General features: G+C 41.3%; 56 protein-coding genes. 15 read left to right on the forward strand and 41 right to left on the reverse strand.

Annotated elements, in window-relative coordinates:
- Positions 1-78 precede the first annotated feature (78 nt).
- From RMX69_RS04765 to RMX69_RS04780, 4 genes are all read right to left on the reverse strand, one after another.
- A complete protein-coding gene (locus tag RMX69_RS04765; RefSeq protein WP_322636671.1) occupies positions 79-1668 on the reverse strand; it encodes an alkaline phosphatase in 1590 nt (529 codons plus the stop codon).
- Positions 1669-1993: 325 nt separating this feature from the next.
- The gene (locus RMX69_RS04770) at positions 1994-2545 is read right to left on the reverse strand and encodes a PEP-CTERM sorting domain-containing protein (RefSeq protein ID WP_322636672.1); all 552 of its coding nucleotides are present in this window, start codon (positions 2543-2545) and stop codon (positions 1994-1996) included.
- Positions 2546-2972: 427 nt separating this feature from the next.
- Positions 2973-3845, reverse strand: coding sequence for an NAD(P)-dependent oxidoreductase (locus tag RMX69_RS04775; RefSeq protein WP_322636673.1), 873 nt, complete (start codon positions 3843-3845; stop codon positions 2973-2975).
- A gap of 78 nt (positions 3846-3923) precedes the next feature.
- The gene (locus RMX69_RS04780) at positions 3924-4667 is read right to left on the reverse strand and encodes a tetratricopeptide repeat protein (protein ID WP_322636674.1); all 744 of its coding nucleotides are present in this window, start codon (positions 4665-4667) and stop codon (positions 3924-3926) included.
- 641 nt (positions 4668-5308) lie between these two features.
- Between RMX69_RS04780 and RMX69_RS04785 the strand changes: the two genes are divergently transcribed.
- Positions 5309-7027 (forward strand): trypsin-like serine protease, encoded by a 1719-nt coding sequence (locus RMX69_RS04785; protein ID WP_322636675.1) that lies wholly within the window; start codon positions 5309-5311, stop codon positions 7025-7027.
- 61 nt (positions 7028-7088) lie between these two features.
- Here RMX69_RS04785 and crtO read toward each other — a convergent pair whose 3' ends face one another.
- The 4 genes from crtO to RMX69_RS04805 form a co-directional block, all read right to left on the reverse strand.
- Complete coding sequence (gene crtO / locus RMX69_RS04790) at positions 7089-8783, reverse strand: beta-carotene ketolase CrtO (protein WP_289797713.1); 1695 nt, start codon at positions 8781-8783, stop codon at positions 7089-7091.
- Positions 8784-8888: 105 nt separating this feature from the next.
- Positions 8889-9644, reverse strand: coding sequence for a DUF2993 domain-containing protein (locus RMX69_RS04795; protein WP_289797714.1), 756 nt, complete (start codon positions 9642-9644; stop codon positions 8889-8891).
- A gap of 280 nt (positions 9645-9924) precedes the next feature.
- Positions 9925-10056 carry a hypothetical protein gene (locus RMX69_RS04800; RefSeq protein WP_322636676.1) on the reverse strand — a complete coding sequence of 44 codons (132 nt, stop codon included), beginning with the start codon at positions 10054-10056 and terminating at the stop codon, positions 9925-9927.
- An 18-nt stretch (positions 10057-10074) separates the two neighbouring features.
- Positions 10075-11457 (reverse strand): cytochrome P450, encoded by a 1383-nt coding sequence (locus RMX69_RS04805; protein WP_322636677.1) that lies wholly within the window; start codon positions 11455-11457, stop codon positions 10075-10077.
- A 188-nt stretch (positions 11458-11645) separates the two neighbouring features.
- Here RMX69_RS04805 and RMX69_RS04810 point away from each other — a divergent pair, with 188 nt between their 5' ends.
- Positions 11646-13859: a phosphoketolase gene (locus tag RMX69_RS04810; protein WP_322636678.1), complete on the forward strand. Its 2214-nt coding sequence runs from the start codon at positions 11646-11648 to the stop codon at positions 13857-13859.
- 644 nt (positions 13860-14503) lie between these two features.
- Positions 14504-15394 carry a hypothetical protein gene (locus RMX69_RS04815; protein ID WP_322636679.1) on the forward strand — a complete coding sequence of 297 codons (891 nt, stop codon included), beginning with the start codon at positions 14504-14506 and terminating at the stop codon, positions 15392-15394.
- Between the two features lie 28 nt (positions 15395-15422).
- Here the strand turns inward: RMX69_RS04815 and RMX69_RS04820 are convergent, their stop codons facing one another.
- The 3 genes from RMX69_RS04820 to RMX69_RS04830 all read right to left on the reverse strand — a co-directional run bounded on the left by RMX69_RS04820 (position 15423) and on the right by RMX69_RS04830 (position 16397).
- The gene (locus RMX69_RS04820) at positions 15423-15695 is read right to left on the reverse strand and encodes a DUF2281 domain-containing protein (protein WP_322636680.1); all 273 of its coding nucleotides are present in this window, start codon (positions 15693-15695) and stop codon (positions 15423-15425) included.
- A gap of 133 nt (positions 15696-15828) precedes the next feature.
- Positions 15829-16053, reverse strand: coding sequence for a DUF4926 domain-containing protein (locus RMX69_RS04825; RefSeq protein WP_322636681.1), 225 nt, complete (start codon positions 16051-16053; stop codon positions 15829-15831).
- Entirely contained in the window at positions 16050-16397 is a 348-nt protein-coding gene (locus RMX69_RS04830) for a DUF6883 domain-containing protein (protein WP_322636682.1), read from the reverse strand. The genes RMX69_RS04825 and RMX69_RS04830 overlap by 4 nt, the downstream gene beginning before the upstream one ends.
- Before the next feature lie 328 nt (positions 16398-16725).
- Here RMX69_RS04830 and RMX69_RS04835 point away from each other — a divergent pair, with 328 nt between their 5' ends.
- The 3 genes from RMX69_RS04835 (at position 16726) to RMX69_RS04845 (ending at position 17521) form a co-directional block, all read left to right on the forward strand.
- Positions 16726-16989, forward strand: a complete 264-nt coding sequence (locus RMX69_RS04835; RefSeq protein WP_322636683.1) for a type II toxin-antitoxin system ParD family antitoxin — start codon at positions 16726-16728, stop codon at positions 16987-16989.
- A gap of 94 nt (positions 16990-17083) precedes the next feature.
- Positions 17084-17302 (forward strand): type II toxin-antitoxin system HicB family antitoxin, encoded by a 219-nt coding sequence (locus RMX69_RS04840; RefSeq protein WP_322636684.1) that lies wholly within the window; start codon positions 17084-17086, stop codon positions 17300-17302.
- Positions 17303-17521 carry a type II toxin-antitoxin system HicA family toxin gene (locus tag RMX69_RS04845; protein WP_322636685.1) on the forward strand — a complete coding sequence of 73 codons (219 nt, stop codon included), beginning with the start codon at positions 17303-17305 and terminating at the stop codon, positions 17519-17521.
- Positions 17522-17615: 94 nt separating this feature from the next.
- Here RMX69_RS04845 and aroH read toward each other — a convergent pair whose 3' ends face one another.
- The 3 genes from aroH to RMX69_RS04860 form a co-directional block, all read right to left on the reverse strand.
- The gene (aroH, locus tag RMX69_RS04850; RefSeq protein WP_292743582.1) at positions 17616-18029 is read right to left on the reverse strand and encodes a chorismate mutase; all 414 of its coding nucleotides are present in this window, start codon (positions 18027-18029) and stop codon (positions 17616-17618) included.
- Between the two features lie 147 nt (positions 18030-18176).
- Positions 18177-18998: a signal peptide peptidase SppA gene (gene sppA, locus RMX69_RS04855; protein WP_322636686.1), complete on the reverse strand. Its 822-nt coding sequence runs from the start codon at positions 18996-18998 to the stop codon at positions 18177-18179.
- A 547-nt stretch (positions 18999-19545) separates the two neighbouring features.
- Complete coding sequence (locus RMX69_RS04860; protein WP_289797722.1) at positions 19546-19842, reverse strand: hypothetical protein; 297 nt, start codon at positions 19840-19842, stop codon at positions 19546-19548.
- A gap of 495 nt (positions 19843-20337) precedes the next feature.
- On the opposite strand from RMX69_RS04860, the gene RMX69_RS04865 reads away from it, so the two are divergent.
- From RMX69_RS04865 to plsY, 4 genes are all read left to right on the forward strand, one after another.
- The gene (locus tag RMX69_RS04865; RefSeq protein WP_094350672.1) at positions 20338-21132 is read left to right on the forward strand and encodes an MlaE family lipid ABC transporter permease subunit; all 795 of its coding nucleotides are present in this window, start codon (positions 20338-20340) and stop codon (positions 21130-21132) included.
- Between the two features lie 127 nt (positions 21133-21259).
- Positions 21260-21646 carry a DUF3119 family protein gene (locus tag RMX69_RS04870; protein ID WP_289797723.1) on the forward strand — a complete coding sequence of 129 codons (387 nt, stop codon included), beginning with the start codon at positions 21260-21262 and terminating at the stop codon, positions 21644-21646.
- Between the two features lie 136 nt (positions 21647-21782).
- Positions 21783-23057, forward strand: coding sequence for a DUF3086 domain-containing protein (locus RMX69_RS04875; protein ID WP_322636687.1), 1275 nt, complete (start codon positions 21783-21785; stop codon positions 23055-23057).
- A 70-nt stretch (positions 23058-23127) separates the two neighbouring features.
- Positions 23128-23808: a glycerol-3-phosphate 1-O-acyltransferase PlsY gene (gene plsY, locus RMX69_RS04880; RefSeq protein ID WP_289797725.1), complete on the forward strand. Its 681-nt coding sequence runs from the start codon at positions 23128-23130 to the stop codon at positions 23806-23808.
- Between the two features lie 75 nt (positions 23809-23883).
- Here plsY and RMX69_RS04885 read toward each other — a convergent pair whose 3' ends face one another.
- The 13 genes from RMX69_RS04885 to RMX69_RS04945 all read right to left on the reverse strand — a co-directional run bounded on the left by RMX69_RS04885 (position 23884) and on the right by RMX69_RS04945 (position 37189).
- Positions 23884-24141, reverse strand: a complete 258-nt coding sequence (locus RMX69_RS04885; protein WP_289797726.1) for a hypothetical protein — start codon at positions 24139-24141, stop codon at positions 23884-23886.
- 64 nt (positions 24142-24205) lie between these two features.
- The gene (locus RMX69_RS04890) at positions 24206-24445 is read right to left on the reverse strand and encodes a hypothetical protein (RefSeq protein ID WP_289797727.1); all 240 of its coding nucleotides are present in this window, start codon (positions 24443-24445) and stop codon (positions 24206-24208) included.
- A 349-nt stretch (positions 24446-24794) separates the two neighbouring features.
- Positions 24795-25367 (reverse strand): hypothetical protein, encoded by a 573-nt coding sequence (locus RMX69_RS04895; protein WP_289797728.1) that lies wholly within the window; start codon positions 25365-25367, stop codon positions 24795-24797.
- Between the two features lie 37 nt (positions 25368-25404).
- The gene (locus RMX69_RS04900) at positions 25405-27039 is read right to left on the reverse strand and encodes a TrbI/VirB10 family protein (protein ID WP_322636688.1); all 1635 of its coding nucleotides are present in this window, start codon (positions 27037-27039) and stop codon (positions 25405-25407) included.
- An 8-nt stretch (positions 27040-27047) separates the two neighbouring features.
- Positions 27048-27740: a hypothetical protein gene (locus RMX69_RS04905; RefSeq protein ID WP_289797730.1), complete on the reverse strand. Its 693-nt coding sequence runs from the start codon at positions 27738-27740 to the stop codon at positions 27048-27050.
- Between the two features lie 46 nt (positions 27741-27786).
- Entirely contained in the window at positions 27787-28608 is an 822-nt protein-coding gene (locus RMX69_RS04910) for a hypothetical protein (protein ID WP_322636689.1), read from the reverse strand.
- 115 nt (positions 28609-28723) lie between these two features.
- Positions 28724-29773 carry a hypothetical protein gene (locus RMX69_RS04915; RefSeq protein ID WP_322636690.1) on the reverse strand — a complete coding sequence of 350 codons (1050 nt, stop codon included), beginning with the start codon at positions 29771-29773 and terminating at the stop codon, positions 28724-28726.
- A gap of 127 nt (positions 29774-29900) precedes the next feature.
- Positions 29901-30773, reverse strand: coding sequence for a hypothetical protein (locus RMX69_RS04920; RefSeq protein ID WP_289797733.1), 873 nt, complete (start codon positions 30771-30773; stop codon positions 29901-29903).
- Positions 30774-31040: 267 nt separating this feature from the next.
- Positions 31041-33788 (reverse strand): hypothetical protein, encoded by a 2748-nt coding sequence (locus RMX69_RS04925; protein ID WP_322636691.1) that lies wholly within the window; start codon positions 33786-33788, stop codon positions 31041-31043.
- Positions 33742-34113 carry a hypothetical protein gene (locus RMX69_RS04930; protein WP_099101832.1) on the reverse strand — a complete coding sequence of 124 codons (372 nt, stop codon included), beginning with the start codon at positions 34111-34113 and terminating at the stop codon, positions 33742-33744. The genes RMX69_RS04925 and RMX69_RS04930 overlap by 47 nt, the downstream gene beginning before the upstream one ends.
- A gap of 14 nt (positions 34114-34127) precedes the next feature.
- Positions 34128-34739 (reverse strand): hypothetical protein, encoded by a 612-nt coding sequence (locus tag RMX69_RS04935; protein ID WP_289797735.1) that lies wholly within the window; start codon positions 34737-34739, stop codon positions 34128-34130.
- 307 nt (positions 34740-35046) lie between these two features.
- Positions 35047-36237, reverse strand: a complete 1191-nt coding sequence (locus RMX69_RS04940) for a choice-of-anchor tandem repeat GloVer-containing protein (protein WP_322636692.1) — start codon at positions 36235-36237, stop codon at positions 35047-35049.
- Positions 36238-37018: 781 nt separating this feature from the next.
- Positions 37019-37189 carry a hypothetical protein gene (locus RMX69_RS04945; protein WP_289797737.1) on the reverse strand — a complete coding sequence of 57 codons (171 nt, stop codon included), beginning with the start codon at positions 37187-37189 and terminating at the stop codon, positions 37019-37021.
- Positions 37190-37458: 269 nt separating this feature from the next.
- Here RMX69_RS04945 and RMX69_RS04950 point away from each other — a divergent pair, with 269 nt between their 5' ends.
- Both RMX69_RS04950 and RMX69_RS04955 read left to right on the forward strand, forming a co-directional pair.
- Positions 37459-37887: a hypothetical protein gene (locus tag RMX69_RS04950; RefSeq protein WP_289797738.1), complete on the forward strand. Its 429-nt coding sequence runs from the start codon at positions 37459-37461 to the stop codon at positions 37885-37887.
- Between the two features lie 204 nt (positions 37888-38091).
- A complete protein-coding gene (locus RMX69_RS04955; protein ID WP_289797739.1) occupies positions 38092-38325 on the forward strand; it encodes a DUF3134 domain-containing protein in 234 nt (77 codons plus the stop codon).
- A gap of 209 nt (positions 38326-38534) precedes the next feature.
- Here RMX69_RS04955 and RMX69_RS04960 read toward each other — a convergent pair whose 3' ends face one another.
- Together RMX69_RS04960 and RMX69_RS04965 are read right to left on the reverse strand one after the other, a co-directional pair.
- Positions 38535-39827, reverse strand: coding sequence for a murein transglycosylase A (locus RMX69_RS04960; protein ID WP_322636693.1), 1293 nt, complete (start codon positions 39825-39827; stop codon positions 38535-38537).
- 82 nt (positions 39828-39909) lie between these two features.
- Positions 39910-41265 carry a proton extrusion protein PcxA gene (locus RMX69_RS04965; protein ID WP_289797741.1) on the reverse strand — a complete coding sequence of 452 codons (1356 nt, stop codon included), beginning with the start codon at positions 41263-41265 and terminating at the stop codon, positions 39910-39912.
- Between the two features lie 78 nt (positions 41266-41343).
- On the opposite strand from RMX69_RS04965, the gene RMX69_RS04970 reads away from it, so the two are divergent.
- Complete coding sequence (locus RMX69_RS04970) at positions 41344-43530, forward strand: recombinase family protein (RefSeq protein WP_322636694.1); 2187 nt, start codon at positions 41344-41346, stop codon at positions 43528-43530.
- Between the two features lie 561 nt (positions 43531-44091).
- On the opposite strand, the gene RMX69_RS04975 is transcribed toward RMX69_RS04970, so the two are convergent.
- From RMX69_RS04975 to RMX69_RS05005, 7 genes are all read right to left on the reverse strand, one after another.
- The gene (locus RMX69_RS04975) at positions 44092-46065 is read right to left on the reverse strand and encodes a response regulator (RefSeq protein ID WP_322636695.1); all 1974 of its coding nucleotides are present in this window, start codon (positions 46063-46065) and stop codon (positions 44092-44094) included.
- Positions 46058-48208: an ATP-binding protein gene (locus RMX69_RS04980; protein WP_322636696.1), complete on the reverse strand. Its 2151-nt coding sequence runs from the start codon at positions 48206-48208 to the stop codon at positions 46058-46060. The genes RMX69_RS04975 and RMX69_RS04980 overlap by 8 nt, the downstream gene beginning before the upstream one ends.
- Positions 48209-48292: 84 nt before the next feature.
- Entirely contained in the window at positions 48293-49300 is a 1008-nt protein-coding gene (locus RMX69_RS04985) for an ATP-binding SpoIIE family protein phosphatase (RefSeq protein ID WP_322636697.1), read from the reverse strand.
- Position 49301: 1 nt separating this feature from the next.
- Positions 49302-49748: an anti-sigma regulatory factor gene (locus tag RMX69_RS04990; protein ID WP_322636698.1), complete on the reverse strand. Its 447-nt coding sequence runs from the start codon at positions 49746-49748 to the stop codon at positions 49302-49304.
- Entirely contained in the window at positions 49687-50100 is a 414-nt protein-coding gene (locus RMX69_RS04995) for an STAS domain-containing protein (RefSeq protein WP_289797747.1), read from the reverse strand. The genes RMX69_RS04990 and RMX69_RS04995 overlap by 62 nt, the downstream gene beginning before the upstream one ends.
- A gap of 13 nt (positions 50101-50113) precedes the next feature.
- Positions 50114-50992, reverse strand: a complete 879-nt coding sequence (locus tag RMX69_RS05000; protein ID WP_322636699.1) for an STAS domain-containing protein — start codon at positions 50990-50992, stop codon at positions 50114-50116.
- Positions 50993-51082: 90 nt separating this feature from the next.
- Positions 51083-51634, reverse strand: coding sequence for a YidH family protein (locus tag RMX69_RS05005; protein ID WP_409878997.1), 552 nt, complete (start codon positions 51632-51634; stop codon positions 51083-51085).
- 51 nt (positions 51635-51685) lie between these two features.
- Between RMX69_RS05005 and RMX69_RS05010 the strand changes: the two genes are divergently transcribed.
- Positions 51686-51847 (forward strand): hypothetical protein, encoded by a 162-nt coding sequence (locus tag RMX69_RS05010; RefSeq protein WP_322636813.1) that lies wholly within the window; start codon positions 51686-51688, stop codon positions 51845-51847.
- On the forward strand, positions 51801-52469 hold the full coding sequence (msrA, locus tag RMX69_RS05015) for a peptide-methionine (S)-S-oxide reductase MsrA (RefSeq protein ID WP_289797749.1): 669 nt from the start codon (positions 51801-51803) through the stop codon (positions 52467-52469). The genes RMX69_RS05010 and msrA overlap by 47 nt, the downstream gene beginning before the upstream one ends.
- 118 nt (positions 52470-52587) lie before the next feature.
- On the opposite strand, the gene RMX69_RS05020 is transcribed toward msrA, so the two are convergent.
- The 5 genes from RMX69_RS05020 to RMX69_RS05040 all read right to left on the reverse strand — a co-directional run bounded on the left by RMX69_RS05020 (position 52588) and on the right by RMX69_RS05040 (position 57570).
- Complete coding sequence (locus tag RMX69_RS05020) at positions 52588-53781, reverse strand: serine/threonine-protein kinase (RefSeq protein ID WP_322636700.1); 1194 nt, start codon at positions 53779-53781, stop codon at positions 52588-52590.
- Between the two features lie 106 nt (positions 53782-53887).
- Complete coding sequence (rfbB, locus tag RMX69_RS05025; RefSeq protein WP_289797751.1) at positions 53888-54949, reverse strand: dTDP-glucose 4,6-dehydratase; 1062 nt, start codon at positions 54947-54949, stop codon at positions 53888-53890.
- Positions 54950-55001: 52 nt separating this feature from the next.
- Positions 55002-55997: a glycosyltransferase gene (locus RMX69_RS05030; protein ID WP_289797752.1), complete on the reverse strand. Its 996-nt coding sequence runs from the start codon at positions 55995-55997 to the stop codon at positions 55002-55004.
- 87 nt (positions 55998-56084) lie between these two features.
- Positions 56085-56786, reverse strand: a complete 702-nt coding sequence (locus tag RMX69_RS05035; RefSeq protein WP_289797753.1) for a DUF6391 domain-containing protein — start codon at positions 56784-56786, stop codon at positions 56085-56087.
- 520 nt (positions 56787-57306) lie between these two features.
- On the reverse strand, positions 57307-57570 hold the full coding sequence (locus tag RMX69_RS05040) for a helix-turn-helix domain-containing protein (protein WP_099103136.1): 264 nt from the start codon (positions 57568-57570) through the stop codon (positions 57307-57309).
- Between the last annotated feature and the right edge of the window lie 101 nt (positions 57571-57671).

Below are 57671 nucleotides of genomic sequence, written 5' to 3' on the forward strand. Positions count from 1 at the left end.
ACAGTGCGAGATTCATTAATAAAGAAAGATATAGACTTGTGTGTACACCGTAGCCTGCTATACCTGGGAATTAGACGATTAGGCTTGTTGTATTTCTGGACGACCATCTTCAACCACAAATGAAGCCCGCTTACTAATCGTGCCATTTGGGGTTGTGACTTTTGACATAACCAAATAGTCTGTCTTCCAGGTTGTGGGAGTCAAGGCACAGCGAACATATCCCCGTTGAGCATTGTAGAACTTAATGTGTGGGTTATCGGGTAAGTAAGCTTCAACGTTGGGGTTGCTGTCTGCCCCATCGCCACCGGAGCTAATTGAGGTAGCGACAAATTCACTTCCAAGTGTGGCGGATTCTGGGTTATCAAAGTTAGCCTTCAGATTCATCGCCCAGTTAGAATGCACATCACCTGCCAAGGATATTGGATTAGAAGGCTGGCGCTGTCCGAGGAAAGCCATGAGGCGATCGCGCGAAGCCACATAACCATCCCATTTATCCATGCTGTAAGTTCCGCCTTCCCCTGGTGTTGTGTCTCTTTGAGCAATTGGTACTTGCTGCGCCAAAACATTCCACTTCGCTTTTGAGTTATTTAGACCATCGAATAACCAATCCTCCTGTGCCTTGCCGGTAATCGTTGCATTCGGATCTAAGTTTTCTGGGCAACGTTCTTTAGTGCCATCACCACAGGGCTGATCGGTGCGGTATTGGCGGGTATCTAAAACATGGAAGGTGGCTAAGTTACCAAAGGAGAGCAGACGGTAAAGTTGCATATCGGGGCCAACGGGACGCGAGAAGGGGCGGAGTGGCATGTGTTCGTAGTAAGCCTGATAAGCAATAGCTCGCCGTTGGAGAAAAATTGCCCGATCCTGATCTGGTTCAGTATCAACTTGTGAGATGTTGTTGGCGTAGTTGTTTTCTACCTCATGGTCATCCCAGGTAACAATCCAGGGAAACGCTGCATGAGCTGCTTGCAGATTGGTATCGGTTTTATAGAGGGCGTGACGGTTGCGGTAATCCTCTAAAGTAAAAATTTCTGAACCATTGTGTTGTCTAGGGCGATTTTCTGTGATTCCCCCTTCGTAGATGTAATCGCCCACATGCACTACTAAATCGAGGTCATCTTTAGCCAGATATTTGTAGGCAGTATAGTATCCCTGCTCATAGTGCTGACAGGAAACAAGGGCAAAGTTAAATTTATTTAAGTAGCTATTTGCTAAAGGCGCTGTACGAGTGCGACCAACGGGGCTAGCGTCTTGACCGACAAGAAACCGATACCAGTACCAAGTATCAGATTGCAGTCCTTCTACCACAACTCGAACGGAATGAGCTAGTTCTGGAGTTGCCAGTACCGTACCTCTAGAGACAATCCGCCTCATATTAGAATCAGTTGCAACTTCCCAGCGAATTGGCACATTCAGAGGTGGCATTCCACCTCCGTTTAGGGGTTCAGGAGCCAGACGAGTCCAAATCACTACGCTGGTAGGATAGGGTTCACCCGATGCAACACCCAAAGTGAAAGGATAATTGGAAAATCTGCTTCTAGCGATCGCTCTTTGAGAAGAAAATTGGTTAGCGATCGCCAAACCAGATAATGCTCCTGCTCCAATAATTAAGTTGCGTCGTTTGATTCGACTGTGCAAGAACTGCTCAAAATTCCGGTAATCTACCATTCTCTACTCCTGGCTAACAAGTTAAAGTGCAGCAACAGCTAACACAAAGAAGGTGGAGTAATCGGAGGAAAATTTCGTAATTATTTCCTTATACCAATTCTTTATTAAAACCCATATAAATAACCCCACCACCCTTGTTAAGGACAGGTTGGGAGGGGTCATAATGTGCAGCTTTATAAAAAATTGGTACGATCAAAATCAGATTTTAAGTTCCAATTTTTCCCTCTGCTATCAATGTGTCAGATGTTGTTTCCCCCCACATAAAAGCCTACTAATAAGAGATTAATCCTTGGCAAAGGAATTGTTAATATCAACTTAACCAAGGTTAGATTTTAATCTTTTTCATTGATGCTACCTTTCTCTTCATCATTATTGAGCCAAGGCTACAAGCAAAAAGAACACCAACTAAAGGTGTAGATTCAGGTACTTGTCTATAAGAAACTGTACCTGATATAAGTTCAGCATTGGGAGAAGTTTTAGAGTAAATTGTAAAATCCTCACCAATAATTTCATAACTGATAGAACTGGAAGGATTAGCTTTATCATTAAACTGATAATCTAATCCAAAATACGTTTGTCCTGTTAAGGATGTGGTTTTAAAAACAAGAGGAAAATCTGGGTAATTTGCATCATCTTGTTCAGTGTAAATGGTAGAGTCGCCATCAAAGTTGAAAGAAAGTGACTTAATGGGAGCTTCGGTATTATAGTCATTCCTGAAGGTTGAGTCATCAAAGCTAAAAAAACCATTGTCCTTTGTTAATGGAGTATCAACGGTGAAAGCGTAATTAACAATTGCAGCAGATGCAGATTTTACATCTATGGTAGAAAAACCTAAAGCAATAGTAGCAGCAACCAATAAATTTGGAACCAATTTCATCTCAATTTTCCTTACCATCAACTTCTGTAAATAATGCAATTACAAGCTACAAAAATAGCTTTTATCTAACTTACTTATTTTCCCAATTGAAATCCATAACTGTTCGATCCAGTTATGAAATCATTTTTCAATAAGAAGCAAACAACTGCCCAAATTGTTTTGAGACACCCCATTTTAAAATTAGGAGTTTAAGCAAACTTTAATCAAAGGTAAAATTGAAAAAGAATTCAGAATGGGCTTACGCCCCGCTGCGCTAACAGGAGTCCGAATCAAGACGCTCGTTAAAGAAGGGCGGGGTTAAATTATCAATTACATTACTAAATTCTCAATAAAACAGGTTTTTCCGTTGCGATGCCTATGCGTAGTGTACTAGAGGTAATCGCATTCCAAAATAGCCTATTCCTGTTTTTAGTTTTAACACTTAGTCTTAACTCAATTGTATTGCCTCTAATTCTTCCCTTACAGATAAAGGCTGATACCCCAATGCAAAAGCTTTGGAACTATCCAAGGAAACATCTGTTGGTCTAGGTGCTGCCATTTTCACATCTTGTTGTCGGCAAGATTTAAGTCCGGTAGCAGGAAGTTGAAATACTTCTACTAATATTTTTCCAAAATCATAACGCGAAATCCGCTCTTTGCCACCTAAGTGAATGATGCCGTTAACTTTTTCTAATGCTAATAAAAGTCCTTTAGCAGCAGTTGTTCCACTTACTGGTGTGCGAAATTCATCTATAAATAAACTTAGTTCTTCTTCGGCTTGTAAAGTTTGAATAAATGGCTGAATAAAGCTTTTCGCTGTGGGTGTTGCTGCACCAAACATCAACGGCATCCGACACACTGCGGTCATGGGATACCTTTCTAGCATATCTGCTTCTGCGATCGCCTTTTGCTCACCGTAAAGATTTACAGGGCACACGGCATCTGTTTCTTGATAGGGAGCATTTAAGCCATCAAAAACTAAGTCGGTTGAAGTAAAAGCACAAGGAATAGAATTATCCGCACAAAGCCCGGCAATATTGCAGGATGCGATAACATTAATTGCGTGGGATTCTTTGGGGTTGGTTTGACAAAAATTTGGTTGCGAATGTGCAGCAGTATGAATAACTGCTTCTGGTTTTACATCATTAAAGATACGTTTCAATTCCTGAAAATTTGTTAAGTTCGCTTTTAACATTTTCATGTCAGGAATTTCTAAGGGATGAGATAAATAAGTGCCATAAATCTCCCATTCTTGTTTTGCAAGCTGGCAAAGATGCCACCCTAAAAAACCACTTGCTCCGGTGATTAACAATTTTTTCATGTCTAATCGCAAACCGCTCAAGAAAAAATCCTTTCTACAGCAGGTTTATATTCTACACTGAGTGGTGGTGATAAAATACTATTGCAGTAATTCCTGAAACTGCTTTTTACTACGCACTTTGCTAAAGTCTGGGTCAGTTTTTGCTAACTTCTTGTATTTATCAGGAACAAGCTTGATTGCTTTGTCTAGATTCTCAATTGCTAATTCTAGATTGCTTTGTAAAGCATAAGAGCAAGCTTTGTTGTAATATGCTTGGTGCAAATCTTGCTTGATGGCGATCGCTCTATTATAAGATGCGATCGCATCTTGGTAGCGGTGTAGCTTTGTCAGAGCAATGCCTCGGTTAATTAAGGCCTCATATTTGTCGGGTTGGATAGCGATCGCTCTATTATAGGATGCAAAAGCATCTTGGTAGCGTTGCAACGATGTTAAGGCGATGCCTCGATTATACCAAGCTTCATATTTGTCGGGTTTGATGGCGATCGCTCGATCATAGGATGCAAGAGCGTCTTGGTAGCGTTGCAACGATGTTAAGGCGATGCCACGGTTAATCCAAGCTTCAGGACTCTCAACTTTGATGGCGATCGCTTTATCATAAGCTTTTATGGCATCTTCATAATTTTGTCTATCTAATAAATTATTGCCTTGATGAAAGTAATCTTCTGCTTTTTGCGTAGCCTTCGCTTCTATGAAAAGTTGGGTTACATTGCTTTCTTGAACAACCTGTGTAGTATTTTCTGCCGATGAGTTTGCCCCACCACTACAGCCAAATGCCAAGAAAGTTATCAAGCCAGATGCAACGAAGCAGTGCCGAAAAACCATGCTGTACCTACAAAAATTATTAGATGATGTTAAAATTTGTTAGTTTTTTGAGTATTATCAAAATACACTAGTTTTTACCCATTAATTTACTTATATTTATTTTCATAAAGAGTTTTGTTGACAATGCATAAAACTTTATTAAAATCAATAGTGTATAATATTATCATAATAAATACATATAAAGCAATCGCTTAGAACCTACTTTACTCAAAAAACAATTATTTGTGTTGCTATATATATTGCCTAGCTGGGACTCGTCCTAAACATCGTACTCGTGTAGTAATTTACCCTGATAAAAACCTTCTTTAATCCGCTAATACCGACGGTATAAATCAGCCAGGATCATAGGGATGAGCGTGGATGTAATATCAGAATCGCTAGTTTTTCCAACCTTTATCTCTATTAATTAGTTTTATTTTTCTTCAAAACAAAACACAAAGTCAACTCTATATTATTGATAAGTTGTAGACATAATTTCTATTAAATACATGGCAACTTATATGGTTGATATTACTTAAAAACGCAATAATAGGAAATGTTTCTCATATAAATTCCTAGTGTATTGCTAATGCCAGGAAATAATTTCTGGTATTAAATTTGGATATTTTGTATTCATTATTTTCTATTAAGGATATAAAGCTATGTCTATTTTCTCCCCTGATGGACGGACAAAAGTTAGCAACACCACAACTTTTCCGTTTAGTGCTATAGGAAAGATGAGAATACGCTGGAAAGGCCCAGATGGGGTTATTGATACTGCTGATGATATTATCATCAACGGCTCTGGTGCGATGATTTCTCCCTACCACTTTTTAACAGCAGGGCACTCTGTGTATGACACGAGATATGGGGGTTGGGCAGATAAAATTGAGGTGATGCTTGGTTCTAAAGGAAATATCATTGCTGGTACAAACCGAGCTGACTACGAGTACTATGGTGAAGCCAAATCTGTTCATACACGTTCTTTTGAAGGATGGATTCAAGGAGATCAGACGAAAAGCGAAACTTTTCAATACGATATAGGATTGGTGACTCTTGACCGCAATATTGGAAACTTCACTGGCTGGTTTAACTATGGATATGACGATAATCTCACCAGTGGAACTTTAATGAATGTTACTGGATACCCTTCTGATAAGTTTGATTCCAATATCGATGGGAAATTTGATAACTATGATATGTGGACTCAGAGTGGAAAAATCACAAGTACAACTGACTCGATCTTGCGTAGTAATGAGCTAGATATCTCACCTGGCAATAGTGGAGGCCCTCTCTGGCTGAATAATTCCAACACAAATAAACCGACTATTTATGGAGTAGCTTCAAATGAGACAACCAGCAACCAAACTCCGCTTTACAACGAGTTCGCCCGAATTACAAGCACTCGATATAATGAGATTCAAACCTGGATCAACGAAGACACTACTACACGCAAACCCACTGACAAAGCTGATTTAGTAGATTCTGATGTGTGGTTTAACACAACTCTTGGAAGTTTTAGTAATAACACTATTAAAAATGGGGAAAATTTTAGCATTACAGTCTATCCTCGCAACAATGGTACAGCCGCTACAGGTAATTTATCGGTTTCTTTTTACGCTTCTACTGATACCAATATCACTAATAGTATTGGCTCTCATTACTTAATTGGTAATACAACTATTTCTTCGATTAATCCATTCAATTCGGGAACAGCGACTTGGAACGGTGCGTTTCCTAATATCCCAATTGGAAATTACTATGTTATTTCATTTCTAGATCCAACTAATTCAATCCAAGAGTTTGATGAAAGTTTAACTAGCAACCAAAAGGTATTTAGAACTTTACTCACTGTTGCCAATAGTGCGATATCACCTCTGACCATTTCATCAACTCTTAGCTCTTCTTTAACAGCCCGTGAAGAAAATATCACCACAGGTACAGCCAATATTAATGAGACTGGTAATAATCAGCTAAATGGTGGAAATAGCAATGACATCCTTATAGGGGGAAGTGGTAACGATACTTTCGTTGGAGCTTTAGGTAACGATACCCTAACTGGAGGAACTGGATCTGATGTTTTTATTATTAATACCCCTGCTGAGGGAATTGATAACATTACAGATTTTTCGTCTTTAGATGACACAATTTATGTTTCTAAAATAGGGTTTGGAGGTGGACTTAGTGAGGGTATACTTCAAGCCACGCAATTTTTTATCGGTTCAGTAGCACAAAACAGCAGCGATCGCTTTATCTACGACAATAATACAGGGGGATTATTTTTTGATGCTGATGGTACAGGCTTATCCGGTCAAATCGAAGTTGCTCAACTAGGAATGGGTCTAGCCATGACTAATGCAAATATTTTCGTGATTGCCTAATAAATAAAGACGCGAGAAATCGCGTCTCTACATGAGGGTTTTGAGTTTATCTGTGCAAGGCTTAATTAATGCCAAACACTGATTCGACAGTGGACTTAATCGAATCCCGCGCATCCTTTAAAGTTTGGCTAATGGGATGTTTTGCCTGCAAAAATGCCCGCGCACAGTTGCGTCCCGGCATTCCCGAAATTGAGCCACCTGGATGAGTCCCTGCACCAGTCAAAAATAGATTATCAATTGGCGTTTTGTAGTTGGCTATTTCTGGCAAGGGACGGAAAAATATCATTTGATCTAAAGTCATGTCAACATGATAATAATTTCCTTTGTACGCACCTAGTCTTTCTCCTAGTTCTGCTGGACTTTCTACCCGACGGGCAATAGTTGCATTTTTGACATTGGGTGCATAGTCTGCCAACTTATCAATCACCCGATCTGCAACTTTGTTTTTCAATTCATCCGTCCAACCAGTTCCTTTTAAACCAGTACCTTCTGCACCAGCAATTTGATAAGGGGCAAAAAACTCAATCCATAGGGTGTGCTTGCCTGGTGGTGCTAATGTGGGATCTAAATAACTAGGCATGACCAAATACATTGATGGGTCAGCATCAGGAATTTCTCCCAAAGTGCATTTACTGTGGGCTTGTTCTACATGAGCCACGGAATCTGCAATTAAGATAGAACCAACGAGATATTCATCTTTGTGAGCGTGGTGTGGAAAGCGCAGTGGTTCATCTAAAGCCAAATCTATCTTGAGGATGGTTTCGTTATTGTTAACGATGCGGCGTTCTAATCTTTCCCATAAATCTGGGTCGGCTGCATTAACATCGCTTTTATCTGTCATTTGTAAGAACAACCGCTTGGCATCAATATTAGAAATAACCCCGTGTTTGGCACGATATTCTTTCCCACCACCAACCCGCACACCTACAGCTTTGCCATCATCAATTAAAACTTTTTCAACATGTTGGTCTGTGAGAATAACGCCACCTTTACTTGTGACTAAATTCACCAAAGCTTGTACAAGTGCGCCAGTTCCGCCGCGAGGTCTGGCCATTCCCGGATTATGACGCATTGCCATCATAATTGCACCAATGGCAAGGGTTTTTTGTGATGGCGGCGCACCAAGTTCTGATGCTAGTCTGGCTAGTGGCGCTTTCAGAAATTCTTCATCAAACCACTCGTTAAGTAAATCTTCAGCGCTGGTTAACATTGTGCGAATGAAGTCCAGCGTTTTGTTAGGGGAACCAATCACTGAGACTAAATCTTTCAGTTTGGTGATGTCGTAGTTACCAAGGATGTCTATAACTGACTTTGGCGGTGCGTTAAACATGGGAATCATTGCACCTAGCGATCGCTGCCAAAAATCTACAAATTCTGCATATTTTTTGGCATCACGTTCGTTGTAACGGGCGATTTCTGCACAGGTCTTTTCCACCGACTTATGTCCTAAGAAATACTTACCATCAGGATGAGGACAGAAAACAACTGGATCGCACTCCAAATAATGCAAGCCGTATTTTTCTAGTTCTAATTCTTCAACAACTGGCCCTAAGTGAATAAATTCATGGTCAATAGCACACAAATTGAATTTAAATCCAGGAGCTTCTTGCGGTAAACATTCTTCAGTTGTTGCTGCGCCACCTGGTACAGAACGCTTTTCTAGTAACAGAACGCTATAACCAGCTTTTAGCAAATAAGCTGCACAAACTAGCCCATTATGTCCAGCACCGATTAGGACAACATCATACTCTTGCATAGTTGGAATTTAGAAATAATTAGCTTTCTGAAATGTTAGAAAATTTTTATTACATTGACATCATCCCTCAGTAACAAAAATTATCTTTAAATAGTGTCAATCCTACTAAAGAGAGATTAAACTTGATGAGGGTATTTGTTTTACCTGAGCTTCTAACATCAGTATTAAAGTACCTTTTTGTACTTCTATATCTTTGATAGAAAAAGCTATATCCTCCCATTTAAAAGATGGTATGTTCATCAGTTCTTTAGCTTTCTGCATGAATGCTGTAATTAATTCTATGGAAATCCCTTCTCCTTCAGTACAGCTAAAACCCTCCAGCATCGCGGGTTGTGAATGAGTTCGTGGGCGAGCGATCGCAGTGTAAGCTAAAGGGCGAGTATTTCCCATTTCTTTTAACAACACCTTTCCCCTAAATTCTATTTTGCCATCACCAGGTAAAAATACCTGAATTTCTTCTGGCTCAAAACTGACAATTTCCCCATCTACATTCAACCCAAAGTTTTGCATCTGGCTACGAACAAAGTCTGAGGTCAAGGCACGGTTAATATCTACTTCTGTGAGTACAACGCGAATAATTGTATTTACTGGCTCATTAAGTTCTATTTGACCAAAAAGAGCGCTAAAGGGATTGATGGCAATACTATCTGTTTGCAGTTTTATTTCTTGTACGCGAATGTCTTCTTTAATGACTAATCCTTGCCCTGCAACCGCAACTCCATCTGCCTGTCCCTGAAGTATTTTTAACAGATCGGTTTTTACATCTATTTCTATTTGTTCTACTTCATCTAGCTGATTGGATATTTGTTTTTCAGCTTCTTGGGATAGAAATTGTTCTTCTAACCGATGCTCATCAGGCATGAATTATTAATTCTCCTAAATGTCCTCTTACTCATAACTGTAAAGGCTAATTCTGGAGAGTAAATCTATATTGGGGTATAGGTAATTTGTGATTTAGAAATAAGACTGCGATCGTTACAGCACTGACAGCTATTATGCAATACAGACCGCCAGGGAATAGAATTCCCTGTCTAATGGTGCAAGTCCTCTAGAAGAGGACTAGAAAAACTTGGGTTAAAGCACTGACAGCTATTATGCAATACAGTACAGTTTTTCTTTTTGCCCTTTTCTATCATAGCTTTCAGCTTTGAGGATGTACCTCATAGCTGCCGGAAGTGCTGTATGCAGCGATCGCAATTATTCTCTCCTCTATCTCCTTCCCAGTCGGAGACTGGGAACGAGGAAAAACGAGGAAAAAATTTGCTGAACGCAACCATCAAACCCCCTAGCATCAAACAGTGGTTGTCTGTAAAATGGGAGACTTCACCTGACGTTGACTCCTGACAACCATCTCAATGGGGCGATCTGGGCCTGTCACCAAACCACGACGTTTAGGTAGCACTTCACCTTTATTAACTAGTTCTAATTCCTTACTAGAAAGGATTTGAGCAAGTGCAAGCTTCATTTCCAACTGGGCAAATGCCAGCCCAATACAGCGCCTAGCACCACCGCCAAAGGGCAAATATTCATAAGCGGAAAATTGCCGTTCTAAAAAGCGTTCTGGCTTAAACTGCTTAGGTTCTGGATAAATATCTTCCCGTTGGTGGGTCAGATAAATAGAACCAAGTAGGATTGTACCCGATTCTAATTCATAACCACCTAGCGATATCGGGGTTCTGACTACCCTTGACAAAGTTAGTATAGCTACTGGGTAAATCCGCAATGTCTCGGAACAAACAGCGTTGAGATAAGGTAACTTGAAAACGGTGCTGGGATCTGGGTTGTCGCCCAAGCTATCTAATTCTTGCAGTAGCTTTTGGCGCACTGATGGTATTTTGTGAATCCAGTATAATGCCCATGCCAAGGCTGTCGCTGTGGTTTCGTGACCAGCGACTAACAGAGTCATCAATTCATCGCGCAACTCTTCATCGGTCATGGGTTGACCTGCTTCATCTCTAGCAGCCATGAGTAAGCTAAGAATATCCGTGCGTGATGAATCTGGTTGTTCTCGACGTTCTCGAATTTCCTGGTAGATGAGTTGGTCAGCTTCTTGCTGAAGGCGCTTCTGGTTTCCCCAGAAGTTAATTGGCCCAAAATCCCTTTGCAAAGCTGGAAAATAAAGCAAAGCTACACTTAAGCGAGAACTGGCTTTTTCTAAAAGATCGCCCAAAAAGTGCTGTAGTTTTTCGGCGCGAGGCCCTTCATATAGACCAAATACAGCTTGCATAATCACCCGTAGGGTAATAGCTTGAGTTGCAGACCGAATATTAAAGCGTTTACCTATTTGGTATTGGCTGATAACTTGCTTGGTGACATCGGTAATCACCTGGCTATAGTTCCGCATTCTTTCGCCATGAAATGGAGGCATTAGCAACTGACGTTGGCGCTGGTGTTCTGCGCCGCTGATAGTAATCACAGAATGCTTGCCCAATAAAGGTTCAAACAGCTGATTCAAATCGCCAGGTGCTTCCAATTCTTTGGTATCATTTGTCAAAATTTGCTGTTGCGCTTCGGGGTTGCTGACAATCACTATAGGAGGCAGATTTTTGTCTAATCGGAGAGTAAAAATCTCGCCATAGCTTTTGGCACAAGCCTCCATAAATGACATCGGATTAACAACCCAGCGCAGCATCTGTACAACTGCTGGAGTTTGCGGCCCATTTGGGAATTTCATAAATTTTTTTCCTACTTAATATTTTTTTGCTACTTCAACTAATTGAAATCTTGGTTGCGTAACTATTTAAAGTACTTATTCTAAACGTTGCAAAAAAGCAATAAACTGTTACAACCTCGAAGATGTAAAATTTTGGTTAAATTCAACGAGCATCTACAGTTTCACCTCATCGTCAAAAGGTACTCAGCATGACTGCAATCTCCGCAAAGGCATCTTCAGCGCTTCCTAATTTTTCGGAAGGGATTCAATATTTTGGTGAAGCTTTACCAAATTTTGAAACTTATGGTGCAACACCTGCTATTGAGTCGGGCAAAATCGCGATCGCATTTCCCACAGATAAAGCAGCTGTATATCAAACTTTACTTGCTGCCGATGCCTTACGCTACCTGACTTTGCAAGTTACCGGTAGTAAGGCTTCTGGGCATCCCGGCGGATTCGCCAGTCAAGCAGAAGCTTACGCATCTCTTGTCATGCTGGGATACAAGAACATTATTACCGAAGTCGGACACCACGCCCCCGGATTTTATAGTGCCATGTTCTTGGATCGTTCGCTAGAGGACATGGGAATTTTTACAGTCCAACAATTGCGCGATCGCTTCCGAGAAAAGCACGGACTTTTAGGACATCTTTCTGGTTACATCCCCGGTATTCTCGCACCTGCGGGGCCTTTAGGACAAGGGCAACACTTTGCAATGGCGGCTGCACTGTTACACAAAGATAAGTTATTCCCCTTTACAGTTGGGGATGGTGGATTGGGTGAGCCTTATATTGTAAGTGCGATCGCACACTTCCATACAGCTTATCCTGCTGTCACCAACTTCTTACCGGTGTTGGTGTGGAACGGTTACAGCCAAGAACATCACAGCATGGTTTCCCTGAAAACCAATGAACAGATGCAAGCATATTGGCAAGGTAACGGTTTTGATGAAGTCGTGTTAGTGGATGCCAAAGACTTTGACGATCAAAACCAACCAGGGGATTACGTTGATAGTACAGCTTTCTCCTTTGAGAAACGCCTAGAATTTACGCAAGCAGTACTTTCGGGTGTAGATAAAGCAGCGCGATCTGCCCTTGGTGGGAAACTTACCGTCTTCATTATTAAACAACTCAAAGGTGCAGGAGTTCACGCGCGGGGTGCAAAATCTCACAACTTGTATCCTAAAGATACGTTGGACGCGCCACATATTATCAGTGCATTGCAAACCCGTGCTTTATCTGCGGAAGCTTGGCAATTAGTCAGAACAAATGCCGAACGCGCCGGTGGTGGCCCAGCCGCAAAAACTGTGGTGACAGAATTTGAATTACCATTGCCAGAATTAGGCGAATTACCTTTAGAAGAATATGCAGTCGGTGGCGAACCAAAAGTTTCCACAACCGCGATGGGACGATTGGTAGGAATAGTTGGAAAAAAAGATCAGAATTTCCTTGTCACCAACGCCGACGGTAACGAAGCATCTGGAATTGCCAACATCAACCAAGCATTAAAGATTATCCACCCCACAACCGACGACTTATATAACCAAGCACCAAATGGACAAGTTTATGAACCATTGAGTGAAGATGCTTGTGCCGGTTTAGCTGCGGGTTTAGCGTTAATGGGTGCGAGAACTTTGTGGTGTTCTTACGAATCTTTTGCCATCAACGGATTACCAATATGGCAAACTGTAACCCAATCAATGGCAGAATTGCGCCGTCAAACTCCCTCGACTATTACTTTATTCACAGCAGGTGCATTAGAACAAGGACGTAACGGTTGGACTCACCAACGTCCCGAAATTGAAGCTTACTTTGCTTCGTTGATGCGAAATGGAAATGTTTTCCCATTATTTCCGCCTGATGCTAATAGTATTCAAGCCTGTTATGACTGGGCTTTGAAAACTAAGAATAAGGGAATTGTAATTACAGCAAGTAAATCGCCGTTACCAATTCGCACAACTTTAGAAGAAACTCGTCAAGGGTTACGCGATGGTGCAGTGTTATTACATGAAATTGCTGGTGATAAACAAGTTGTATTTGCTGTAATTGGCGATATGACATTAATGCCAGTATTTGAAGCTGCGGCTTTCTTAGAAACTGAAGGTATTGGCGTGAAAATAGTTTCTGTGATCAATCCTCGGCAATTGTACCGTAGTCATGATACCGCGTGGGATACCTGTTCTGAACCCGAAGGCGGTTTCTTAGATGATGCGAAATTTGCCGAATTATTTGATGGCGATGCGTTAATTGCTGTTACAGGTGGTGCTGCGGCGATGTTAGAACCGATTCTGTTGCGGAGTACGGCGAAGCGCGATACTTTTGCGTGGAAACGTGGCGAAACTACAGCCAGTGCTGGCGAGTTGATGGCGTTTAATGGATTGACTGCTGAAGCGTTAACGAAACGTGCGATCGCATTAGTGCATTAAAGCTGCGTAGGCGTAGCCAGCCGTAGGTATCGTTTTTTATTTTATCGCAAATGTACGTATGGAAATGCTGAAAAATTGCGTTTAATGCGTATATTTGCGTTTTTTTATGAGAATTTCTAAGGCATTAATTCTAAGGCATTAAGATTAATTTATAAATAAATGTGGTTAGATTTACTGAAATTCTTTAACATTAACAGGTTTTGAAGTCAGAAAAGCTGCTTTTGAAGTCAGAAAAGCTACTTTTCAAGTCGCAAAAGCTGCTTTTCAAGTCGCAAAAGCTACTTTTCAAGTCACAAAAGCTGCTTTTCAAGTCGCAAAAGCTGCTTTTCAAGTCGCAAAAGCTGCTTTTCAAGTCGCAAAAGCTAGTTTACGAGTTCAAAACTTGATTTACAAGCCAGGATGAAACCCGATATTTTTATAGAAAACATGGCGTTTAATGGATTCACTGTGGAAGCTTGACAAAAAGTGCGATCGCTTTAGTTCATTAAGGTTGGGTTTTGTAACTAGAAAAGTCTGAATTTCTAACCGCATATGCACGCAGATCAAACGCAAATAGATTAGCGGTTCAATACGTGTATATCCTGTTTTGATTGTAATTATTTTTTTGTATATTTTTAATGTGTAAATAATTCCCAAAATATTTTATGTATAAGATAGAGGTCAAGATTGATGGCCAATTTATCAATAACTTTTCTAATGATTCTATCTATGATTTGGTTTTTCTTGACTTAGAATTTTGGCCGGATTATTTACAGGTACAGGGAAAAGCAGTACAAAGAATATATGGATACACCATTACTCGGCTTCTCAAAAGAACTAATCAGCAATATATCAAAGTTAAATTTTTAGAGTTTGAAGTTGAGGAAGAGCAACTTGTTAAGGAAATCATGCAAGATATTTCTAGGCTGAAAAACAAAACTTTTATCGGCTTCGAGATAAAAAAGAGTGATCTAAAAACGTTGAGAAACAGATTTAAAGCTCTATCAATATATCCAAATGTTAATGAAATAAAACTATTTGATTTTAGAGATTACTGGCAAGAATATGGCTATAAAGGATTAAATGGTTTGTTTGAACAACTTGAAATCAAAGTAAATAAAAAAATTGACGGTAGGTATTTTCGTAAAAATCCCAACAAAGTATTTTTACGAAAAAGGGGCTGGATAGATATTTTATTAAATATGTTTGAGTATTGTTTAGAAGATGCCGCAGGTTACTTTGAAATTGTGTCAAATTGGAATAAAAAAAATCCTTTAATAACTAAAAATATGATTACAAGTGAATCCTTAAATTACTCTGAAATAGAAAAACAAACATCAGTTACACTAATAGATCAGGATGCAGAAATATTTTCTATGCAAAACTTCCAACCAACATCAGACCAGCTTCTAAGTAGTCTCACAGTATCAGACTTAGAAGCTTTAATCGTCAAAATTGTTCAGAAAACTCTTAAAGAAGAGATGCAAAAGCTAAAGCACGATCATTTACTAGATCAAACAAAACAGATGAATCATCCACTAAAAGTTTTTGTATAAGCATTTACAACAAAATAATATACACGTATCACACTCTAAAGATTGGGCAATACCTATCGCCTGATCGCGAACCGTAACCATCCATATAATCTTTATTAGTAGACAAATCACTCGCTGCTTCCACACAACCAACATATTGTTGAGCCAAACTCAAAGCTGAAACCCCAAAATTTTTATCTTGAGAAGATAACTCTTGCTTTTGTATTTTTGCAAGTAAAAATTCTACAAAATCTAACGCATCTTGTTGCTTATCAGGAGGTAATATTCTTACCTTGTCTATAATAATTTCTTCAATACTCATTTTATCTAGCGTCTCGTATAAACTAAATATATTTTAAATTTTCAAGTATTATTTGGCTGTATGCCTTTAGCCGCGACTTCAATCGTTAGGCTCAAGAGGATAAATTTACGAAGTATACATCGCACTGTTTACATTAATTTATCACGCGCGATCGCGCAATTTCTCTTTTACCAATAGGACGCACTTGTATACTGTGAAGTGAAACAATTGCCACAGTTTCGCCATCCAATGTGACAAATTCAACCTCATATCCCTTGCCACCCTGATGTACTAAAACAACTGTACCTATATCACCCTCTTCTAAACTATATTCTGGGATATTACTAGTCAGAATAACTCTATCAAGTTCTTGAATCATTCTTCTCTCCGTTTCAGTGGGTATGAAGTAACAAACTTAGGAATAGTTTCCTCTATTTCAATAAACCAAGCCGAACGAATCAAAGGGTTTCTACCATCCGGTGAAAGTAGTGTACCTTCTACAGCATATCGAGTTCCAAATGGTGAATCTTCAATCTTTGTAACATCGTTATCAGCAACATGATTTAGTAATGCTTTAGCAAGAGTTTCCCAATCCTCTACTGAAAAACCAAACGCAGTAAAAAATTTTTCCTTGCTGCTTCTATCGGGGTGAGTTGGCGACAACAGATACTCAGTAATTTTTCGCTGTGGCACAACTGCTAGTTCATAATTCGGCAGTTTCAACCCGCCTCTCCTACATTCTTATTTTCTCTAGCGTCTCGCATAAACTAAATATATTTTAAACTTTAAAGTATTATTTGGCTGTATGTCTTTAGCCACGACTTCAATCGTTCGGCACTAAAGAGGATAAATTTAGGATGTATACATCGCACTGTTCACATTAATTTATCAGGTGCGATCGCGCAATTTCTATTCTACCAATGTGACGTACTTGTATGCTGTGCAGTGAAACAATTGCCACAGTTCAATCCTAAATAACATCTTCTGTATAATGGCATAAAATGGCAAAAACTGCCATAATGTAGAAAAACAGATTCAAAAACTAACACTTGTGAAAAGTATCAATATTTCCTTACCTGACACCATGCGAACTTATATAGAAGAACAGGTAGCTCAAGGTGGTTACAGCAGTGTCAGTGAATATTTTCGTGAATTGGTGCGACAAGATCAAAAACAGAGAGCTAAAGAACGTCTAGAAACAATGCTTCTGGAAGGATTAAACTCTGGAAATGCAACAGAACTGACTATTCAAGATTGGGAAGATATCCGTCAAACAATCCGAGAAAGAATGAACAAACATCAAGATGCAATTTAGCCGTGATGTTTGAAATAAAAAAAAGACCCCAAGTTATCCGGGACTTAATAGACTTAGCAATTTATTCAAAACTTACCCACAAGATTAATTTATTATGAAATTTCAAGTAATTTTTACTTTTGATTCAGAATATGCAGGTTATGTTGCTGAGGTTCCTGAACTTCCAGGTTGTGTGAGTCAAGGCAAAACATTAGATGAAGCAATCGAAAATATTAAAGATGCCATTACTGGATATCTCCACGTCCAAGCTAAACATGGCAAACCTTATATTGTTAAGGAATCGCAAGTGTTTATCGGGGAAGTTGTAGTATAAATGGGACGTTTATCAAATATCTCCGGTAAGGAAGCTGTCAAGATTTTTGAAAAGTTTGGTTATGCATTAGATCACCAAACGGGAAGCCACATGATACTTTGGTGTGAATCAAAACCAACTTTATCAATTCCCAATCATCGGGAATTAGCACCTGGGTTACTTAGAAGTTTGATTCGACAGGCAGGAATTACAGTTGATGAATTCCTCGAACACAAATAAATTCAGACATTACCTACATCGGCAATAATAAATGCTGACTGCTGAGAAAGTTCAAACCTAATCTCTACTTTTTCGGTAATATAATCTAAGCATTTTACACTTTTGACTTAACTGCTTGCTGTGATGCTTGTAAAGTCTGAGGCAAACTCCAGTCGGGACGCAAGCTAGCGGCGTTGCGTAAATAAATATGATGAATTGAGGCGGAGGCTGGCAGATAGGCGTGGATTAAGAAGCGAATGCAGCGCTGTAAGCTGCCTTCGACGTGCATTTGCTGTACATCCAACATAGCCACATTATCCCAACCAGGACGCGCTCTTGCGATCGCAGCTGGAAAAACTGCATCCAAATCGCGTGTCACTGAAAAAGTCACACTAATGATGTCCGTTGGCTGGAATTGATTCCGGTTTTCCAGTTCATTGAGTAGTTCTGTAACTACCTCTTGAATTGTCTCAACAGTATTTTCTGAAGCGGTTGTTGCTCCGCGAATAGCCCGCATTTGCCAGTCCACGCCAAAATCCTCCTTAAAACGCAAAAGTGAGGAGTTAGGAGTTGAGAATGAGAAGTTAAGATTTTTAACTCATAACTCTTCACTCATAAACGCTAGTTGCTCCACTTGGGGAAACCCCAAGACCGCACTGGCTCCTCCTAACTCATATTAGGGTCGATATAACCACAGAGGTAAACCACTAGTAGACATTTCAAATTCGAGCCAATCAATACCAGCCCCAATTCCTGATGAAAATTGACGACTTCCTGGTATAAAGCGACTCAATAAGGGTTTACGTTCTTCTAGGGTATAGCAGAGAGTTTTTTCTGGATCGAGACCAACCAGTTCTGCTGTCCAACGACGGGCATCTTCTTCTGTGCCCAAGCGGTCTACAACACCCAAGGCTAGGGCTTGCTGTCCAGTAAAAATCCGACCATCGGCGAAACTTTTTACAGCTTCTACCGTTAAAGAACGGCCATCAGCTACCGTTTGGACAAACTGCTGATAACTTGTGTCAATCAATTCTTGCAGGATGTGTTCTTCTGGTTCGGTCAGTTGCCGATCGAAAGCCAAAATGTCTTTGTAAGGGCCAGACTTAATTACCTGGAAGGAGACACCAATTTTTTCTAGCAAGCGTTCCAAGTTATTCCCACGCAGAATCACACCAATGCTGCCCGTAATTGTACCTGGGTTGGCAACGATGTGTTCGGCTCCCATACCGATGTATACTCCTCCAGAAGCCGAAATATTGCCAAAGCTAGCGACGATTTTGATTTTCTCGCGCAAACGCTTCAGGGCACTGTAGATTTCTTGAGAATCTCCGACTGTACCGCCAGGGCTATCGATACGTAGCAATAATGCCGGAAACTTTTTTTCTTCTACAGTTTTCAGGGCTTCTAGGACGCGTTTGCGAGTAGCACCGGCGATCGCACCAGTAATTTCAATCCGCGCAATTTGTTTTCTAAACTTGGGCTTAAACGGCCAAACCATGAGCTGTCAACATACCTCGTAATAAATTCAATATAAGATCCCCAACGGTCAGACGACCTGCTTTCCTCTGTTAAGAAACATGAGTAGGCATTGCGATCGTCAGAATTTTAAGGAAATTTTTATATTTTTCAGTGAGTTTTATTTGATATTCTCGATTAATACTAATCAAATCCTCAAAGATTACAGCTAGCATAAAATGCCAAACTCTAGTTTAGCGTTAACCTGATGATTTAGAAAGGCTATTTTAGCTATTTTGCAAAATTAAAAGCTCTCAATGCCTTGTTATTCTGGCTTTTTAAATGTTTGAGGACTGGTTTGACTCAGGTCGCGCACGTTCACTAGTTGTCAGTAATTAATCACTAATAACTAATGAATATATAAATATTTAATCAATTACTTCGACACTCAATTTAATTAATACAAATTCATTCAGCAACACTCATCTCTATTTAGGTTAAGACTAGTAGTACTTTCACTCTGGGAAATATCACTTTTTCCTGTTTTCTACAGCCCATAATTAATCCCCAGACAAAGCTATTTTTACTACTTAAGAATTTAAACGTAAAATTTGATGCCGATAATATACAAACATATCAAACAGTGCGCCAACGAAACTAAAGGTCAAGCTAATTACAAATAATCCGCGTAGGGGAGTTCCACTGCCGAAGGTGGCGAGAAAATGCATAATCTCAGTAGCGATTGCCTCGGTTAACTCTTGTAAGCCAGGGATGTTACCGATGAGGGATATAAAAAGCAATCCGCCGCCAATGAGGAACATGGGAACGACAAAACTAAAAATGATTGTAAGTAGTAGCGAGCGGAGAAAGTTAGTAAAAATAGTCATTTAAGACAAACTCCGTGAGTAGAGGTGACAAAAGCAAGATAGCGGTTTGTCATTTTCTACAATACGAGCGATCGCCCCAGAGCAGCGAATCTGTCAAAAATCTTAAGTTTTCATTAAAATAAATGGGTAGTAGTTACAGCCTATGCTGGGGATATATAAAGAAACTTAAATCTAGAAAAGCCTTGCAGAATAAAGATTATAGCCCAGTGTACTACTTATTTATTGCTTTGCAGCACGTTTCAGAACAGCTTCATTTTCTGAGAACATCTTTAATCTAAGTTAATATTCAGTCTTATTCGGGAGTCGGGAGCAGGAGAGCAGAGAGACTGAGAATAATAATCAATGCCCACTTGCCCTGAGCGTAGCCGTACCCCTCCAGGGAAGCAAGCTACGCGTAGCGTCTCGCAGAGAAGGGATGCCCAATTTCCAATACCCATTCCCCATTCCCATGACTTCCGCTATTCTTAAGGCAGTTACCGAGTTAGCTACAGAACATTGAACCAGACTACATCCAAATCCAGTTTAGGGGAATGGAGTCAGCGTTTGCTGGCGGCGATTTTTCTGGGTGGGCAAGTACTAGTTCACCTATTGAGGGGCAAAATCCATCGGCGTAACACCTTAGAACAAATGGCAGCAGTTGGGCCAGATTCCTTATTTATTGCCCTATTGACGGCTATTTTCGTTGGTGCGGTGTTTACCATTCAAGTGGCGCGGGAATTTATCAACTTTGGCGCCGGAAACATTATCGGCGGAGTGCTTTCGATAGCGTTGACACGAGAACTCTCTCCTGTGTTGACAGCAGTGGTTTTGGCGGGACGAGTCGGTTCTGCCTTTGCAGCAGAAATCGGTACCATGCGAGTCTCAGAGCAAATCGATGCCATGTTGATGTTAAAAACAGATCCAATCGATTATCTAGTTATTCCCCGCGTTATTGCTTGCTGTTTAATGTTACCAATTTTAACCCTCCTGTCTTTGATAACGGGAATGTTTGGAGGATTCATCATTGCGACAAATATCTACAACCTGTCTGATACAGTATTTTTAGACTCAGCCCGTAACTTCCTTGGTATCTGGGATATTTTAAGCGCCATGATTAAGGCGTGTTGTTTTGGTATTTTAATCGCTGTAATTGGTTGCAGTTGGGGGTTGACGACAACAGGAGGTGCTAAAGGTGTAGGACAGTCAACTACAACTGCTGTTGTGACTGCCTTGCTGATTATATTTGTGAGCAACTTCTTTCTTTCTTGGTTAATGTTTCAGGGGACTGGCAGTGCATTCATAGGGCTATAGAAGTTAGAAGTGAGGAGTTAAGAGTTAAGAGTGAGGAGTTTTAACTCATAACTCCTAACTCTTAACTTCTAACTCCTGACTCCTAAAATAGGAGAGATGCCTACTAAACAAAGCAGGATTTAAAACTGTGACCAGCTCATTTACTTCTAACTCCATATCAACTGTGGAACTCAAGCCTAGTTACAATATACCGATAGTGTTGGTGATTGCCGCGATTCCACTACTGTTGGTACAACCTTGGGTAGGCTCTGTTTTCACGCTGTTTGGTTTGTTTCTCATGTTTCAGGCGTTAACGTTGCGTTTGCAATTTACCGCTACCGACTTAGATATTTACAGAGGCGAAAAATTGATTCGGCGCTTTCCCTACCAGGAATGGCAAAACTGGCGGATCTTTTGGAATAGAGTCCCCATTTTGTTTTACTTTAAAGAAATTAAAAGTATTCACTTTTTGCCGATTTTATTTGACCCCAACACCTTGAAAACTTGTTTAGAACAACGTTGTCCGCGTATTTAGTGCTGAGTGCCATCTGTGCTGAGTCGCTTTGATATAGACTCAGAACTCAGCACTCATGCTCAGGACTTTTATGGCAGGTCAATTGTAATATTTCTGAAAGCTATTTATTCGCATCATAGGAATTACACTATTGTTTATGAACCCAGAGGCATCTCAAACCCCAGAACCAATTGATGAGCGGTTGGCAGAGAAACTAGAAGAAAACAATGCAGTTGAACATCCAGTAAATCCATCAGTTGAGTCAGTGGTAGACACAGAAGCCATTAGCTCATCAGAGGACTACACAAATTTTGAACCACTCATTTCCAATGCAGAAGTGGTAGATTCTACAGTAGAGCTAACAGAAAATTTAAATGGCGAGTTTGTAACGCAGTTAGAAGCGGAAAATGTCGCGCTGGGGTCTGAAATAGAATCAGGAAATCATTCATTATATACAGAAGCAGAGCAGCGGATAGCAGAGTTGCAGAGTGCTGAAGTAGCTCTTAAGTCAGAAATAGCCAAGCTGCAAGCTTCTTACGAAAAGCTTCAGACACAGGTGAGTGAAACTCAAACCTCACTGGGGCGACTCGTGCAAGAGTCATTGGTGCAGTTAGAACAACGCAAACAAACTCTGCAAATTTCTGTAGAACAATTAGAACGCCGACAAGAACGTATCCGCAATGAGATGCGAACCACTTTTGCTGGTGCATCCCAAGACTTGGCAATTCGGGTGCAGGGTTTTAAAGACTATCTCACGGGTAGCTTACAGGATTTGGCCTCTGCCGCCGAGCAGTTGCAACTAACGCCAAGTGTAGTGGAACGAGAAAAACCAGCTGTAAAAGAGGCTAAACCAGCTGAACCCCAACCTGGAATACCCCAATTTGCCCAACAGCAGTTTCAAGATACTACAAAGCAAATTCGCCGCCTAATCGACCAATACCGCAATAAACCAGATTACTACGGGCCACCGTGGCAACTACGCCGTACCTTTGAACCAATCCACGCTGAACGAATCTCCAACTGGTTTTTTACCCAAGGAGGAAGGGGTGGTTTGCGGACAATGGGTAGCCGCTTACAAAATATTCTGATTGCCTCAGCTGCAATTTCGATATTACACAAGCTTTATGGCGATCGCGTCCGTACTTTAGTCTTAGCTAATACACCGGAGCGATTAGGCGAATGGCGGCGTGGCTTGCAAGATTGTCTAGGAATCGGTCGCCCAGATTTCGGCCCAGACCGGGGTGTGGTATTATTTGAGGCATCTGACGCTCTCGCTCAAAAAGCAGACCGATTGACGAAAGCCAATCAACTGCCCTTAATTATCATTGACGATTCAGAAGAACAAATCAGTTTGTCACTCTTGCAATTTCCCCTATGGTTAGCCTTTGCTCCTGACCCCAAAATGGTGAGAAACTATGATGACGACTTTTAAATGAGTCATTGGTCAAGAGTAATACCTCTTGACTTTTTTGAATTTTGAATTTTGAATTTTGAATTGTATTATGGCTATTTGGTTAACTCTGTGCGGAGCAATTGTGGTCATAGCCTACCTGCTGGGTTCTTTTCCCACTGGCTACATTGCTGTGAAGCAGTTAAAAGGTATTGATATTCGGGCAGTTGGTTCCGGTTCCACTGGCGCAACTAATGTACTAAGAACCTTGGGCAAAGGGCCAGGAGCATTGGTTTTAGTACTTGATTCCTTAAAGGGAGTATTAGCGATCGCTCTAGTTTATTGGTTATTTAACTTTGAACCAATCCAAAATTATATCCCTCAAACGGTAGATGTACAACTGTGGCAACCGTGGCTAGTAACCATATCTGGGTTAGCTGCCATTCTGGGACATAGTAAATCAATTTTTTTGGGTTTTACTGGTGGTAAATCTGTTGCTATCAGTTTGGGGATTTTGTTGGCAATGAGTTGGCAGGTAGGTTTAGCAACAGCGGGTGTGTTTGCCGTCGTTGTGGCGATATCGCGGATTGTCTCTTTGAGTTCAATAGCAGGTGCGATCGCAGTTCCCATTTTCATGGTAATTTTGCATCAACCCTTACCCTATATTCTGTTTGGGATTGCCGGTGGATTGTATGTGATTTTGCGCCATCGCACTAATATTGAACGACTGTTTGCGGGAACGGAGCCGAAAATTGGGCAACCTGTAGCGACAGAACCCGAACAAACTGTATGAATAGGTAATCGGGAGCCAAACTCACAACTCTTCTCTCAGAAGAGGAGAGCTTCTTCCAGTATTAATGTTTTAGGCTTAGGAACGAACATTGCCTTTAATTAAACGGTGGAAAAGGCGGCAAGGCCACAAAAAAGCTCCACAAATACTGACTGAGGCGATGGCGGCCACAACTCGCCAAGTTGAACTAGTCTCAGTGTCAGACTCTGAAGGATGAGCTTGTGTGTTTTTAGCTAATTCTGGCATTGAATGAGATAGCTGACTGGCTGCACTCACCCCTTCAATCGCTGCTCCAATTAGATAAGCTACTAGGGCAATTACTAGCCAGTTATTCATAATATTCCACTGTTTCAACTCTGAGCGTATGCTTGGCAGCGAGCAATCATTTGATTTTTACAGACTAATGATTGCTGCCTTGCCCTAAAGATAATCGACCCTCAGCCGTATCACGAATTAGGGGCAGTTTAGATTTTATATAAGTATTTAGAGTGCTATCTGCCTGGGCATCAAGCGCCTGCTTGGCTTTTAACTGCTGGAGAAGCAATTGTACTAAAGCAGCATCGTCAAACTGGAGCAGGGTGTTGACCTGGGTAGACTCGATTACAGCCCAAAGCTGTTGCATCATTTTCGCTGTCACCATGAGTCTGTAACCTCTTAAGCTTTTCTTTATATTTACACAATTTTGGAATTTGTGGTTAGTTTTTATCTGAAGATTTATAAAGATGTAAGCTAAAAATGCCTAAGTCAGTCAAATCTGTTAAGTTATAGCGTTTTTCAAGTGATTGAACTACAGGACTACCTCACACGTTATCTTAAGCGTGCTACGTAAAGAAATAAAACTGCCCAAAGACTTAAATCTCTCGTAACCTTTTTTATATGCAGAGAATTATAGCAGGGCTTTTGATCGGCCACAATGCAGACATACGTAGGAGTCAACGCTTTTTGTCGAGGGGAAACTTCTATGGCTATCGGGTAATTTTGCTATAACTTTATTGTAAAACTCTTGAACAAGCTCCTTCCTGTCCAGAAGGATCGGGAAAAATTGCTAAGGTGTGATATTCAGGATTATCTGTTTTATATATCACTCGAAAAGTATACAACTTGTTTTTCCCTTGCGCTTCGGTAACAACTGTTAAAAGTGTATTGGTAGTGGGAGGAAGTCCAGGAATGTCCAGTTTTTGAATTCGTCTGAGTTGAATTACATTTGCTGCGGAGTTTTTACAATCTCCTGAACTACTATTAGGTTCTTTGCCAAACTGCATACATACTGGCCCATCAAAATCCATAGTTACTTGTGATGGGTCATTTAACCAAACTTTTTTAATTATTTCTCCAGCCGGAATAAAACTTAAGTTTGTTCCTTGTTGATACCAAACGTCGACCGTAGGTACTAGTCCCCCTAAACCTTGTGCTTGGCAGGAAAATATGGAACGCAGAACGGCGTTATTAGCTACGGCGCGACCTACCAACCAGAACATAGCAACCGAGAAAATTAAGGAAGCTATAGGTAGGAAATAAGAACGTTTTGGATTATTTCCTGACAATTTAATATTCTTTTTCATGGTTGCAAATATCTAAAATTAGTATAAATATTACCCCTTAAAACTGAGTTGCTTGATTCACATATATTTCAATATTTGTGCCTGCTGGCAAAAACCAAACACCACCTTGTTGAGACATTTGGGCGATCGCCTGTTGATTACGTTGGGCAATTTGGGGTACTACAGAGTTCATACCACCTTCCAAAATTCCGGCTGCAAGGTCGCGTTTATTCTCAGTCTCACTAACAAGGCCAGTGGAAGTGTTGGTGTTGGTATTGTTTGGGTCGTTTTCGGTAGGGTTGGAAGATGTTGATGTTATAGAATATGGCACGAGTTTTGTATCAGGGCGATTTACTAACTCTGCTGCTTTAGCAATACCTCCCAAAACAAATAGTCCTGCATCCATCGAGGCTATAGACGAACTTTGACCGGGATATTTATTTGCGATTAAAGGTTTACCTTGGGTACCGCGAAGAATAACTGCATTGTTGGGTAAGCTTCGTTCTGTGGGGTTGCCATTATTTTGCGAGATAACTTTGACTACGTTCATCTGCAAAAGACCTTGTTCAGAAAGCGAACCAATTTCAGCGAGGAATTCGGTGTTTGCGGGTAGAGCGACTGTACCATCAGTAGATTTTAATGGTTCTTTCAATCGGATTACAAATACGTTTTTCGCTTCGTCTGCATCTCCACCACCGCCTGACTTATTACTAGTTTCTCCAAAGATTGCTGTCGCCAACACAGCTTTGGCACTACTCCCAACTGCTACAGATTTCTGTCCCTGCGGTTGGGCTTGACTGACCGCAGAATTTTCTGGTTGTGGGGTTTGTGACGTTTGTTCGGGATTAGAGTCGGGATTGGGGTTTGGCGTCTCTTGCTGCGGCTGCGCATTGGTTGGAGGTTCCAAAGTAGCTATATTACTAGTAGGTTGATTGCTAGCATTAACTTGACCATAGCTACCTAACTTTGCTAACCTTGCCCACTCTTCAAATGGGCTTGGTGGAGTTGGTGGAGTTAGATTAACTACTGGTTGAGTAGGGTTCACAACTGGTGGCTGGGGTGATAGCGAAGGTTGAGAAGCAGGTACTCTAATGACGCGCTCAACTGTCACTGTCCGAGGTACGTAAGCTGTTGGTGGGGGTGTTGGGATCACTTTCTGGCTAACTGAGGGTTGTCGTAAGGCTACTGTCGGCGTTGATTTGGCAATTCTCAGCTGTTGTTGGGCAGCTTTCACCATCTGTGCTTGTTCAGTCAGAGCTAATTTCGTTTTGAGAGTATCTATTTGGCCTTCCATCTGTTGAGATATGGATTCATCAGTGGGCTGCTCTTGCACTGGTGGAGAAACAATATTTTTTGGTTTTTGATTGCTGCTACTCATCAACTGAGATAAGAACACACCACCCACCAAAACTATCGCTAAGGTAGCAGCCCCTACCAAGCCTAACTTGGCAAAGGGATTAGATGAGAGTGCTTGCTTAGTCTGAACTTCTTGTGGTTGAGAAAGAGGCTCTGGCGGCGTTGCAGAGTCTTTTGAGCCTTCGGTGTCACTAGAAGAAGATTCTTCTTCAAAACCGACCAACCTTGACATCCGCGATTCCCAATCTACAGATTCTACTTCTGGTTGGCGATCGTCGGTAGTTAGAGTAAATCCATTTTGGGGAGGCGTTTGGGCAGGAGTTGAGTATCGGGTCATAGTAGAGCCTAGTTTGGATTTCCAGAACAATTATTATCTTTAATTTCACATATATTATAAATTTCTAATCTGGCTTCTCCAAGGCGGTAAGCTGCAAACTGCGACGGTAGTGCTGCATTTGCTAGTGAAGTTACAGGCTGATCTATTGCTCTTACTAAAATTTGTTTATTAAAAGAAACTGATTTACCTAATTTATCATAACTGTTAAAAATTAATTGATTGGCAAGTATCTCTACTTTCCATTTTCCATTACTTATTGCTTTCGGTTGAGAAACTTTTTGGATTACTAAGACATTTTCCGCTCCTCTATTAACATTTTCAAATTGGCTATCTGGATTTAAGTTAGTAATTTCTGATTTAAGTTTTTCTTTAAAATCATCAGCTACCAGTTGGGAGGTAATTTCCCAGACTTGTGTTGGTGGCTGTTGTTCTGACCAGGTAAGCATTAAACTCATAGTTTCACCCACAAAACGCCGAATAGTCTCTGGTTGCCGCTCTAAATTGGGTTGGGGGTCTACTGTTATAGAATGGCCATCAACAAGTTGCACTAAACTTTGAGGTGTAAGTTGTCGGCCTAACTGTTGTAACATAGACCCGTGAAATATTAGTAACAGCAAGGTAAATAGATGTAAACCAAACGTTCCTACTGCCAACAACGGTAAGGGGCTATTTTTCTTATTTTCTGGTTTGAGTAATTGCATTAATAATTTATCTTATAAATTGAACTATCTTTACGTAAAAAATCGATTATCTGATAAACCTATCAGATGTTTGTCCAGTTCCGCATGGTTTTGATTTATCTGCGTTCAAGTTGTAGTCATCTAGCAAACATAAGTTACGAATTTCATAAATTTCTAGTCTATCAGTGCGAACACTATAAATTGCTTTTTGCAAGTCGGTGCTATTGCCGGCTTGTGGATTAGCAAAATAATCTGCTGCACGTACAAGGAAATCTTTATTAAAAGGAGTTATAAGTCTTGCACCACCAACTCGATTTTTTTGAACTAAGTCGGCTACCATACCCACTTGCCACTTACCTGGTGCAATTTGTTTTGGCGGATAAACTCTCTTAATTACTAGTTGTGAAGTCATCGCTTGGTTGGGATTTTCAGAGAAAACTTCTGGCGGTGTCATTTCTGCAACTGTGCTTAAGAAACCTTTACGAAAGTCTTCTGATAAGGCAAAACTAGCTACCCAACTGCTGGTACTAATTTTTTGGCTACCACCTTGAGGTGTATTAATAAGTATTCCTAAATCTGGTTTGGGGCTTGCAACTTCTTCAATATTTTGTGGTGGTAAGGTTCCAGACCAGCTAAACATTGATATCATCGTTTTGCTGATAAATTGGCGAATTATTTCTGGTTCTCTTGCTAAATCATCAATATTAGCTACTGGTTTGCCATTGATTAATTGTACAAAGTTGGGAGGTTTTCTCAAACTAAGTTGGCGAATATTTAGCCCTTGTAATAAGAATAAAAATAAAACTAATATATGTAAACTGAAGGTAGCGATCGCAAAAAATGTCAAAACACTTCCCGTTCTTTGTCTTTTTTCTAGTAAACGCACCATTTCCTCACCTCTTCCCGCAAAAACTTCAGCTATTATATATGATGTTTTGCATATACTTACTAGTTACAAGTGTTGTAAGTAGTTTATTAATTTTGAATTTTGAATTTTGAATTTTCTATATCCTCTCCTTTACCAAAGAAGCCGTACTGCTGATAGCGCTGAAGACTGCGAAACCACCAGCAGCAGCCACAACTAAAGATAAAATTGGTGCTAAAATTCCCAGAAAAATTATGAACCACATTAAATCTGGATCGACATTAGCATTTTGACCTGGGCCATTGACAATCACTGCGGCAGTCAGCACAGCGATAATATTAAATGAAATTTTGGCGATTCCAATAGATAAAAAGCCGGTCAGCCATGCAAAAATTGGTTTACCAGCTACAGGTAGTAAAGATCCACCTACAGCAATTGGGCCTAAAGCTGCTATCAACAACATCGTAGCTTCTATCAAATTCTGGAAGGCATACTGTAAGGAAACTAAAAAGTTTTTGATGCTCGTTTGGACTGTAGAACCTAACAGAGAATTAAAAGAGGTTTCTGATACAATGCCAGTACCATATCTGATATTATCTACCTTAGTTTGTAGTCTATTTATCCAGCTTTTATTTCCATAAGTATTTCTATATTTCTGCCAGAGAACGTTAACTTTATCAGCAGCTTTAACAAAACATTGAGTTTGTTGTTCGCCAGTTAGTGATTGGCAAGGACGTAGTAAAGAACCAGCTACTTCCTCAGCAACACTCATATTCAGCGCTTGCTGGTACACTTTGTCTGCATCTGCTGATACCACTACTTGCTGATTTACAGTGTTTAAAAAATTCCGCACTCCCAGTGTCAGATTAGAAAGTATACTTCCATTGCCTGAATTACTTAAGAGTACTACCACAATAAAAGGCCAAATTAAAGCTGATATGGGACGGCTGTATTCGTAGGATATTAAGTCTTTGAGGAATTGTATCATAAAAAATAACAAGGTTCCTACAGCAAAAAAAATACCCAGATTAGTCAGCGCTCCATACAAATTATTACTAGTGTTATTTTGTAATAAATCCAGCCATTGTTTATCCCAACCTTCGGCAAGGCTTTGGGAAGTTGCAGCACCAGTATCAAGAATCTGATCGATGCCTACTTGGGCAAAAATTAGTTTAATAGCAAGTTGCATTTTGAGTTTATCGGCTGTTTTCTTAGATTTAGTAGGGTACGTTAGAAGGTAACGCACTCTACCAGACTTTTTTTAGATTTTTTGTTGGCTGTCATCAGTTAAAGGATTTTAAAAGCTCTTTGGAAAGTTAAAGTTTTTTTAGTTTCAAATCCTTATTATTAACGTTTCTGCCAAACAAATCTAGTTGAGAAGTTGCTCGTAAAAGTCGCGCTGCTTCTGTTGATGTTTCTACTCTTCGAGCGCGATTAGCTTCTTCCGCTTGCTGAGAAATATTTGCTAAATTTAAGTTGGAATATTGCAAAGCCTGATTTGTTTGTAATGTTTGACCAAATGTTTCAGCTACAATTTTTATTTGTTCCTGTTGAATTTTCATCATTTGCACTTGACTAACACCTAGCAATTCTGCTAATCCAGAAATAGCATTTACTGTTGGTTCAGAGGCTTTAAGTGCATCTTTAGTTACGTTAGCAATACCGGACTTAATTTTCTCGAGAAATATATTATTGCTACCCTCTGTTTCCTGGGCAAATCCCTCAATATCTTCCAGACTTTTCTCTGTATTTTCTAACTTTATTTTTGTCCTAGTTTGTCCATTTTTACCGAGAACACCTACTGCGACTCCACGGGTAATTATACGATTAAGTTCATTACTAACTAAATTTCCCCGCACTGCTGAATTATTCTCAAAGCGACTTGATTTAGCATCTGAATTATAAGAGTAGTTAATTACATCATCACGAATTTTTTGTCCCGCGATGACGGGGTTAGGTATCTTTAAATCTCCCTTGGCATTCTCAATAGCAATTCGACTCTGACCTTCTTCTAAAGGGTTTAAGGTATCCTTCAAATTATTATGCTGAAAGTAATCTTGCATATCTTTGGAATATGACTGAAAGTCAGTCCAAACCTGGCCTAATCCGCCTGTCTGAACTTGTGCGATCGCTGGTAGTATTGCGAGAGATGATAGTAAGGTAAAAGTAAAAATGGTAGTTTTTCGCATACATCTGTGCCTGAAAAAGGTAGACTACATTATATAGTGAGGTAAAAATTTAGCTTTTTAACCGTGCTAATTTTAGATTTTGGACAATAGAATTAGTTTTTCGGTTCAACTCCCGTTGCAATGCGCTGTAAATCTAAAATCCTTAAGCTACAACCTAATAGTGGGTGCAGTAAATCTAAAAGACGCTCGTAACTCGCTAATGCTAAACTATCAGAAATCTAAAATCCAAAATGGTTTGACTCACTGTTAACTGCCTCAATAACTCAATTAACTACTACGCAGAGTGGCCACTAATTGACGTGCGAACGCAGAAATTGCTTCATATTTATCACTGTGAAGTTGCATCATTTGGCTACGTGCAGTTTGTTCATAAGGATTATTAGCAACTGCTGCCAATTGTTCGTAACCTGGATAGTAACGGCAGAACGTATAAATACCGTTATCATCTAATAACCATTGGCTATAAACGCCTTCTTTGCGGGGAAAAAAGCTTTCTGAGGCATTACGAGAAATAACTTGGCGGGGATATTTCAAGATGTCTGCAAAACTATCCACTGCAACTGGCTGAATGCGTCCAATCAACCGTGTTGTCAGGTTTTGCAATATTTTCGATGCAGCTTTAGATTTAGCAATGGTGTCAGGATCTTGTCCTGATAAGATGACTCTGATACCGGCTTTAGCACCGTTCGCACAAATTCTACCAACTAAATCAGAAATTTGCTCGAACTCAAATAAAATTGGTGCTTCGTCAATAAAGAATATGGAAGCTGGACTACCTAATGCACGTCGGAGTGCGGCTGAATAAGCACTCAAGGATAGTACGGCTGCATCTTCACTATCCGATAGGTTTCTGAGAGCAAAAACTAACAGTTGTGCATTGGTTGGAAAGCTGGATGGTGCAGAAATAGCTTGTCCCACGCGGCTAGAAAGCCAAAATCGTAAGCGTAACTGAATTTGACTGAGGGCGTCTTCGACTCTGCCAGTTAAAGAACTTAACTGCAAGTGTTCTGGTGAGCAAAAGAAGAGAAAATCTTTTAAGGTAGGGGTTTTCTGCCAAGCAAGAGTGCCAAATCCTCCCTCCATTGCCTGTCGATATCGCTCTTTGATGCCCTCATCTCTAAAGAAGGCTTCTAAAGCGAGGTTGAGCAGCGATCGCACGGTTTGCGATAAAATTTGACTTTCAGTGGACGATCCTAAAACCATTGTCATTAACGCTGATTCCAGGAAGGCAGTATAATCGTTAAAGCGATCGCGCTGCTGTTCTGCTTCTAGCGATCGTAAATCTGGCTGTTCAAACAAGTTATTCGATTGTTTGGAAATATCAAAATAGGCTCCATTCCCCTCCATAAACTCTGTATAGTCAGTGAAAGTAGATGTCCCATCAGGTTTCGGGAAATCTAACGCCACAACCGGAATCCCATGCGCTAAAGCCTGAGTTAAAATTCCTGATACCAACACCGATTTACCAGCACGAGTTGTCGCAAACAAAGCTAAATTTTTGTGCTGATTAAATAAATCTAAATGTATGGGTGTTCCGCCTTCTTCAGCAATCAACTCAAAGCCTTGTTTGTCACCTTTTTTGGTTAAAACTAGAGGCATTAATCCCGGAACTTCACTTGTTAAGTATAGCTGGCGACGGTTGAAGGGTGTTGCTAATAAACCCTCCCAAACTATTGGTAGAGTTTGCAGCCAAATTTTCCAGGCATATTCAGTTTCCCTAATTACTCTGGCTGGACGTTGAAAACAGTTTTCAATATATCTTGTCGCCTCATCTAATTTTTCTAAAGTTGGGCGATGTACTAAAATAGCGACACTCGTATAAATCGGGACTGCACCTTCAAATAACTGCTCTTGCGCTGCTACCGACTTCTTCAACTTTAATTGAGCGTTGACATCAATAGTTTTACTTTTTTCTTGAGCCATGATTGTTGTCATGTTTGACTGCTTCAGCACTCGTTGCAGGGTAGTTTTTACCAATGCTGGATTGGCAGCAGTCAACTCACAAAAAATTTCTGTATCTACTACTGTTTCTCTGGCTAACAGTTCCCACAAATAGCGCAGCTGAGAGGATTTATTAACCCAACCGCCGGGTTTTTCCAGAAATGATAATGCGCCAATATAACGATTATTAACATTCACCCAGCGGCGATCGGCACAAGGTACACTAGATTCCATCAGCAAAGTTGTGCCGTGGATATTGTCTAGAAGTAATTTAGTACTAGCTAAATCTGAATTAACTTGTTCGTGTAACCCTTCTTCATCTAAAGTCATTAACTGGGGAATATCTATTGGCTGCGTATCATTAAACCTTTTCCAGATTTCCCCCCAAAGTTCATCAGCAGTCAAAGGTTTGACATCCAATCCCATTTTGTTAGATAAGATTTGTTCCCAACGGAGAAAACCCTGGTTGTAAGCATTTGTAATCAGGGTTTCAATACGTTGATTTTCTACTTCTAAAAGATCGCCTTTAAATTTCAACCACCAGGATTCAGCTTTGACTAAAAGCTTTTCTATCCAATCATCTGCGTGTTGTGAGTTAGATTCAATGGTGTAAGTTACATAAATCCGCAAAAATTTAGGTTTACGAATTCCAGATATAGTAAGTTCTTTAATTCTGGCTCTCTCCGCCATCAACAAATATTTGATGTCTCGCGATGGCGCATTTTTGATTAATGTTGCTAACTCTTTTTGGCGCTCTTTATCTGAACTAAAAGAACCCAAGTGCAGCGTCATCCTTTCACCGCTAGGAATGTCTTTTAATCCAGCTTCAATGTTATTAAAAAGTGTATCAATTTGTTCAGGTCTTAAGGTGGTATGAATTCCCTTACAATCAAAACCAAAAACAAAGCAGAACCGATCTTTTTGAGTACCTTTTGTCAACAGGTAAGCGCCAATATCACGTCCATTCATTGCAACACGCAGCATTGTCGCCAAGTGCAAGGCGTCTTCAAATGGCGTTAATCTACTTTCATTTCCGGCGATGCCGACGCTTTGTTTTCCGATTTTTTGCTTCATGGTTAACTTCCAGTAAGCTTTGATAACGAGCAAAGCCTCTTGTCCAAGCGGGAACGCCAATAAATTTACTTAAAAAACTCCAACTCCTACCACCAGTTAAAATCCACCAAGTTCCTATTCCCCAACCAGTCATTAGTACTGTCCACAACCATTTTTGAAACTCTTCTTCAAAAAGACCTCCAAAAATCCCATTGATAATAAAGTAGGAGGCTAAGGCTATTACCGTCCAAGGAAGAATTTGATCGGCAGGAATTGGCCCTAATGAAGGTTGACTTCCCAGAACCTGATTGACTGGACGAAATTCTTGTTCCCGCTCTTGAGACATTTGAAATATTTGAATTATCTACTGCTATCGCCGATTACAAAGCGTGTGAGTACATCAGCAATGGTAACAGCAACAACCACTAATAGGGGAGTTCTGGCGATGCTTTGCCAATCTTCATCTTTACGCACTGCATTAATCACACCAACTAGGGAGATTGCAATATAAAGTAAGTAAATTGCCCGTAACACATTAAATATCAGGCTTACTGGAGTTTCGCCAGCACCACCGTTGTTTGCTGTTAAGGTTTTTTTGAAAAACTTTTCAGCTTCCCCAAAAAACTGTGCTTGTGCGGGGGCTGCAAACCAGTCTAACCAATATAAACTCAGAACGATCGCTGCTGCTAAAATTTGTAATAATATTAGCGATCGCCTTGGTAAATTCACTTGCTGACCAATTTGCTGGGTGATGACTGCAATTAAACTACCTACAAGTAAACAAAAGACCAGAATAGGACTTTTGAGGCTGATAACGCTAACCAATACAGCACAAGCAATCAAAAAAGGTACAGATTCAAGCAAAATAGTCAGACAGGATTTAAATGCCCGTCTTAACTTGTGAGATTCTTTCGCCGCACTAACAGTTAAAGCTTTGAAAAAGTTTCTCTCGTGAGAACTTTGTCTAAACATTTGCTAATTTTCCTATGGTGTACTATAATTTGTCCTTGTTTGTATCAAATTTTACAACTACTACAATTAAACATATTTTAACATCATTCATTATTAATCAAATTATCAACCTGTAGTAAAGTTCTATATTTTACATTAGTATTCTGAAGTTAAGTTAACATGATATTAAGATTTATCTAAAACTAAATTTCTCTGATTTGAGAAGCTGGATTGCAAATATCGAGATTAAGTTTACATCGATTGTAGAAAAATGGTAGACGTTCAAATGTACGTTTTACCATTTTCTACACGCCGATTAAATTTGGAACTAGATTACAAACTTAAACACAGTTCCTAGATTAGAACTACCGCCAAAAGAGGCAGTACCGTAAAAGGCACCATTTGAGAGCTGAATTAGCGTCGACTCTGGCGTTGCCCCATTAGTACCATTAAAACTAATTAAGCCAGTGATGGTTGCCCCAGTCAGCTGATAGATAACTCCTTTGTTATTTGCCCCACCAGCAGAAGCTGTGCCATAGAAGTTACCATTGCTTGCTTTTATGAGTGCAGCCGTTGGGTTGGCCCCATTGGTACCATTAAAACTGGCAACTAAAACGGGTGTACCGCCACCGAGCGGAAACCTGAATACAGCTCCTTTATTGTTGGCTCCACCCAGTTTAGAAGTGCCGTAGAGGAATCCACCAGATTCAATTAATGCAGACTGCGAATTTGCCCCATTAGCACCACTAAAGCTATATGGAGTCAGTACTCCTGCGGGAGTTAACTTGTACACAACTCCGTTACCACTTGCTCCCCCGGTAGAGGTAGTGCCGTAGTAGTTTCCATCACTAGCCAGTTGCAATCTTGCTAATGGATTTGCTCCATTAGTACCGCTAAAGGTTGCGACAGTGGTGAGTGCCCCGGTAGTAGGCGAAACCTTGAATATAGTTCCTTTATTATTGGCACCACCTGTAGAGCTTGTCCCCCACAAATTACCATCAGTACCTGTAATCAGTCGGCCTGCTGGGTTAGCCCCATTAGCGCCTGTGAAATTTGCAAGAGTTGTCAGGGTTGTAAAAGCTGTTTTCGCCAACTTAAACACACTGCCGAGGTCACTTGTACCACCTGTAAAGGTTGCCCCATATAAATTGCCATCGGCTGCTTGAAATAATCTAGCGACTGGATTAGTCCCTTTGTTGGTTCCAGAGGTTCCAGTGAAGTTTATCAGTGTAGTCAGAGTCGTGTAAGCAGTAGGAGTTAACTTGAATGCGGTTCCTTTGCCAGAAGTGCCACCAGCAGAAGTAGTTCCATAAAGATTGTTGTCAGTACCGTTACCTTTAAGTACACCAGCTTCTGGCCTAGCTCCGTTAGTGCCGTTGAAATTTACAACAGTAGTCAATGTTGCCGCAAAGGCTTGTTGGAAGGGTAGTACTAATGAAGAAGCCAAAACAGTCAAAGAAGTAAAAATCAATACCCTATTTTTGGTCTGGTGTTGTTTGTACAGATTAATCTTGTTCATTGAATGCCTCAAAAAAGTTTGGTGGAGACGGAATAGTAGCTAGTTCTAACGGGTTTTGCGTAGGCGTAGCCCGCCTTCGGCATCGCTGTTACTCATGGCTAATACCAATCTGAAAAGTGATTGCTATGCATCTCGGCTTGAAAACCACAGATGTATAAGGGTTTTCCGGCTTTTCTGCGTTTAAGCAAGCTACGCCAAGCCTCTCCTTTGACTCCAAGGGAGAAGCAAGTGGCGTTTGAAGGACGCAATCCAAGATTCCAACATCTCATACGTGTTGGTTTTTACTCCTTAACCTACGAGATATTGCTACGCTTTAACCTATGTGTTGAGCGCAGTTTTATCTAAGACTGGTATAAGTTGTTAACTTAAACAACAGTGAGAAAATGCCAGAAATATTGGTTGGTATAGCCCTATTTGAAAAGGACTCAGAAAGCCTATTTTTACTACCTACACTACAAAAACCGTAGTAGCACTGAGTCAATAACGTGAATGGCACATTAATGATTTCGTTAAGTAGCATAAACCACTATTTATTTTTTTTGATGTCGTGAAAAACACAAAAAACGCTGAAAAATCCACAAGTTTGAGATAAATAGCCGCAAACTATAGATTCAGATTAAGTTTTAATAGTGTGCAGTTTGTCAAGTAATTAATAAAGTCTATTAAATACTGATTAAAACCTCTAAACAGTCTTAATAACCAAAACTAAATATTAAGTGAAAGTGTCAGATTTTTCTCTGGAAAAAATAAATTTGCCCTGAAAATCGTTTTTCAAACATCTCTAAATTCCCAAAATATATTTAAGCTTCTCCATAATTACGTTAATGTAGCGGTTCCCACTCAGTTTATAAGTAGATGAGTATAAATAAATATTTAGATAGTTTGCGATCGCGATCGCTTTTAGGCATTCACCGATGCTTTCAGGTGAAGCGATCGCAGGATTTGGCGTCAACTATGTTATGATTTGATTATGTTGAGAAATATTTTCGGTTATGTAACTGACTATATAGACCCCTCTCCGAATCTAAATCTCTACACCCTTTGATTCTGAAGGTGTTTGATGTCATAAGTATTTCAAAAATTAAAATTTTAGTTAGTCGAAATGTATTGTAATGTCTCGCGTGACACTGATACATCTAACCGTCAAAAAAATGTGCTAAGAAGAACGGACAAGTCTAGTGTGTCACACACGCAGACAGCATACCGATACTATTGGAACTTATGCCCACGGATATAATTACTCGTCCTGAATCCCTCACTGAAGATTGCTTTTTTACTTACGCCCTTGGGACTGATTTGCATGATACTAATTTAACAGCCAAATATTTACGCCGAATCAGAAAAGAAGATAAGCCATATATCGACATAGCTGTTTCTCCCAGACCTGGCTATCGATTTGAGGTTTGTCTTATCCCAGTTGAAGGGTTCGCTCAAGAAAGAATATTGACAAAAGACGGGTTCGCCAAAGCTTTAGCGATTATTTGTGCTGTATCTAATAAAGCTAGGAAACGATTTCCTTCAGGAAATGGACAAGAAATAGTCCGATGTCAATTTAGTAACTTAGCTGATGCAGTCGCTGTAGCGAATAGACTGTCTGCATTACCCTCTGATATGTATGAAACTCTCGTTAAGGTACCAAATGCTTTGTAATATATATTGCATCCGCTGAAATATTTATTATTAAAACTGACATCTGGACATTTTAATGGTAAGTAGCTAAATGGACTTGAGACAAAACTTCAATGGGTCATATTTTGTCTGTTGAGAAAAGACTTGTCATACAAGACTTTTAAGCTTAATGTACAATTTTGACGTTTTTGTACGCTAACCTATAAATTCAAAGTGAGTTTTTTTATGCCTATAAGTCCTCTGCGTGAAGAACCTCGTAACCAGCGAGCGCCTGTAATTCGTACAAGTAATGAGTTTATTCTCTTGGAATGGCTAAAGTCAACTGGTCGTCTCATCGAACGCGAACATCAAGAATCTGAGTATCTAACTGAAGTAGAAGAAATTTCCGAAATGATAGACCTTGACGATATCCCTTACGATCATGACGATGATGATGGTGACATGGATTTAGAAGCCTAGTACCGCAAGGCGGAATTCAAAATGACGCTCTCTACGAGACGCTGCGCGAACGCAGACTCGCTAACGCTGCGCTAACAAAATTCAAAATTCAAAATGAATACAGCGTAAGCATTCCATTGATTTGGAATGGGTGCTTCATTTTCAGCAAAAGCTAAGATTCCTGACTTTTTAGAGAAGTCAGGAATTTTAGTATTAAAATCGCAGTGTGTTTAATTTTTGGACTTGAGTAAGAGATAAAATAATTGTCCATTGCTGACTGTAACACCAGCGCGATCGCCTGCAATTTTCCCAGTACCTAAAAAATAATCCACTCTACCTGCACCTTTAATTGCACCTCCAGCGTCTTGGTCAAGAACATAGCGGCTAATAATCTGCTCCTGCATTTTTCCGGTAGGATTGACGAAGGGAATAGAAGCGCGAATTAACGCTAAAGCACCAGGAGGCATCAGAGATTTATCTGTAGCAATAGAACGCTCTGCTGTTAGTGGTACATTAATAGAGCCTTGGGCTGGCTGACCGTGATTTTCTTGAAAAAAAACAAAGCTGCGATCGCGCGGAATATAAATATTTAATTCTTGAGGATGCTTTTGGAAATAATCGAGAATAGTTGGCATAGTTACACCTTCTTGCGGTAACTTGCCATCATCTATTAATTCTCGCCCAATACTTTTGTAGTTATAAGCGGTGTTACCCGCATAGCCGATTGTGGTTTGAGTCCCATCGGGAAGCTGAAGTTTCGCTGAACCTTGAATTTGAGCTAGATATGGTTCGAGGCGAGAGCGAAACCAAAATAACTCTAATCCTCGCAATTTGCCTTTTGCACTTTGTAAAGCATCTGCTCCTTCTAACTCCTCGCGTGTCGGATGAGGCTTAGTCCAAGAGTTGAAATCAGGAGGTAAGCGATAAACAGGATAGCGATATTCTGTTGTCGGGACGCGGCTAGCTGCGTAAAGTGGCTCATAATAGGCGGTGAATAAAACGGAACCTTGGTTATCTTTACCGACTGACTGGTAAAGAACAAATTCCCGCTCGATGGCTTGGTGTAATTCGGTTGCAGAATTGGTTTTTAATAGGAGTTCGCGGAATCTTTGCAAGCTTTTGATGACGCGATCGCGCGTAATCCCAGCCACCGGATAATTTTGATAAGCAGCCGCCGCATTAGCTGTTTGCAGATATTGGAGACTGCGAGCGATCGCACTTATCAGTGCCTTTTTCTCTGGTATTTCTCCATAAATTACTTCATCCAAACAAGAGGTATCACTTTCACAACAAGTAATTGGTAGTCTTGGGATTAATGGTAATTTTTGTTTTTGTGGAAATGCATCTTGATTTTCACCAGTCAAGGACACTGGAATATTCCACTTTTTCACCTGACATTCTGGTGAAATGACTTCTCGATGAGTCAAAGATTGCATCCGCACCAGGAAAATCGACAAAACTACAGGTAAGCTGATGGCAATAATTTGATTAAACTTTCTTAATCCAGTAAGTGTCTTTTTCATTAAAATTCAAAATGTTTAAGATTCTCCCACCTCGCTCAAATTCTAAAATCAAACACCAAAAAATTTTCTAATCCCCAATCCCCTATTCATTCATATTACGGTAAGTCGCAACAGCAGAAGGCGAGATCCGGTTCAAATATCGGAAGATCCAATACTTAAAAATAGTATCTAAAATCACCGGAAATGTAGCAATAAATAAGAAGATAAAATCTCTATTTGCTGGTAATCCCCAATGACGTGATACTCCTTCTAGCAGTACTTCCCAGCCATGAGGAGAGTGGAATCCTACAAAGATATCAGTAAACAAAATAATGATAAACGCCTTTGCACTGTCACTAAGTCCATAAACAATATTATCAAAGAAATCTTTGACTACAGCAATAGAAGACTTACTGACTAACAAAAGCCAGATAAAAGCAACCACCGAGAACATATCTGCAAAAACATTTTTGATAGCACCAGAACTTTCTTGACGAAATTCTTCAGCAAGCTCTTTCGCCTTATTTTTCATTTCAGTCTCCATCTGCTCAGGTAACAGTGGAGGGGCTTTGATAATAAGATTTTCAAACTTGAGTTTTTCTTCAAATCTTTGTAATTCTACAAGAGCTTCCTCTTCCATTTCGGAATTGAGAAATATCTGCATTTCCTGAGTGCTTCTAAATTTATCAATAATTGGCCCAACTACAAAAGCTTTTGCTATTTGATGTGTTAAAAGTGGTACAATAATTAATAGTAAAATAAACCTGATAGAGATTATTGTTCTTTTCTGAGTTTGACGAAAACTCTGAATTACTTCTTGTTCCGAATTAGGGTCTAATTCAACTTGCAGACGACTGATAGTACTTAAAATAGAGCGAGGTAAAACACCCATTGTATCGGTTTTACTCTTGGCTTTTGGTTTATGATTTAAGTCTTGATTTGGTATTTTGGGTGGTAATGTTGGAGTATTGACGAGCAGCAATTTTTCGTCAGATGTGACAGAGTTAACTGGGAGATTTGGAGGTTGTACTACTAAAGCTTTGGAAGTTGTTTGATCGGAACTTGTTGTGTATTTAGATATAACTTGGTCGATATAGTTTAGCTTTTCTAAAACTAAAGAAGGACTTAGATACTCTATACCTGCTTTTTCGGCAGCTTTTTGATTCTCTTCATTTAGAAACCAACGGCTTCCTCTAAACTCCGTCAACCGCATCCTGGCAATTTTTAATAGCTTCTTAAGGTCTGACTCAAAATAATCCATCACACTGTTACTGTACATGGTTGAGTCATTGTCTATTTTATTACCATTGAAATGCTTATCTTCTATTTCCTGAATTTTTAATGCTGCATTGTAAGCTTCATCTAAAGAACGTTCAGGAGTCTGTAAGTACCATCGATAAGCAGCAAGTAAGAAAGAATAGATTTTTTGACTAAAAACAGAGTTTTTCATTGCAGACAATCATTCAGCATTGTTTGATGACTATTAACCTTAAGTTAACGCACGAGGTATACTAACAAATCTACAAGGAGAAAGTTTGTGGTTTCTCATTCGGTTTGGATTGTTGGCACTAGCCGCAGTGGTAAGACAGCTCGCTTGGTAGAGCAATTTTGTAATTGGGTAACATCAGAAAAACAATATACTGAATCATTTTATACGAAAAAAACAGGACGTAAAAAAACTGGTCATGTACCCGAATTTTTATATCTCAAGCAAACAGAGCCGGGTGTTTTAGTTTTAGCTGCCAATGATGATAATCGTCGAGAATTAGGAGATATAATTGTTACCTCCACCTTGGGTAAATATCCGGTTCGTGCCAAGACGCCACTAGGTTTTTTTCAGGATGAAGTCATTTTATTTTGGCCGTTGCTGATTAACTCATTGAACCTGAAAGCACAGTTTCCGGTAAGATTGCGACCAGAAACCGAACAAGAGTTAGCAACCAAACTTTGGCGTCCGCAATTAGACGAAGAAATTTTACGTCTGGCGGGAGTGAATGAATCTCGCTTGGTGCGTCGCATCTTGGACTTATTACAATTAGCAGCTTACAGTGGTATACCTTGTGAAGATATTGCCCAGATTTTAGCCAAGGGTCTAGGGGAAAATACCACAACTTTAGAGCCGGAATTTTTAGCATCTTTGCTGCTAGATTGGCGTAATTGGTGTTTAGAGAGGGGTTTACTGACTTATGGGATTATTACCGAACTTTATAGTCAGCATTTATTGAGCGATCGCAACTACCAACAGCACCTAACTAAACGCTATCAGGCAGTACTAGCGGATGATGTCGATGACTATCCTAGCGTAGCGCGTCTTTTGTTTGAGTTGCTATTAGATCGAGGTGCAGTTGGCGCGTTTAGCTATAATCCTGACGGTGCGGTGCGATTGGGATTGGGAGCAGACCCCAGCTATCTAGAAAGGTTATCAGAGCATTGTCGGGTAGAAATCTTGAATGGGCCGCCTCCAGAGTCTCTGAGCGAGCAACTGACTAAACAGATGGTGGAATTAGTCACAGAACCGATGGTAATGTTGAGTTTACCAAAAACGGTGTATTCAATTCAAACCACCTCCCGCGCCCAATTATTGCGGCAAACAGCAGAGGAAATTGCTAATGCCATCCAATCGCAGCAAGTGCAACCGGAAGAAGTGGCGATTATTGCACCAGGTTTAGATGCGATCGCTCGTTATACTCTAGTAGAAATCCTGATTAAACAAAATATCCCAGTAGAATCGCTCAATGACCAACGTCCCTTAATTAGTTCGCCCGTCATTCGCGCCTTACTCACCATGCTGGCACTAGTTTATCCCGGCTTGGGACGCCTCGTAGATCGGGATGCCGTCGCAGAAATGCTAGTCGTATTGAGTAGGAAACAACAACCACCAGAAAACCCCACACTCCTAACTCCTAACTCCTCACTCAGCACTCACATTGATCCGGTACGTGCTGGTTTAATTGCAGATTACTGCTTTGTACCCCATCCCGATCGCCCCAACTTGCTACCAGTATCAGTCTTCGAGCGTTGGGATCGAATCGGCTATGCAGCAACCACAGCCTATAATGAGATATTAGAGTGGTTAGAACAGCAGCGATCGCAACAAGAACTGCGATTAATTCCCAGTCCTATTTCTCTGTTAGATAGAGCAATTCAGCGCTTTTTATGGAATGGTAGTAATCTCCCCTACGAACAACTAGCAGCATTGCGGGAATTATTAGAAACCGCCCAACACTACTGGGAAATTGACACTAGATTACGACAAATTACCCCAACTGAGACAACGCCTCATACAACTATTATTGAATTCATTCAACTACTGCGGCGTGGTACGATTACCGCCAACGCTTACCCGGTGCGTCCCATTGGTGGAGCGAGAAAAGCTGTCACCTTAGCAACTATATTTCAATATCGATCTAGTAGGCGATCGCACCGATGGCATTTTTGGCTAGATGCTGGTTCACCCCTGTGGGCGAAAGGTGGTGCAGCAACTTTGTTCGGTGCGCCGTTTTTTCTGCGAGATAGATTAGGCGAACCTTGGACAGCAGAAGATGAGAAATTGGCAGAAGAACAACGACTGCAAAGAATTTTGACAGATTTACTCTCTCGTGTATCCGAGAGAGTTTATTTGTGTCACAGCGATTTAGCCGTGAATGGACAAGAACAATTAGGGCCGCTGTTACCCTTAGTGAATGCTTGTGTGACGGTTATTTCTGAGGCTAATGTTAATTGAGTTTATTTATATACCCTACTGTAACTGATAGCAAGGGACTTCCAAATAAAAAAATATACAACTATTTATTGTGGGGTGGGCGTCTCGCCATTGGTGTCAACTTAACGCGAAACCGCACGTCCGCCAGGGATTGTAAATCCCTGTCTCATAGCTAAAGTCCTCTGAAGAGGACTTTAGAGGATGTTTGAAAAGTCCTTTTTTCGGTATCAAATAGTTTTAGATCCCCCCTAACCCTCCTTAAAAAAGGGGGGAACCAGAATCAAAGTCCCCCTTTTTAAGGGGGATTTAGGGGGATCTAAAAGTGCCTAAAGTCACAGCGAAACACTTTTCAAACAACCTCTTAGAGCGCAAAAATTTTCAGTCTACTTCAGTAGACTTGAGCAATTAGTCAGGGATTTACAATCCCTGGCGGGTGAACAACACCCAATCAGTACGCTATTTTTGGCAAAAGTAGACACCAGTGGCGACACGATAGCCCAGTCCATAGGGCGCTCATGTTGCCCACTCCACAATATTGGATAATTTATTTCTTGGAGTTCCCCAATCAAAAAATTCAGGTTGCTAAACCGTTACTATCGTCAAAATAGCCTGTATTAATACTTCTAGCTCAATTGGTTTAGAAATATGATGTTGAAATCCGGCAGCTAGTGCTTGTTGTCGATCAATTTCTCCCGCATAGGCAGTCAGGGCGATCGCTGGAATTTCTCCGCCTTGATCGGGTGACTGCTTTCTAATTTGACGAATTAGGGTGTAGCCATCCATATCGGGCATACCAATATCACTAATTAACAAATCAAATTTTGCTTGCATCAAATTGCTCAGAGCATCATGTGCTGAGTCTGCTTCAGTCACTTGTGCCCCGTACTGTTCTAGCACAAAGGCAATAAACTCCCGCGAATCTCTATCATCGTCTACAACCAGCGTTTGCAATCCATTGAGATTTAAATCTGAGCGATCGCGATCGGCTGTATTAATTTGATTCAATGTTGAAGTAGCGATCAGTGGCAGTTTAACTTTAAATACTGCTCCTTGCCCTTCTCCAGGACTGTCTGCGTGAACAGTTCCGCCGTGCAATTCAACCAAATGACGCACGATCGCTAACCCTAACCCCAACCCGCCAAATTTTCGTGTCGTTGTCCCATCGGCTTGGCGGAAGTAGTCAAAGACGTAGGGCAGAAACTCAGCAGAGATGCCCCTACCATTGTCGCTGACAATAATTTGAGTATATTCCGCAGCAAGAGTATCTACTTCATCCTTGATTGTTTCTAACCGCACCTCTACTCGACCACCGGGTGAGGTAAATTTAATCGCGTTAGAAAGTAGATTCCAAACAACTTGTTGCAAACGACCAGAATCACCCAACACTGGCCCAACATTCGGTTCAAATATTGTTTGAATCTGAATAGATTTAGCTTCAGCAGCCAGCCGCACGGTTTCAAGGGCAGCTTTGATGGTAGAATTTAGACCGACTGGAACTGTGTTTAAATTCAACTTTCCTTGGAGAATACGCGACACATCGAGCAAATCTTCGATTAGTTGTGCTTGCAGTTTCGCGTTGCGCTCAATGGATTCGAGAGCGTACTGAGTTTTGGCTGCATCCTGATGACTCTTTTGGAGAATTCTTGCCCAACCCAGAATTGGATTTAGGGGCGATCGCAATTCATGAGACAGCACTGCTAGAAACTCATCTTTGATGCGGTTAGCTTGCTCCGCTTGTTCAGTCTGTTGCTGCAAAGAAATCATCAGTTGATTGAGGCGATCGTTTTGCTCTTTCAGCAATGCTTCTGCTCGCTTACGTTCGGTGATATCTGACAGAATAAAAACTGCGCCGGTGAGAGTCCCATCCCCATCAAGTACCGGGTCAATAGTTTTGGCAAACCAGCGTTCTTGGAACTGGAATTCGAGAATTTCCCGTTGGTGACTTTGTTTCGCACGGCGAAAACAAGTGCCATCGCCGATTCCCAATTTTGCGCCCATCAGTTCATTGTGGGCATAACCTAAGATTTCGTGGGAGGGCTTGTTAAAAAGCTGCATCATCGCTCGATTACAGCGTATAATTATCCCTTCTCGGTCTACCAGAGATACGCCGTCGTTCATGGAGTCAAAGGTGGTTTGCCACTCTCGCGCTGAGGACAAAGCAGCTTCCTCTGCTCGGCGAATTCGCAGCAGCGATCGCAAAGTGGCAAGCAGTTCAATTGGTTCAACAGGTTGCACCAGATAAGCATCGGCACCACTATCCAAGCCTTCTGCTTTATCCTGGCTTTGGACAAAACTTGCAGAAAGGTGTAGCACAGGGATAAAAGCCGTTTCCGGGTTTGCCTTTATTTGGCGACAGACTTCAAAGCCGCTGATATCTGGTAATTGGACATCTAAAATTACTAAGTCAGGCTGAAACTTTGCAACAGCTTCTAAGCCTGTTGCTCCATTTGCCGCTTCCACGACGCTAAAACCTGCATTTTGCAAAATACGGGTAACAACGTAACGATTGGCTTCGTTATCGTCAACATGCAGGATCGTAACCCGTGGCTCAGACATGACTTTTCCCTGAAACCTCTAGAACAAGTCCGGCTTTGACAAGCGCATCTTGAAGTTGGGCAATTGCCGTAGTTTGAGAGCCTATTTCTTTGGAAACAATGGCTATACTTTGCGCCGCTAACCTGCTCTGCGCTTCTGCATCCAGTTGAGCAGATGAGTGAATAATCACAGGAATCGACTGAGTGACGGAATTGTTTTTAAGTTGCTTGAGTACATCAAACCCGTCGATCTCTGGCATCTCCAAGTCCAGCACGATGGCGTTTGGCTGCTCCCGTTGTGCCAAATTTAATCCTTCTTTTCCATTCGTGGCTTCTAAAATGCTCAAAGGTGTATTTATTAACAACTGTTTCACAAGATATCGATAGGCGGGGTCATCGTCAATTAACAAGACTTTTTGAGGCTTGTTCTCAGTAATTAGCCTATTAAGTTTGTTCAACAGCGGCAATCTGTCTACCGGCTTAATTAGGAAACCGTTTGCTCCTAGCGCCAGTGCTTGCTTTTCGTTATCAACGATGGTAATAACCAGTACAGGGATAGTGCGGGTTGTTTCATCTCCTTTGATTTCTCGCAAGAACGTCCAGCCGTTTTGCCCCTCCAGCAGAATATCTAGTATAATAGCCGTCGGTCGAAGTTTTTGTAAGGCCAGCCTTGCCTGAGCTAAGGTGCGGGTAGCAATCAATTGATAGATTGATTCCTGAAGGTGCTTTTCGTAAATAAATAGGGTTTCTGGATGATCTTCAACCACCAGAATGGGCAGGCGAGTTAGCTCAACTGATGCGATTGGTTGCAGTACGGTAGTCAATTCGGTGGCATTTGGGTAGACGATGGGAATCAAGGCTGTAAAGGTAGAGCCTTCACCTAGCTGACTTTTCACCGAAATGCTGCCCCCAAGTAGTTCCGCTAGCTTGCGCGATAACGGCAATCCTAACCCGGTTCCCTTTACCTGCTTTTGCAGAGGGGAGTCAATTTGCATAAAATCTTCAAAAATCCGTTCTTCATCGCCGGGAGCAATGCCGATGCCCGTATCAGATACAGAGAAGGTGATGGTATGACCCGTTTGCACAGCGCTGACGCGCACCTCTCCCCGCTCGGTAAATTTCAGCGCATTTGAGACAAAATTTCTGAGAATTTGAGCAATTTTGCCCTCATCGCTATAGAGCGGTGGAATGCCTTCAGCTTCCTCGACAATTAGGGTGACAGAGGAACCTTGAACCAATAATGGGCGTAGCATCCCCCGCAGCGTGGCAAACAAATCACTCACTTCAAAGGAACTGGGACGCACTTCAATTTTTCCAGCTTCCACCTTTGCCAAATCCAGCAAATCATTGACCAATTCTGATAATCCGTTCGCCGCCTTTTGGATGAATGTCACCTGCTTTTCTTGCTCGATAGTTAAATCCCCATCCATCCGGGCTAGCAGCATCCGAGAGAGGGACAAAATCGAGTTGAGCGGCGTGCGAAACTCGTGACTCATATTCGAGAGAAAGCGGGTTTTTAGATCGTTTACCTGTTGCAGAGAACTGGCTTTCTCATCCAGTTCTGCATAGAGGGCAACTACACCACGATTAGTATCTTCCAACTCTTGATTGAGTTGGCTTAATTCTTCCTCGCGCTTCCGTAGCTCTGCCATAGCCCGGAGTAATTCTTGGTTTTGCTGCTGAATTTCTTGATAGGGATTTTCAGGCGATCGCCCCATTATGGTTTCTCGAATCTGCTGCAATTGCGAATCGGTGAAAGTAGGTGTGCGTTTCGACAACCTTTTGCCGATTGTTACCGTTGTTCCCTGTCCCGGCAGCGATTCAATCTCAAACAAATCCATCAACCGACGAGTGCCCATGATGCCTAGCCCCGCTCCCGTCTCAGAGGTGTAGCGTCCGGCCAAAACGTCCTCTAAATCAGGAATGCCCCCACCCCGATCTTGAATCTGAATCAGAAACGCTTGCGGCTCTCCTACCACAGAAAATTCAACTGTTCCACCTTCGGCATATTGAAAGGCATTACGGGCAATTTCGGAAACTGCCGTTGCCAATCGCGCCCGATCTTGCACATCAAAGCCCAACTGCTCGGCGATCTCACGAGTTCGTTGCCGAGCTTGCACAACATCCTGTTCGTACTGAATGGCGATCGCCAAAAGGATTGTCAAGTTGCTTCGCTCCAATTCAAAATTACACTTTCTTCAAGGTTTATACCTTTAATTACGAATTACGAATTACGAATTACGAATTATTTATCTACCCATTCCTTTCGCAACTAACACCGTAACATCGTCCCGCTCTCGGTAAAAGTCTCGGTATAGCACACCTGCAATCAGGCTGGGATGTTTTTGCATCAAGCCTGGATAGCGAGCAATCTGCCACTTAGCGCTTAATCCGTCAGAATGCATAATTAAAACTCCGTTGGCATACCAGGGATAGCTAAACTCTTGAATTTTGCTGATTTCATGTCCCACCGTGCCATTGTGAGATAGCAGATGGCGATGCTCAGTAAAGGAGAAAATGCTAGCAGCGATGTTGCCAATGCCAGCAAAGCGGACAGACTGTTGTTCAAAGTCGATTTCGGCAATGGCAAGTACTGCTCCTCGCGTACTTCGCAAGGCGGCGTGGGCAGCTTCGATGATCGCACCCGGAGAACGATGATGATGTTCTTGAAAGATTCTTACGGCTGCTTCTGCTGCTGACGCAGCCGCAGGCCCGTGCCCTAAACCATCAGCTACTAACAACAGACTACGGCAACAATCGACTTCCGATGCCCAGGTATCTCCTGAAACCTCTTCTCCTTGTTTGGGCAAACAGATTGCTCCAATTTCTAAAATCTTCTCAGGTTGATGGGGTGCTGAGTCTATCCAGATATGGGCAAGAAGGGCTGTACCTTGGCTGGGAACGGAGTAAATTTCCAATAAACTAGAAAGGCGACGAATTGCACCCATACCATTGCCCAAGGTTCCGGCTGTGGAAAAGCCATCTTGCAAACACTCATCCACATCGACCATTCCCCGTCCTTTATCTAGCGATAAGATTTCAATGCCAACTCTGGAATCTTCCTTGAGCGATCGCAGCAACACGACTCCGCCGTGGGCGTGCTGTACCAGATTGTTCGCAATTTCTGTCACCACAATCCCAACCTTGCCCCGTTCTGTTTCCTGAAAACCGAGCCGAGTTGCTAAAGCCATCGCTACCCGTCTAGCTTCCCCAGTTTGGCTAGATTCAGTAATTGTGACGGCGACAGATTCTCTCATTTTATTTCCATCGTACAATTATTATCCGTGTTCCTTCTCCCACCACAGACTGAATCTCAAACTCGTTGGCAAGTCGTTTGGCACCACCCAGCCCCATACCTAAGCCGTTGCCTGTGGTGAATCCATCCTTCAGCGCCAGTTCGATATCGGAAATTCCCGGCCCCCGATCTTCAAAGGTCAGTCGGAGTCCTCGTCGTCGCCCTTCCTGAAGCGTTTCTAGCTTGACTGTGCCGCCCCCTCCGTAGTCTAGGGTATTACGGGCTAACTCGCTGGCGGCGGTGATAATTTTAGTTTGGTCTACTAAGCTAAAGCCAATTTCCACGGCCAGCTGGCGCACAGACTGCCGAACTAAAACTACATCTATAGAAGATTGAATGTTAATCGTTTCAGTCTTCTCCATCATCATCTGCACCCCATTTAGTGGCAGTGATTTGATTTGTGGTTTCATTGAATGACGATCGCAACAATGCCATACCCTTTTCAACGTTTAGGGCAGTGCGAATACCCGTCAGCGATAGCCCCAATTCCACTAGAGTAATTGCCACAGCAGGCTGCATCCCGACGACAACAGTCTCAGTATCCAGCACCCTTGATATTCTGGCAATGTTGGCTAAAATCCTACCAATGAAAGAATCAACAATCTCTAATCCCGAAATATCGATCAGAACACCATGAGTGTGAGTTTGAGTGATCAGGTTTGTCAGGTCTTCTTGTAGCGTCATGGCGAGGTGATCGTGCATATCTACTTGGATTGTCACAAGTAGAAAATTGCCCATTTTAAGTATAGGAATGCGTTCCATTGCTTTCTTCCAGCTATTTGGATTGAGAGCGGGTAATGGTCGTTCCCAACCGTTTTAGCGCCGTCAGAAAGGCATCGGCTAAGGTTGCTTTTGTGACTATATTTGTCAAATCAATACCGAGATAGACGATTGTTTGGGCAATTTGAGGACGAATGCCACTGATCATACAATCGGCTCCCATGAGACGGGCGGCAGTAATAGTCTTGAGCAGATGTTGAGCAGTCAGGGTATCGACAGTGGGAACCCCAGTAATATCAATAATGGCAACTTCTGAACCAGTTTCGACAATCTTCTGCAATAACGACTCCATAATCATTTGAGTCCGGGTACTATCCAGAGTACCGATTATCGGCAATGCCAAAATTCCCTCCCAGAGTTTAACCACTGGGGTAGACAGTTCCATCAACTCTTCCTGCTGCCGCAAAATCAACTCTTCCCGCGCCTTTTGATAGACTTCAACGGTCAGCAATCCTAGCTGATCGAGTAAGTTTGTGGCTAGCCAGATATTTTCACCCAACTCAATGGGGTCTTTCAATTGCTGACGCATTCGGTTGAAGAGGGGTTGCTTGAACGAAAAGACGAATGTAGCCGTTTCTGAAGGTGTGAAACCATTTTGCGATCGCGATCGAGAAATGCTGTTGAGCATCTCCCGCATATCTTGCCATGTCGCTGTCTGAATATTGGTAAAGTTGCCCTGCCCAACGGCAATCCGAAACAAACTAAGGAATTCCCGGCACTCCTCCTTTAGCTGTGCTTCTTTAATCAAGCCTCTCCGAATATTCACAGTGGCTAGTTCTTGAGTCCACTCCGACAGCAAGTCTGCCTCGAAGGTTTCTAATATCTCTGATATCTTACTTTCGCTCATCGTTTCTTTGAGGGCAACCGCTTTCATTAGTTCAAAATCAGTGTATGACGATTCAGCCCCAAATTAGATGAGTAATGAGTAATGAGTAATGAGTAATGAGTAATGGGTATTTACTTATTACTCATTACTTAATAAATGCGAAGAATAACTTTTCCCACTGCAAATTTTACTCCTCTTAGATTGGAAAGGATTGTGCATGAATTTTTGACCCCTAAAAAGGTACAAAGTCAACACACTCCCCTTTCGGGAATGTGGTTGACTTGGAACCGGAGAACGAGAAGGTACTTTATCGCGCCATAGGAGCAAAGGAAGACAGAGAAGCCCCAAAATAATTACTACTCCAGTCATGATCCAAACCATTAACCTATTTGGTCTATAGTTCCCTCCTTCAATTTGCCAGAAAACTTGGTTGTATCGCCATGCAGCTAAGGCAATAGTCGAAATTCCACAAATTACCAAAGCAACACCCAAATTTTCCGAGTTGGATAATTGATGTAATGGAGGTTCTTGCTGGGTAATAGCAAGATTCAACTGGCGCAGAAATATGCCAAATCGGGCGATCGCAAAACCAAAGCCAATCAATGCAATAGAAGTGCGTAGCCAAGCCAGAAAGGTACGTTCATTCGCTTGATGCTCCCTTTGACGGTCAATTTTTGGTATTTTATCCATAATTATCTTCTGAGGCTAACAGGACTTACACAACTGGCACAATTGCCTTTGATGCGGCGAAAGCGCACCTTCAATATCAACAAAGTATTAATACTTACAGCCCAAGCGATCGCTAGAATCTTTAGAATAGTAAATAAGGTAAAGATATATATCAGAGTCAAAATCAATGGGACTATTCGGATTTGGCAAAAAGTCAGTTATGCCTACACCTGAAGAAGCTTTGTCAGGAAGGGCACAATCTATGTCAGTACCCGCTGCTCATTATGTCAACAAGAATCCTTTAAAACCTCCTTTTCCCGATGGATTAGAGAAGGCAATTTTTGGTTTGGGTTGTTTTTGGGGTGCAGAACGCAAATTCTGGCAACTTAAAGGAGTTTACACTACCGCAGTCGGTTATGCTGCTGGTTTAACACCCAACCCTACTTATGAAGAGGTATGTAGTGGGCGCACCGGTCACAATGAAGTGGTGTTGGTTGTGTTTGATCCCAAAGTGATTAGTTATGCCGAATTGCTGAAAGTCTTTTGGGAAAGCCACAATCCTACCCAAGGGATGCGCCAAGGTAATGATGCTGGCACTCAATACCGTTCGGGAATTTATGTATATTCCGAAAATCAAAAGCAGCTAGCAGAAGCATCGCGGGAAGCTTATCAGCAAGCCCTCAACAGTGCAGGTTATGGCAAGATTACTACAGAAATCTTGGATGCGCCGGAATTTTACTACGCTGAAGCTTACCATCAGCAATACCTGGCTAAAAATCCCAACGGGTATTGTGGTTTGGGAGGGACAAATGTTTCTTGTCCCGTAGGTGTAGTTGAATCGCAAGTTAGTAGTTAGAAGGAAGCGGGAGGGCAGAGGGGCAGGGGGCAGGGGGCAGGGGGCAGAGGGCAGAGGGGCAGGGGGCAGAGGGGCAGGGGAGAATAAACAATACCAATGCCCAATACCCAATGCCCTACTAAAATGCAGATTGGAGTAAAGCGATCGCTCGAATCCACAACATAATACTAATAGGCGCTCCCAGGAGAATCCCAGCGATCGCCCAACCTCGCTGATGGGCTTTGAATTGTTCAATACTGCGCCACTGCCTACTTTTCCAAGCCCATTCATTGCCTTTTGCACCGAGTGCGATCGCCATTATCCACCAAGCATTAGGTACAAAACAGAATAAACCATACCATACTTGATTCGGCCACATCCACAACCAAGGCATCAGAAAAGCGCCCCAATTCCAACCAATAATTTCTTCTGGGACTGTTTCATTGTGATTATTGATCCCGCATCCAGAATTGTTGATTATTTCTTTTAACGGCAAAAGCTGATTCTTATTTGCAGATTTGACAGTCAGTCCCGATTTGAGAGCATTCAATGCTTGACTGGCACTAGTAAATCTTTGTTCGGGAGCGGGTTCTATCAACTTTTGTAGCCAACTAACAAAACTGGGACTCAAGTTAACTCGGTCTGTAAATTGTAGTCGCAAATCTTGCTGGGGTAAATCAGAGGGGGAAGTTCCAGTGAGCAAATGAATCAAAGTCGCTCCCAGTGCATATAAGTCTGAAGCCGCAACAGCTCGACCACCAAATTGTTCCATCGGGGCATAACCATAAGTACCGACAACGGTAAAAGTAACGCCTTCTCTTGCCGCTTTGTCTTGAACTGCGCCAAAATCAACCAAATAAATCCGATTATCGTCGCCCCAGATTAAATTACTCGGTTTAATATCTCTATGCAACACTCCAGGATTCAATTCATGTAGATAGGTGAGAATATTTAAAACCTCAACAGCAATTTTTCTCGCTCGCTTTTCACTAAACCTTTGGCCAGCAGCAAGTTTTTCTTTAAGCGACTCACCAGGAATATATTCTTGGATTAAGGCAAACCAAAGTGTGCGATCGTCGATACAAAAATAATCTATATATCGAGGGATGCGGGGATGATTTAGCTGCTTAAGAATTTGTGCTTCCCTCTCAAAAAGTTTCAGGTCATCCCACTGTACAGTACCGCCAAAGGCCAAAAGTTTGACCACAACGATAGAATTTTCGCCATCAGAGGCTTGTAAATCCAATGCTTGCCAAGTTTGGCGAATTCCATTGTTGCCGAGTTGCCGTTGAATTTGATAACGGTCTTGTAATATCTGTTCTGGTTGCAGCATCTTACACCTGCTGGCAATTTACGTTGATTTAATTCCCTTATATTCAAGGATAGTCATTATCTACAGAAACTGTCAGAGCATTAGATGCAGAATGTGAGTTTGTAGGTTACAGATAATTTTTGCGATAGTAAGCTTGATATTCCGCAGACAGCAGAGGTTCCCACCAATCACGATGATTGAGATACCATTCAACTGTTAAACGTAAACCCTCAGTAATTGTTACTGAAGGCGTCCAACCAAGCTGAGTTTTAATTTTGTTTGCATTAATTGCATATCTGCGATCGTGTCCCTGTCTATCTTTAACAAAAGTAATCAATTGCTTTGCTGGATGTATAGGTAAATCAGGTGATAATTCATCCATCAACTGGCACAAAAGCTGTACTAGGTTAATATTTTCCACCTCATTGTTGCCACCTATATTGTATGTTTCTCCTGGTAGACCATGATTGATTACTACATCTAAAGCACGGCAATGATCGCCCACATAAAGCCAATCGCGTACATTTTTCCCATCACCATAAACAGGTAATGGTTTCCCGATCAAAGTGTTGATACACATCAGAGGAATTAGCTTTTCGGGAAACTGATAAGGGCCATAATTATTAGAGCAATTTGTGATAATGGTTGGAAGTTGATAAGTATGATAATAAGCACGCACTAAATGATCGCTACCCGCTTTTGAAGCTGAATAGGGACTATTGGGAGCGTAGGCTGTCGTTTCACAAAAAGCTGCGTCATCTGCGCCCAGGCTACCGTAGACTTCATCAGTAGAAACGTGCAGGAAACGATAATCAGATGGCTGTGCTTTCGCCTCCCAATGTTGCCGAAAAGCTTCCAGCAGCGTGAAAGTTCCTACCACATTAGTTTGCACAAAAGCAGCCGGCCCAAGAATCGAACGATCGACATGAGATTCAGCGGCAAAATGAGCGATGGTATCAATATTTTCCGTTGATAATAGGTTGTCTATGATGGTGCGATCGCAAATATCCCCCTGCACAAACCGAAAATTCTCTCTTCCCTCAACCAGCGCCAAGTTCAGACGATTTCCCGCGTATGTAAGAGCATCCAACACCACCACGCGATCATCTGGATAAACCTGACACCAATGATGGACAAAATTCGCCCCAATAAACCCGGCACCCCCAGTAACTAATAACCGCCGATTCATTCAATTTCCTCTCTTCTCTCTGTGATCTGTGCGCCTCTGTGGTTAGTTTCTATTACTTAAAATATTTCTTCTTCAGCTTCCCATATATCTTTTGAGCGAGTAATTTCGCCATCCGTATTTTCGTCAAACTCTTAATATTAGATGGTTGCTGAATTTTGTGATCAAAAAACTCATTTAACTCATCCAGAATAACTTGGAAACGCTTAATAATATTTTCAGTCCGATGCTCAACAAAACAATCTTCGGATAAGCTAAAAACTTCCGAAGATTCAATCACCTTGAGAATTCGTTGGACATCATATTCTTGAGAATATCCAGCAATTTTATAACAATTAAATCCAGGATCTAAGTAATCGGCTAGTCCACCGTTGACACTAGAAAATACTTGACAACCACAAGCAAGAGCTTCCATTGGTTGTAGACCAAATCCTTCACTAACGCGCTGTTGTGCCCAGTACTCAGCAGAATCATAGAGGTAAACCTTAGCTCGGTTGAATAGTCCGGGTAAATCCTCTACATAAGAATCAACAACCAATACTTTACAACGTTTTTGCAACGCCGGAATCAATTCTTTAATTAAATATTCAGAAGACTTCCGAGCTTGAACTAAAACATCAATATCCCGTTCCAATCCTAAATTTTGAAACTCATCAGAAATTTGATTTGGCAAATAATAAATCAGAGAATTGGGTGATTTTTCTCCCCAATATCCCATTGTATAGCGGCTAACAGTGATGATTGGAATACTTGCAGGTAGCCTAAATCGATAACCTGCACTATGTGCATGATAAACAACATTGTATTGCTTAAGTTTAGCCACGAGTTTAGCTATATCAAATCCCCAACTGATCACAAAAATTACATCATTTAAATTTTGCTCTTTTAGCAAATCATCAATAAAAAGCTTATCTTTTTCCCGTTGACGGTAAGTTATAACTTCAGCACTACAGAAATTCTGAGCTAGATTAAGTGCTTTTAACTCAGCCCAAAGACCACCACAGGCAAATTTGCTATCTGTACCGGGAAGTAAGAAATAAAGTTTTCTCATAATTTTTGTATGGGAGTAGGAAGTAGAGAGTGTGGAGAGATGGGGGAGAAAATTTTATTTTGTCCTCCTCATATCTTCTTGCTCTCTTTATTCTTGCCAGCCCACTTTAACAAAATGTGCCTCACGCCCCCAAACATCTCGTGTACGGGTAATATTTTCAATTGCTAGGTTAAAAGGAATGGCAGTTGTTAGGTAACGCTGTGCCATAGAACCTAAATCTGGTGCGAGTTCCGCGGCCGTCGTTGCTGCTAATCCCAAACCTATAAGTTGCTCGATTGGTCGAAATGGTAGCAACAGATGCACACCGATAGCTAGTCCAGCCGTTAAGACCATTGCTACTGATAAATTTGTCCCACAACGGGGATGTACAGCCAAATCCCATTCTCCACTGGTGATGCGATGTCGAGCAAGTGTAACTGCACGCCGCAAATCACTAATATTTACCTCACCATAGAGGTAGAATCCTTGCTCAGTAGATAAACCGCCTAATAGTTCATTATCTAGTTGAACGTTAGTGAATTCTGCTGGAGCAGAATAGGGGCTTTTTGATTCGCTAAGAACCCAAACAGTAGCATGTTCTAAAGCATGAACCTGCCGCAGCATCAAAATTTCTTTCAACCCTGGAATAAATGATAGCTGTCTGAGTAAGTCGGCATCTTGTGTGTTTTGCGGAAAGTCTGAAGATTGGTCTTCCAGACTGGGAACCTTTTCAGATAGAGGTATCGTAAAATCAAAGTTAAAAAATTCAAAGGGAGACGAGCTACCCTGAAAAGAAGCGGAAGTATTCATTGAAACACTACTCCCAAAGCCGATGGGACAACATAGATTTCTTTCAAATGTAACGCTTGCACCACTGAATTGTTGCTAATTTTTGTAGATGATTGTTTAGTTGCGGTATGTGGACATAAGAGGCAGAGGTGCAGCATTTCGGCTCCTTTCGACTTTGCTACCTCGGCTCCACTCGGCACAAGGCAAGCAAGTCGCTCAGTAACCTAGGGGCAGAGGAGAAAGACTTACTGCAACTGCTCCTCGGTCACTGAGCGTAGCCGAAGTGCTGCTCCCCTGCTCCCCTGCTTCTCCAGTCCCCAATCCCCAGTCAACTTGGAAAGGAATTCTGATCTTTTTAGTTTCCGAGTCCGAGGGTCAGCTGGCTCCACTAACATAAACTCCGGCTGAGTGATGGACTCGGAACTTTTGGTAGAGTGTTCACACTGAAAACTTAGGCGTAAAGAGGAGAACAATCAGTAAAACTCAAAATTGGCTTGTAATTTACTAGACCAAAGCAATTAAGCTTCTACTGGTAAATTGTTCATTCGATCTGGTTAGGTAGAGTACAGCAATTGACATCATTCAAACAGACTTTGCCCCACTGTAAAGCCCAGCGGACAAGGGCTACTCGATTATCTGTCTCAGTCTTCGTGAGAATATTACTGATATGGTTATCAACTGTACGCTTGCTAATCTCCAGTTTTCCTGCAATCTCTTGGTTAGTTAAGCCAGCGGCCACTAGGTCGATAATTTGCAGTTCTCTGTCTGACAGACTAACGGGGGTCTCAGACTTGCCACCAGCCATGACTATTTCTATCCTCCCTTGGTATATGTACTTAATCGCTCTTTCTAATTCTAGAAGATTCTTTTCTTGGTAGGGGTTTCAAGTGTTAGCAGTAATATGAT

Origin of the sequence: Nostoc sp. EspVER01 (assembly GCF_034530635.1) — a bacterium.
Lineage (GTDB): Bacteria > Cyanobacteriota > Cyanobacteriia > Cyanobacteriales > Nostocaceae > Nostoc.

Bases quoted from the DNA above. Each gene is read 5' to 3' on its own strand.
- RMX69_RS05040 (WP_099103136.1), bottom strand. From the start codon at position 57,570: ATGGCTGGTGGCAAGTCTGAGACCCCCGTTAGTCTGTCAGACAGAGAA.
- RMX69_RS04820 (WP_322636680.1), bottom strand. From the start codon at position 15,695: ATGAGTATTGAAGAAATTATTATAGACAAGGTAAGAATATTACCTCCT.
- rfbB (WP_289797751.1), bottom strand. From the start codon at position 54,949: ATGAATCGGCGGTTATTAGTTACTGGGGGTGCCGGGTTTATTGGGGCG.
- RMX69_RS04910 (WP_322636689.1), bottom strand. From the start codon at position 28,608: ATGGTGCGTTTACTAGAAAAAAGACAAAGAACGGGAAGTGTTTTGACA.
- RMX69_RS04815 (WP_322636679.1), top strand. From the start codon at position 14,504: ATGTATAAGATAGAGGTCAAGATTGATGGCCAATTTATCAATAACTTT.
- RMX69_RS04775 (WP_322636673.1), bottom strand. From the start codon at position 3,845: ATGAAAAAATTGTTAATCACCGGAGCAAGTGGTTTTTTAGGGTGGCAT.
- crtO (WP_289797713.1), bottom strand. From the start codon at position 8,783: ATGCAAGAGTATGATGTTGTCCTAATCGGTGCTGGACATAATGGGCTA.
- RMX69_RS04825 (WP_322636681.1), bottom strand. From the start codon at position 16,053: ATGATTCAAGAACTTGATAGAGTTATTCTGACTAGTAATATCCCAGAA.
- RMX69_RS04840 (WP_322636684.1), top strand. From the start codon at position 17,084: ATGAAATTTCAAGTAATTTTTACTTTTGATTCAGAATATGCAGGTTAT.
- RMX69_RS05020 (WP_322636700.1), bottom strand. From the start codon at position 53,781: ATGCTGCAACCAGAACAGATATTACAAGACCGTTATCAAATTCAACGG.
- RMX69_RS04885 (WP_289797726.1), bottom strand. From the start codon at position 24,141: ATGAATAACTGGCTAGTAATTGCCCTAGTAGCTTATCTAATTGGAGCA.
- RMX69_RS04765 (WP_322636671.1), bottom strand. From the start codon at position 1,668: ATGGTAGATTACCGGAATTTTGAGCAGTTCTTGCACAGTCGAATCAAA.
- RMX69_RS04895 (WP_289797728.1), bottom strand. From the start codon at position 25,367: ATGAAAAAGAATATTAAATTGTCAGGAAATAATCCAAAACGTTCTTAT.
- RMX69_RS04925 (WP_322636691.1), bottom strand. From the start codon at position 33,788: ATGAAGCAAAAAATCGGAAAACAAAGCGTCGGCATCGCCGGAAATGAA.
- msrA (WP_289797749.1), top strand. From the start codon at position 51,801: ATGGGACTATTCGGATTTGGCAAAAAGTCAGTTATGCCTACACCTGAA.
- RMX69_RS04995 (WP_289797747.1), bottom strand. From the start codon at position 50,100: ATGGAACGCATTCCTATACTTAAAATGGGCAATTTTCTACTTGTGACA.
- RMX69_RS04930 (WP_099101832.1), bottom strand. From the start codon at position 34,113: ATGTCTCAAGAGCGGGAACAAGAATTTCGTCCAGTCAATCAGGTTCTG.
- RMX69_RS04990 (WP_322636698.1), bottom strand. From the start codon at position 49,748: ATGAAACCACAAATCAAATCACTGCCACTAAATGGGGTGCAGATGATG.
- RMX69_RS04950 (WP_289797738.1), top strand. From the start codon at position 37,459: ATGCCCACGGATATAATTACTCGTCCTGAATCCCTCACTGAAGATTGC.
- RMX69_RS04985 (WP_322636697.1), bottom strand. From the start codon at position 49,300: ATGAGAGAATCTGTCGCCGTCACAATTACTGAATCTAGCCAAACTGGG.
- RMX69_RS04915 (WP_322636690.1), bottom strand. From the start codon at position 29,773: ATGCAACTTGCTATTAAACTAATTTTTGCCCAAGTAGGCATCGATCAG.
- sppA (WP_322636686.1), bottom strand. From the start codon at position 18,998: ATGGTTTGGCCGTTTAAGCCCAAGTTTAGAAAACAAATTGCGCGGATT.
- RMX69_RS04805 (WP_322636677.1), bottom strand. From the start codon at position 11,457: ATGAAATTCCCAAATGGGCCGCAAACTCCAGCAGTTGTACAGATGCTG.
- RMX69_RS05035 (WP_289797753.1), bottom strand. From the start codon at position 56,786: ATGAATACTTCCGCTTCTTTTCAGGGTAGCTCGTCTCCCTTTGAATTT.
- RMX69_RS04795 (WP_289797714.1), bottom strand. From the start codon at position 9,644: ATGCCTGATGAGCATCGGTTAGAAGAACAATTTCTATCCCAAGAAGCT.
- RMX69_RS04875 (WP_322636687.1), top strand. From the start codon at position 21,783: ATGAACCCAGAGGCATCTCAAACCCCAGAACCAATTGATGAGCGGTTG.
- RMX69_RS05010 (WP_322636813.1), top strand. From the start codon at position 51,686: ATGCGGCGAAAGCGCACCTTCAATATCAACAAAGTATTAATACTTACA.
- RMX69_RS04860 (WP_289797722.1), bottom strand. From the start codon at position 19,842: ATGACTATTTTTACTAACTTTCTCCGCTCGCTACTACTTACAATCATT.
- plsY (WP_289797725.1), top strand. From the start codon at position 23,128: ATGGCTATTTGGTTAACTCTGTGCGGAGCAATTGTGGTCATAGCCTAC.
- RMX69_RS04770 (WP_322636672.1), bottom strand. From the start codon at position 2,545: ATGAAATTGGTTCCAAATTTATTGGTTGCTGCTACTATTGCTTTAGGT.
- RMX69_RS04845 (WP_322636685.1), top strand. From the start codon at position 17,303: ATGGGACGTTTATCAAATATCTCCGGTAAGGAAGCTGTCAAGATTTTT.
- RMX69_RS04955 (WP_289797739.1), top strand. From the start codon at position 38,092: ATGCCTATAAGTCCTCTGCGTGAAGAACCTCGTAACCAGCGAGCGCCT.
- RMX69_RS05030 (WP_289797752.1), bottom strand. From the start codon at position 55,997: ATGAGAAAACTTTATTTCTTACTTCCCGGTACAGATAGCAAATTTGCC.
- RMX69_RS04975 (WP_322636695.1), bottom strand. From the start codon at position 46,065: ATGTCTGAGCCACGGGTTACGATCCTGCATGTTGACGATAACGAAGCC.
- RMX69_RS04785 (WP_322636675.1), top strand. From the start codon at position 5,309: ATGTCTATTTTCTCCCCTGATGGACGGACAAAAGTTAGCAACACCACA.
- RMX69_RS05000 (WP_322636699.1), bottom strand. From the start codon at position 50,992: ATGAAAGCGGTTGCCCTCAAAGAAACGATGAGCGAAAGTAAGATATCA.
- RMX69_RS05005 (WP_409878997.1), bottom strand. From the start codon at position 51,634: ATGGATAAAATACCAAAAATTGACCGTCAAAGGGAGCATCAAGCGAAT.
- RMX69_RS04905 (WP_289797730.1), bottom strand. From the start codon at position 27,740: ATGCAATTACTCAAACCAGAAAATAAGAAAAATAGCCCCTTACCGTTG.
- RMX69_RS04940 (WP_322636692.1), bottom strand. From the start codon at position 36,237: ATGAACAAGATTAATCTGTACAAACAACACCAGACCAAAAATAGGGTA.
- RMX69_RS04780 (WP_322636674.1), bottom strand. From the start codon at position 4,667: ATGGTTTTTCGGCACTGCTTCGTTGCATCTGGCTTGATAACTTTCTTG.
- RMX69_RS04960 (WP_322636693.1), bottom strand. From the start codon at position 39,827: ATGAAAAAGACACTTACTGGATTAAGAAAGTTTAATCAAATTATTGCC.
- RMX69_RS04935 (WP_289797735.1), bottom strand. From the start codon at position 34,739: ATGTTTAGACAAAGTTCTCACGAGAGAAACTTTTTCAAAGCTTTAACT.
- RMX69_RS04810 (WP_322636678.1), top strand. From the start codon at position 11,646: ATGACTGCAATCTCCGCAAAGGCATCTTCAGCGCTTCCTAATTTTTCG.
- RMX69_RS04890 (WP_289797727.1), bottom strand. From the start codon at position 24,445: ATGGTGACAGCGAAAATGATGCAACAGCTTTGGGCTGTAATCGAGTCT.
- RMX69_RS04920 (WP_289797733.1), bottom strand. From the start codon at position 30,773: ATGCGAAAAACTACCATTTTTACTTTTACCTTACTATCATCTCTCGCA.
- RMX69_RS04900 (WP_322636688.1), bottom strand. From the start codon at position 27,039: ATGACCCGATACTCAACTCCTGCCCAAACGCCTCCCCAAAATGGATTT.